Origin of the sequence: Dokdonia sinensis (assembly GCF_003688895.1) — a bacterium.
GTDB lineage: Bacteria > Bacteroidota > Bacteroidia > Flavobacteriales > Flavobacteriaceae > Dokdonia > Dokdonia sinensis.
In genome coordinates, this window is the sequence record NZ_REFV01000019.1 from 1 (window position 1) to 54,134 (window position 54,134).

At 39.6% G+C, this 54,134-nt stretch carries 50 protein-coding genes and 5 tRNA genes; 38 read left to right on the forward strand and 17 right to left on the reverse strand.

The genetic code is table 11. The features are described from left to right. Nucleotides 1-331 precede the first annotated feature (331 nt). From EAX61_RS14920 to EAX61_RS14950, 6 genes are all read right to left on the reverse strand, one after another. Nucleotides 332-634: a helix-turn-helix domain-containing protein gene (locus EAX61_RS14920; RefSeq protein WP_121918517.1), complete on the reverse strand. Its 303-nt coding sequence runs from the start codon at nucleotides 632-634 to the stop codon at nucleotides 332-334. Further along, nucleotides 621-962, reverse strand: coding sequence for a type II toxin-antitoxin system RelE/ParE family toxin (locus EAX61_RS14925; protein WP_121918518.1), 342 nt, complete (start codon nucleotides 960-962; stop codon nucleotides 621-623). Before EAX61_RS14925 ends, EAX61_RS14920 begins: the two co-directional genes overlap by 14 nt. 347 nt (nucleotides 963-1,309) lie before the next feature. After that, nucleotides 1,310-2,173 (reverse strand): acetyl-CoA carboxylase, carboxyltransferase subunit beta, encoded by an 864-nt coding sequence (gene accD / locus EAX61_RS14930; RefSeq protein WP_121918519.1) that lies wholly within the window; start codon nucleotides 2,171-2,173, stop codon nucleotides 1,310-1,312. Nucleotides 2,174-2,274: 101 nt separating this feature from the next. Beyond that, the gene (gene fbaA, locus EAX61_RS14935) at nucleotides 2,275-3,342 is read right to left on the reverse strand and encodes a class II fructose-bisphosphate aldolase (RefSeq protein WP_121918520.1); all 1,068 of its coding nucleotides are present in this window, start codon (nucleotides 3,340-3,342) and stop codon (nucleotides 2,275-2,277) included. 626 nt (nucleotides 3,343-3,968) lie between these two features. Then, nucleotides 3,969-4,682 (reverse strand): YqjF family protein, encoded by a 714-nt coding sequence (locus EAX61_RS14945; protein WP_121918522.1) that lies wholly within the window; start codon nucleotides 4,680-4,682, stop codon nucleotides 3,969-3,971. Nucleotides 4,683-4,697: 15 nt separating this feature from the next. Continuing rightward, nucleotides 4,698-5,744 (reverse strand): branched-chain amino acid aminotransferase, encoded by a 1,047-nt coding sequence (locus EAX61_RS14950; RefSeq protein WP_121918523.1) that lies wholly within the window; start codon nucleotides 5,742-5,744, stop codon nucleotides 4,698-4,700. Nucleotides 5,745-5,841: 97 nt separating this feature from the next. On the opposite strand from EAX61_RS14950, the gene EAX61_RS14955 reads away from it, so the two are divergent. Further along, the gene (locus tag EAX61_RS14955; protein WP_121918524.1) at nucleotides 5,842-6,384 is read left to right on the forward strand and encodes a DUF4920 domain-containing protein; all 543 of its coding nucleotides are present in this window, start codon (nucleotides 5,842-5,844) and stop codon (nucleotides 6,382-6,384) included. Between the two features lie 3 nt (nucleotides 6,385-6,387). Further along, complete coding sequence (gene mnmC2 / locus EAX61_RS14960; RefSeq protein ID WP_121918525.1) at nucleotides 6,388-7,065, forward strand: tRNA (5-methylaminomethyl-2-thiouridine)(34)-methyltransferase MnmC2; 678 nt, start codon at nucleotides 6,388-6,390, stop codon at nucleotides 7,063-7,065. 274 nt (nucleotides 7,066-7,339) lie between these two features. Here mnmC2 and EAX61_RS14965 read toward each other — a convergent pair whose 3' ends face one another. The 6 genes from EAX61_RS14965 to EAX61_RS14990 form a co-directional block, all read right to left on the reverse strand. Next, nucleotides 7,340-7,732: a ribosomal maturation YjgA family protein gene (locus EAX61_RS14965; RefSeq protein ID WP_121918526.1), complete on the reverse strand. Its 393-nt coding sequence runs from the start codon at nucleotides 7,730-7,732 to the stop codon at nucleotides 7,340-7,342. A gap of 21 nt (nucleotides 7,733-7,753) precedes the next feature. Then, on the reverse strand, nucleotides 7,754-8,053 hold the full coding sequence (locus tag EAX61_RS14970; protein ID WP_121918527.1) for a hypothetical protein: 300 nt from the start codon (nucleotides 8,051-8,053) through the stop codon (nucleotides 7,754-7,756). Next, a complete protein-coding gene (locus EAX61_RS14975; protein ID WP_121918528.1) occupies nucleotides 8,028-9,446 on the reverse strand; it encodes a DUF4153 domain-containing protein in 1,419 nt (472 codons plus the stop codon). Before EAX61_RS14975 ends, EAX61_RS14970 begins: the two co-directional genes overlap by 26 nt. Continuing rightward, nucleotides 9,443-9,913: a Coq4 family protein gene (locus tag EAX61_RS14980; protein WP_121918529.1), complete on the reverse strand. Its 471-nt coding sequence runs from the start codon at nucleotides 9,911-9,913 to the stop codon at nucleotides 9,443-9,445. Before EAX61_RS14980 ends, EAX61_RS14975 begins: the two co-directional genes overlap by 4 nt. Before the next feature lie 49 nt (nucleotides 9,914-9,962). Then, nucleotides 9,963-10,256, reverse strand: a complete 294-nt coding sequence (locus tag EAX61_RS14985) for a winged helix-turn-helix domain-containing protein (RefSeq protein ID WP_121918530.1) — start codon at nucleotides 10,254-10,256, stop codon at nucleotides 9,963-9,965. A gap of 119 nt (nucleotides 10,257-10,375) precedes the next feature. After that, on the reverse strand, nucleotides 10,376-11,044 hold the full coding sequence (locus tag EAX61_RS14990; protein ID WP_121918531.1) for a hypothetical protein: 669 nt from the start codon (nucleotides 11,042-11,044) through the stop codon (nucleotides 10,376-10,378). A 179-nt stretch (nucleotides 11,045-11,223) separates the two neighbouring features. Between EAX61_RS14990 and EAX61_RS14995 the strand changes: the two genes are divergently transcribed. Continuing rightward, nucleotides 11,224-11,679, forward strand: a complete 456-nt coding sequence (locus EAX61_RS14995) for a DUF4442 domain-containing protein (RefSeq protein ID WP_121918532.1) — start codon at nucleotides 11,224-11,226, stop codon at nucleotides 11,677-11,679. 64 nt (nucleotides 11,680-11,743) lie between these two features. Further along, nucleotides 11,744-12,919, forward strand: coding sequence for a GlmU family protein (locus tag EAX61_RS15000; RefSeq protein WP_121918533.1), 1,176 nt, complete (start codon nucleotides 11,744-11,746; stop codon nucleotides 12,917-12,919). Nucleotides 12,920-12,926: 7 nt separating this feature from the next. Here the strand turns inward: EAX61_RS15000 and EAX61_RS15005 are convergent, their stop codons facing one another. The 3 genes from EAX61_RS15005 to EAX61_RS15015 all read right to left on the reverse strand — a co-directional run bounded on the left by EAX61_RS15005 (nucleotide 12,927) and on the right by EAX61_RS15015 (nucleotide 15,362). Next, on the reverse strand, nucleotides 12,927-13,220 hold the full coding sequence (locus EAX61_RS15005; protein WP_121918534.1) for a hypothetical protein: 294 nt from the start codon (nucleotides 13,218-13,220) through the stop codon (nucleotides 12,927-12,929). A gap of 167 nt (nucleotides 13,221-13,387) precedes the next feature. Further along, the gene (locus EAX61_RS15010; protein WP_236642062.1) at nucleotides 13,388-15,028 is read right to left on the reverse strand and encodes an ABC transporter substrate-binding protein; all 1,641 of its coding nucleotides are present in this window, start codon (nucleotides 15,026-15,028) and stop codon (nucleotides 13,388-13,390) included. A gap of 4 nt (nucleotides 15,029-15,032) precedes the next feature. Continuing rightward, nucleotides 15,033-15,362 carry a four helix bundle protein gene (locus EAX61_RS15015; RefSeq protein WP_236642063.1) on the reverse strand — a complete coding sequence of 110 codons (330 nt, stop codon included), beginning with the start codon at nucleotides 15,360-15,362 and terminating at the stop codon, nucleotides 15,033-15,035. 147 nt (nucleotides 15,363-15,509) lie between these two features. On the opposite strand from EAX61_RS15015, the gene mtaB reads away from it, so the two are divergent. Continuing rightward, nucleotides 15,510-16,853 (forward strand): tRNA (N(6)-L-threonylcarbamoyladenosine(37)-C(2))-methylthiotransferase MtaB, encoded by a 1,344-nt coding sequence (mtaB, locus tag EAX61_RS15020; RefSeq protein ID WP_121918536.1) that lies wholly within the window; start codon nucleotides 15,510-15,512, stop codon nucleotides 16,851-16,853. 410 nt (nucleotides 16,854-17,263) lie between these two features. Beyond that, entirely contained in the window at nucleotides 17,264-19,150 is a 1,887-nt protein-coding gene (htpG, locus tag EAX61_RS15025) for a molecular chaperone HtpG (protein ID WP_121918537.1), read from the forward strand. Nucleotides 19,151-19,212: 62 nt separating this feature from the next. On the opposite strand, the gene EAX61_RS15030 is transcribed toward htpG, so the two are convergent. Further along, entirely contained in the window at nucleotides 19,213-19,602 is a 390-nt protein-coding gene (locus EAX61_RS15030; protein WP_121918538.1) for a hypothetical protein, read from the reverse strand. A gap of 198 nt (nucleotides 19,603-19,800) precedes the next feature. On the opposite strand from EAX61_RS15030, the gene EAX61_RS15035 reads away from it, so the two are divergent. The 30 genes from EAX61_RS15035 (at nucleotide 19,801) to EAX61_RS15180 (ending at nucleotide 47,285) form a co-directional block, all read left to right on the forward strand. Further along, nucleotides 19,801-20,184: a hypothetical protein gene (locus EAX61_RS15035; RefSeq protein WP_121918539.1), complete on the forward strand. Its 384-nt coding sequence runs from the start codon at nucleotides 19,801-19,803 to the stop codon at nucleotides 20,182-20,184. Nucleotides 20,185-20,316: 132 nt separating this feature from the next. Further along, nucleotides 20,317-20,871, forward strand: coding sequence for a thioredoxin family protein (locus tag EAX61_RS15040; RefSeq protein ID WP_121918540.1), 555 nt, complete (start codon nucleotides 20,317-20,319; stop codon nucleotides 20,869-20,871). Between the two features lie 194 nt (nucleotides 20,872-21,065). After that, nucleotides 21,066-21,842 (forward strand): diadenylate cyclase, encoded by a 777-nt coding sequence (locus EAX61_RS15045; RefSeq protein WP_121918541.1) that lies wholly within the window; start codon nucleotides 21,066-21,068, stop codon nucleotides 21,840-21,842. A gap of 1 nt (nucleotide 21,843) precedes the next feature. Beyond that, on the forward strand, nucleotides 21,844-22,860 hold the full coding sequence (locus EAX61_RS15050) for a DUF3667 domain-containing protein (RefSeq protein WP_121918542.1): 1,017 nt from the start codon (nucleotides 21,844-21,846) through the stop codon (nucleotides 22,858-22,860). 37 nt (nucleotides 22,861-22,897) lie between these two features. Next, on the forward strand, nucleotides 22,898-23,914 hold the full coding sequence (locus EAX61_RS15055; RefSeq protein ID WP_121918543.1) for a DUF3667 domain-containing protein: 1,017 nt from the start codon (nucleotides 22,898-22,900) through the stop codon (nucleotides 23,912-23,914). 117 nt (nucleotides 23,915-24,031) lie between these two features. After that, nucleotides 24,032-25,162 (forward strand): adenylate/guanylate cyclase domain-containing protein, encoded by a 1,131-nt coding sequence (locus EAX61_RS15060; protein WP_121918544.1) that lies wholly within the window; start codon nucleotides 24,032-24,034, stop codon nucleotides 25,160-25,162. A 64-nt stretch (nucleotides 25,163-25,226) separates the two neighbouring features. After that, complete coding sequence (locus EAX61_RS16670; protein ID WP_121918545.1) at nucleotides 25,227-25,457, forward strand: PspC domain-containing protein; 231 nt, start codon at nucleotides 25,227-25,229, stop codon at nucleotides 25,455-25,457. Next, on the forward strand, nucleotides 25,454-26,473 hold the full coding sequence (locus EAX61_RS15070) for a potassium channel family protein (RefSeq protein WP_121918546.1): 1,020 nt from the start codon (nucleotides 25,454-25,456) through the stop codon (nucleotides 26,471-26,473). Before EAX61_RS16670 ends, EAX61_RS15070 begins: the two co-directional genes overlap by 4 nt. A gap of 96 nt (nucleotides 26,474-26,569) precedes the next feature. Beyond that, nucleotides 26,570-28,273, forward strand: coding sequence for an alanine/glycine:cation symporter family protein (locus tag EAX61_RS15075; protein WP_121918565.1), 1,704 nt, complete (start codon nucleotides 26,570-26,572; stop codon nucleotides 28,271-28,273). Nucleotides 28,274-28,285: 12 nt separating this feature from the next. After that, nucleotides 28,286-29,161, forward strand: a complete 876-nt coding sequence (locus EAX61_RS15080; protein WP_121918547.1) for a ComEA family DNA-binding protein — start codon at nucleotides 28,286-28,288, stop codon at nucleotides 29,159-29,161. A gap of 56 nt (nucleotides 29,162-29,217) precedes the next feature. Then, entirely contained in the window at nucleotides 29,218-30,390 is a 1,173-nt protein-coding gene (locus EAX61_RS15085; protein WP_121918548.1) for an acyl-CoA dehydrogenase family protein, read from the forward strand. A 107-nt stretch (nucleotides 30,391-30,497) separates the two neighbouring features. After that, nucleotides 30,498-30,692: a 30S ribosomal protein S21 gene (gene rpsU, locus EAX61_RS15090; protein ID WP_121918549.1), complete on the forward strand. Its 195-nt coding sequence runs from the start codon at nucleotides 30,498-30,500 to the stop codon at nucleotides 30,690-30,692. 202 nt (nucleotides 30,693-30,894) lie between these two features. Continuing rightward, nucleotides 30,895-31,785, forward strand: a complete 891-nt coding sequence (locus EAX61_RS15095; RefSeq protein ID WP_121918550.1) for a tyrosine-type recombinase/integrase — start codon at nucleotides 30,895-30,897, stop codon at nucleotides 31,783-31,785. A gap of 62 nt (nucleotides 31,786-31,847) precedes the next feature. Further along, nucleotides 31,848-32,150, forward strand: a complete 303-nt coding sequence (locus EAX61_RS15100) for an HPF/RaiA family ribosome-associated protein (RefSeq protein WP_121918551.1) — start codon at nucleotides 31,848-31,850, stop codon at nucleotides 32,148-32,150. A 113-nt stretch (nucleotides 32,151-32,263) separates the two neighbouring features. Further along, nucleotides 32,264-32,337 (forward strand) — tRNA-Thr (locus tag EAX61_RS15105). Nucleotides 32,338-32,439: 102 nt separating this feature from the next. Continuing rightward, a tRNA-Tyr gene (locus tag EAX61_RS15110) sits at nucleotides 32,440-32,521 on the forward strand. Nucleotides 32,522-32,663: 142 nt separating this feature from the next. Then, nucleotides 32,664-32,736, forward strand: a tRNA-Gly gene (locus tag EAX61_RS15115). Nucleotides 32,737-32,852: 116 nt separating this feature from the next. Next, a tRNA-Thr gene (locus EAX61_RS15120) sits at nucleotides 32,853-32,924 on the forward strand. A 110-nt stretch (nucleotides 32,925-33,034) separates the two neighbouring features. Continuing rightward, nucleotides 33,035-34,222: an elongation factor Tu gene (gene tuf / locus EAX61_RS15125; protein ID WP_121918552.1), complete on the forward strand. Its 1,188-nt coding sequence runs from the start codon at nucleotides 33,035-33,037 to the stop codon at nucleotides 34,220-34,222. A 189-nt stretch (nucleotides 34,223-34,411) separates the two neighbouring features. Next, a tRNA-Trp gene (locus EAX61_RS15130) sits at nucleotides 34,412-34,484 on the forward strand. A gap of 96 nt (nucleotides 34,485-34,580) precedes the next feature. After that, nucleotides 34,581-34,781: a preprotein translocase subunit SecE gene (secE, locus tag EAX61_RS15135; RefSeq protein WP_121918553.1), complete on the forward strand. Its 201-nt coding sequence runs from the start codon at nucleotides 34,581-34,583 to the stop codon at nucleotides 34,779-34,781. Nucleotide 34,782: 1 nt separating this feature from the next. Then, a complete protein-coding gene (gene nusG / locus EAX61_RS15140; protein WP_121918554.1) occupies nucleotides 34,783-35,337 on the forward strand; it encodes a transcription termination/antitermination protein NusG in 555 nt (184 codons plus the stop codon). An 82-nt stretch (nucleotides 35,338-35,419) separates the two neighbouring features. Beyond that, nucleotides 35,420-35,860 (forward strand): 50S ribosomal protein L11, encoded by a 441-nt coding sequence (rplK, locus tag EAX61_RS15145; protein ID WP_121918555.1) that lies wholly within the window; start codon nucleotides 35,420-35,422, stop codon nucleotides 35,858-35,860. A gap of 21 nt (nucleotides 35,861-35,881) precedes the next feature. Continuing rightward, nucleotides 35,882-36,583, forward strand: a complete 702-nt coding sequence (gene rplA, locus EAX61_RS15150; RefSeq protein WP_121918556.1) for a 50S ribosomal protein L1 — start codon at nucleotides 35,882-35,884, stop codon at nucleotides 36,581-36,583. Between the two features lie 16 nt (nucleotides 36,584-36,599). Beyond that, complete coding sequence (gene rplJ, locus EAX61_RS15155) at nucleotides 36,600-37,121, forward strand: 50S ribosomal protein L10 (RefSeq protein ID WP_121918557.1); 522 nt, start codon at nucleotides 36,600-36,602, stop codon at nucleotides 37,119-37,121. A 57-nt stretch (nucleotides 37,122-37,178) separates the two neighbouring features. Beyond that, nucleotides 37,179-37,553: a 50S ribosomal protein L7/L12 gene (rplL, locus tag EAX61_RS15160; protein ID WP_121918558.1), complete on the forward strand. Its 375-nt coding sequence runs from the start codon at nucleotides 37,179-37,181 to the stop codon at nucleotides 37,551-37,553. 197 nt (nucleotides 37,554-37,750) lie between these two features. After that, entirely contained in the window at nucleotides 37,751-41,569 is a 3,819-nt protein-coding gene (gene rpoB / locus EAX61_RS15165; protein WP_201739471.1) for a DNA-directed RNA polymerase subunit beta, read from the forward strand. Nucleotides 41,570-41,669: 100 nt separating this feature from the next. Continuing rightward, nucleotides 41,670-45,974: a DNA-directed RNA polymerase subunit beta' gene (rpoC, locus tag EAX61_RS15170; RefSeq protein ID WP_201739472.1), complete on the forward strand. Its 4,305-nt coding sequence runs from the start codon at nucleotides 41,670-41,672 to the stop codon at nucleotides 45,972-45,974. A 336-nt stretch (nucleotides 45,975-46,310) separates the two neighbouring features. Further along, a complete protein-coding gene (locus EAX61_RS15175; RefSeq protein WP_121918559.1) occupies nucleotides 46,311-46,634 on the forward strand; it encodes a DUF3467 domain-containing protein in 324 nt (107 codons plus the stop codon). Between the two features lie 81 nt (nucleotides 46,635-46,715). Then, nucleotides 46,716-47,285, forward strand: a complete 570-nt coding sequence (locus tag EAX61_RS15180; RefSeq protein WP_121918560.1) for a biliverdin-producing heme oxygenase — start codon at nucleotides 46,716-46,718, stop codon at nucleotides 47,283-47,285. Between the two features lie 59 nt (nucleotides 47,286-47,344). Here the strand turns inward: EAX61_RS15180 and EAX61_RS15185 are convergent, their stop codons facing one another. Next, complete coding sequence (locus tag EAX61_RS15185; RefSeq protein ID WP_121918561.1) at nucleotides 47,345-48,949, reverse strand: peptide chain release factor 3; 1,605 nt, start codon at nucleotides 48,947-48,949, stop codon at nucleotides 47,345-47,347. A 495-nt stretch (nucleotides 48,950-49,444) separates the two neighbouring features. Here EAX61_RS15185 and EAX61_RS15190 point away from each other — a divergent pair, with 495 nt between their 5' ends. Together EAX61_RS15190 and EAX61_RS15195 are read left to right on the forward strand one after the other, a co-directional pair. After that, nucleotides 49,445-49,927 (forward strand): hypothetical protein, encoded by a 483-nt coding sequence (locus EAX61_RS15190; RefSeq protein ID WP_121918562.1) that lies wholly within the window; start codon nucleotides 49,445-49,447, stop codon nucleotides 49,925-49,927. Nucleotides 49,928-49,960: 33 nt separating this feature from the next. After that, the coding region (locus EAX61_RS15195; RefSeq protein WP_121918563.1) for an Ig-like domain-containing protein at nucleotides 49,961-54,134 on the forward strand (4,174 nt) is incomplete at its 3' end.

A 54,134-nucleotide genomic window follows, 5' to 3' on the forward strand; every position in this document is an offset into this window, starting at 1 on the left:
AGTGAACTTTCCACGATGCAATCGCAAAGACTTGAGCTTGGTAATCCTTCACACAAGCTAACTACCATAAAACTACAATAGGCATCACTCCAATTGCTAAAAACGATTAAATATCAACGGCTCCGTATATGAAAAGTAGCGCTGAAAATAAGCAGTTACTTTTCGGATGAAACACAAGCCGGATTTTTAAATTTTACTATTTATCTTTTTTATTGGAAATCGTCAAATTTAAAAATTTGGCGACTTTTCAAAAATACCCAAACCGTAGTGTTAGCAATGATTTGCGCTATTTTTTATATACATTGTTGCCAGTAGTACTTTCCACACAATCTTAAACGTCCAGCGACAATTTTAAACTTCCGCCTAATCCTTCTCGTATAATTCGCATCAGAGTAGAAAGTCGGATATCACTTGCATTATTTTCAATCCGAGAAATATAGTTTTTAGTCGTACCAACTTTTTCGGCTAGCTGTTGTTGCGTTAAATGTTGTTTTTTTCTTGCCTCTTGGATTAGCACACCGATTTTAAAGGTTTCAAATTCCTCTTGAAATTCTTTACGAGATTCTGTACCAACTTTTCCGTATTGTTCGTCTAAATGGTCGTCAAACGATGTAATTCTTTTATCTGTTTTCATAATATTCCTTTTTTAACCGTTCCGCTTTTTTAATTTCTTTTTTGGGTGTTTTTTGCGTTTTCTTTTGAATTCCGCTCAATAGGATAATTAAATTCCCTTTGTCGAAAAAGCAGAAGATTCGGAATATTCCATTTCCTGCTGAAATTCGCACTTCCCAAAGTCCGTCAGTATTCGTAAGATTTTTAAAAAACTTTTCTGGAACAATTCGGTTATTTCTCAACAAAATAAGTGTCCAGTCAATTTTCTTACGAACAACGAGCGACTGTTTTAAATAGAAATCCTTAAAGTGGTTTTCGTAAAATCCTATTTCTCTTTTAAATTCGCTCAATTAGTTAGTCATTAAATTCAGAGCAAAGTTACCTAAAAAGGCAACATTCTCCAAATCTAATCAAAAATTTTAATGCGAAGAAGGATTTCAGAGTATTACTGGCAACGTGAGTATAAAACTAAGTTACCATTTTTATTCCATTCACATCTCAAAAAAGGCGCGTTATCAAATGGTTTTGTAAATTAGATCGGAATCAATACATGGGTGCGTTATCGAAAGTTTTGTGGCTCACCAAATAATAAATGTGATTTTTGACTGCAATTTGCCATCTAGTATTTTCGCGCAAGGGCACAAAAAAAGCCTCAACAAATTGTCAGGGCTTAAATAAATTATAATAATTATTAGTTCTAACTCACATTACGCACAGGACGGTTTAAGATAAGATCGAGATAGAGGTTAATCTTACGCTTTAATTCCTGTCGTGGGCTTATAAAATCCAAGAAACCGTGTTCTTGTACAAACTCTGCAGTTTGGAATCCGTCTGGAAGTTCTTTTCCAGTCGTATCACGCACCACACGCGGTCCTGCAAATCCTATGAGCGCGCCAGGCTCAGAAATATTGATGTCTCCCAGCATTGCAAAAGAAGCCGTAGTTCCTCCCGTCGTTGGGTCTGTACATAACGAAATATAAGGAATGTTAGCATCTGCCAGTTGCGCAAGTTTTGCACTTGTTTTGGCTAGTTGCATTAGCGATAGGGCTGCTTCCATCATACGGGCACCTCCAGACTTTGAGATAATCATAAAGGGAATTTTGTTTTTAAGCGAGTAGTCTGCAGCGCGGGCAATTTTTTCTCCCACAACGCTTCCCATAGATCCGCCTATAAAGCGAAAATCCATACAGGCAATCACAATATCCTCACCTCCAGATTTACCTACTGCGGTACGCACGGCATCTTTAAGTCCCGTTTTATCCTGCGCATCTTTAAGACGGTCGCTGTACTTCTTTTTATCCTCAAATTTAAGTGGATCTTTTGAAGTCAAGTTAGGGTCTAGCTCTTTGAATTTATTATCGTCAAAAAGGATTTCAAAATACTCATGACTCCCGATACGCACGTGATATCCATCTTCTGGACTCACATAGAAGTTCTGTTCCAGTTCCTCTGTATCTATTACTTTCCCAGTAGGGGATTTGTACCAGAGTCCCTTGGGCGTGTCTTTTTTATTTTCAGTCGGGGTGTTTATTCCCTTTTCTTTTCTTTTAAACCAAGCCATAATGTACTATTAGGTTGTGCGGGTTTGTCCGCTTTCGCGAAAGCTTACTTGTCCAGAATTCATTTCGGGAGCAAAAAACCACAATTAAGGCTGTAAAAATACTACAACGTATTCACATTATTCAAATCCTCAAATGCTTTTTCTAAACGAGCACGCATCGTCTCCTCACTTTTACGTACCCAAACACGTGGATCATAGTACTTTTTGTTAGGCACATCTGCTCCGTCAGGGTTTCCTATTTGAGATTTTAGGTAGTCTGCTTTGGCTCCAAAATAATCGCGTATTCCTTCCGTATAAGCATATTGCAAATCGGTATCGATATTCATTTTGATCACCCCGTAGCTTATTCCCTCGCGTATTTCCTCCACCGTAGAACCGCTTCCTCCGTGAAAAACGAAGTCAATAGTATTATGAGGTACGCCGTACTTTTCTGAAATGTACTCCTGTGAATTCTTAAGGATTTTTGGCGTAAGTTTTACATTTCCTGGCTTGTACACACCGTGCACATTCCCAAAGGCAGCTGCAATCGTAAACTGATCGCTTACCTTCTTAAGCTCTTCATAAGCGTATGCTACTTCTTCTGGTTGCGTGTAGAGTTTAGAATCGTCCACATCTGTATTGTCTACACCATCTTCTTCTCCTCCGGTAATACCAAGTTCGATTTCTAAGGTCATATCCATCTTGCTCATACGCTCAAGGTAGGTCTTACAAATCTCAATGTTTTCTTCTATAGGCTCCTCACTCAAATCAATCATATGGGAGCTAAAAAGTGATTTACCATACGTTTTATGGTGCTTCTCACTAGCGTCTAGTAATCCGTCTATCCAAGGCAATAATTTTTTTGCACAGTGGTCTGTATGCAGGATTACGGTTGCTCCGTAAGCTTCGGCAAGTTCGTGTACGTGTTTTGCACCAGCTACAGCGCCGGCAATTGCGGCCTTTTGACCATCGTTAGAAAGTCCTTTACCCGCATTAAACTGAGCACCTCCATTACTAAACTGGATAATCACAGGAGCATTGAGCGCAGCCGCAGTTTCTAAAACTACATTGATACTGCTGGACCCGATAACATTTACTGCAGGAAGGGCAAAGCCTTTTTCCTTTGCATAGTTAAAAACGTCTTGTACTTCGCGACCTGTCGCTACTCCTGGTTTAAGTGTATGGCTCATAATGTTTATTTTCTGTTTTTAGAGTCGTAAAAATACGAAAAATAAGCCTTTTTAAAGGAGATACAAGCAGGTGATGACGATAACGTTTGCGCTCTTTGACTTCGCTTAGGGAGTAAACTTGAGCAGGGTCTTCTTGTTCTATACTACCAGATAGTTTTGACAGCATTAGACTTATTGATAGAATAAATTTTTGGTCATTTCGACGACAGGAGAAATCGCATAATGAAACTCAGGAAAGTAGCTCAGGGAAACTTGCTCACTCAAACCTGCTCACTGTGATAGGATTTCTCGGCGCTGCGCTTTGTCAAAATGACAAAGTTCTAGTCATTTCGACGACAGGAGAAATCGCATAATAAAGCTCAGGAAAACTTGCTTACTATTGCAAACATCTCTCCTCACGTCTTCCTCTCGCTCGTTCCTCACTCTTCGGAGACAAATGCAAAGAGAGGCACTGTTGCGGAATCAATTAAGAGTATAATTGATTTGAAAGCTCCCTTCCTTTTTCACATCCGACGTGCGACCTAAGATGCAAGAGGAATTTGTAAGGGCTAAGACTGGATATTGCGTACTGCTCCAGAAATGATAAATTTTCAACTTCAACTTCAACTTCGATTTCGATTTCGATTTCATTTCCTGATAACCCTTTTCCCCTCAATAGTAGTTGGAGCACCCTCAGCAAGAATGACAGAGGTCGGTTGTTGCTCATTAAGAAAAGCAAACTCACTACCGTACACGTGACCAAAATCTACATCGATATTATAGTCTTGAACGGCATATTGTTCCCATTTGGGGTGGGTAACTTCGTACTCGTTTGTTTTTGTCTCGTTTACTCTAGCGTATCCCCAATAATGTTCACATATAAACTCGGCTTCACTATTTTTTGGGATAGGTTGGATGTTTTTGCCTGCTTGCACAGAAAATTCTTGCCAGTCGCCAGTTTTCTCCCAGCGATATGTAACGCTTCTGTGGTCTGAAGTCTCACGCCACTTATGGCTCATTTTTGCGCAAGTGTAGTTTTCTCCGTAGAGCGTATTTGCCACCCAGACAATGGCATTTTTAGGTACGGTTTCATTTATAAAGACGACGCCCCGTTTCCAGATACCATTATGTTTATGGCGTACGTAAAAACGTAAGTTTACTTCTTCAAAGTTTACGTGATAGGGTATCTTAATTCCAAGCACTCGCGTGTTGAGAAACATAAAGCCTACAAGGCTCACGTAGCACTTGCCTTGCCAGAGATCGAGTTCTGTTCCATACGGCAGATATTCTCTCAGAATTTCTGGATCTACAGCATAGTTTGCTAGCGCCAGTTTTCTCCATGCCGCAGTAAGGAAACTCATATTTTTTTGTGGAATTTAGATTTTTACTCTCCAGCCGTGATGATCTGCAGCACGGTTATATTGGATGTCGTTAAGTGCTTTTTTAAAACGTTGTGCATAGCTGTCGCTCACATCAGACGGTAATTTGTGATCTACACCATCGTGAGCAAAACTTTCTACGGGAACTACCACAGCGGCTGTTCCCGCGCCAAACATTTCTAGAAGTTTCCCCTTTTGAGCTGCTTCCTTAATTTCGGCTACAGAGACAGGGCGTACTTCTACAGTAACACCAGCTTCTTGCGCTAGTTTTATGATACTCTTGCGTGTGATTCCGTCCAGAATTCTATCATTCGTAGGGGCAGTTAGGAGTGTATCGCCTACGCGAAAGAACATATTCATCGTTCCCGCCTCTTCCAGATATTCGTGCGTGTTTGCATCTGTCCATACGATCTGGTCGTAGCCATCTGCCTTAGCAAGGTTAGTAGGATAAAACTGCGCGGCATAGTTTCCAGCTGCTTTTGCAAAACCTACACCACCATCTGCCGCACGGCTAAATTTTTGAGCAAAAACAACCTTTACTTTCCCAGAATAGTACGCCTGTGCGGGAGCACAAATAATCATAAAACGATATGCATTAGAAGGTGAAGCCGAAACGCCATTTTGTGTAGCAATCACAAAGGGACGGATATAAAGCGAGTTTCCATCGCCAGACTTTATCCAGTCGTTATCCATCGTAAGCAACTTGCGCATCCCATCCATAAAATACTCCTTAGGAAATTCAGGGATTGCAAGTCGGGCAGACGATTTATTGATACGCGCCCAGTTATCTTCTGGGCGAAAAAGAAACGCATTCCCATCGTCGTCCTTAAACGCTTTCATACCTTCAAAAACAGCTTGCCCGTAGTGAAACACCTTTGCACTCGGCTCAATTTGCATCGGGCCGTAAGGCACGATTTCTGGCTCCTTCCACTTTCCGTCCACAAAGTCACATTGAAACATATGGTCCGTAAAAGTGCTTCCAAACACGAGATTATTAAAATCTACATCATTTATCTTGCTTGTCGGTCGTTGCGTAATCTTCATTTTCAGGCTGTTTTGAGCCGCAAATTTAAGAATTAAAGCCCCTTAAACGTCGGTTAAATTCATAATTTTGCGCTAATCAAGATTTAAAACTTTAGTTATGAGAACTTTATTTGCAATAGCCCTCGCGGGAACGCTTCTTTTAGGATGTAAAGAGGAGGGTAATAAGGAGTCCGCTTTCGCGAAACCTGTGCTGAGCGGAGCCGAAGTAGCGGAAACCCCATCCACCACCGTGCAAGAAGATTACACAAGTTATGGCGACAAGATATCTGCCCAGAACGCACTGTCAAACACCGCAATAGCCGAAAAATATAAAACACTGAAAGCTGGCGATACCGCAATGGTAAAGTTTGAAGCACCCATAAATAGTGTATGTGCAAGTAAAGGATGCTGGATGCGTCTGGACATAGGACAAGAGGAAGAGGTTTTTGTCAAATTTAAGGACTACGCATTCTTTGTGCCTTTAGACGCAACGGGAGAAGCCGTAGTAGAGGGTAAGGCATACCTAGAAGAAGTCGCTGTAGACGAGCTCAAACATATGGCCGAAGATGCAGGAAAGACAGAAGCCGAAATTGCCGCAATCACCACACCACAGCGCGAACTCCGATTTATGGCAAACGGGGTACTCATCAAGTCCAAATAGGTCTTGAAGCGCACGATTATAACCACCGGCGACGGTTCTAAAACCATCCACATTCCCGAGTGGAATGAGCAATATCATAGCAAGCACGGCGCCATACAAGAAGCGCGTCACGTGTTTCTGGAAACAGGCTTGCAGCATTTTCTAAATGAAAACCCAGAACGGAAATCTGTTTCAATATTGGAAATGGGTTTTGGAACGGGGCTTAATGCGCTGTTGACCTATTTTAAGACCAAAGATTTAGGGATTTCTATAAATTACACAGGAGTCGAGGCGTTCCCAGTTTCTCCCGAAGAAGCAATGGCAATGGAGTATGCGAGTCAACTGGACCGTCCTATTGCTCCAGAAATATATAGAAAAATGCACGAGATTCCATTTGGAAATCGAGAGTCTGTTTCTGATACGTTCCAATTAGAGAAACGCCAGCAAAAGTTTGAGGATATTGAGGATATGGGAGTTTTTGATTTAGTGTACTTCGATGCCTTTGGCCCACGGGTGCAACCTGATCTCTGGACAGAATTTATTTTCAAGAAAATGTTTACGGCTTTAAAGTCTGATGGTGTACTCACTACCTATTGTGCCCAAGGTGCAGCAAGACGAGCAATGCAAGCCGTAGGTTTTGAAGTGGAGCGATTACCCGGGCCTCCGGGAAAGCGGGAGATGCTACGGGCGACTAAGGTTTAGTTTTTTTGTTTTGGTAAATTCGATACAATACGCTGAGTCCTTCAACTCCGTTCTTGATCATCGGACCACTCAATCACCTTTGATTTTTATTATTTATCATCACTATCCGAACCCTGAGCGTAGCCGAAGGGTGCTTTCGTTTAAATCTCCACTCCGCGTAAGAAATCTTCGCGCCTTTGCGCCTCCGTGAGAAACATTTCTGTCCGAGTAAGAAACCTCCGTGCCTTTGTGTCTCCGTGAGAACCTCCACGTTCGAGTAGGCCTCCTCCGTGTCTTAGTGTCTCCGTGAGAGATAAATTTCCACCCCATAAACAACCAAAGCCCCAACCAAATAAGCCAAAACATCCCACCAATCAAAAGTACTCCCTAAAATAATCGTAGCAATCTTATTTTCCTCCAGCCCCATCATTTCAAGAAATGGAAAAGCCTGTAAAGTTTCTATTGCGATAGCAATTCCTAAAGAAATAAGAAGTAATTTTTTCTTCCATTTAAAATTTGGTTTAGAAAATAGGGACACGACAAACATCCCAAAACAATACACCAGAATCACCGCCAGAAAATCACCAAAAATGGGTCGAATAAATGTGTCGGTAAAAAACAGGGCAATACAGATTTCCGTAATCAGGATGATAGTGAAAGCAATAAAATAGCGGAGACTATTTTTCATTGAAAAATTATTTAGTATAATTTATAAAATTTCAAGCACGAGATAAGCGCAAGCATACGCCAGCGGAATATTGAGCAACATGATGCCCATAGTCAGAAATACTTCCTTGATTTTACACTTTTTACGCACGGCGTTTATGATAACCAGAAGCAACACAATAAGGTGCACGGCAACGGTAGGATAGAGATGGAAAAATCCAATTACCAGCGAATAGTCATTCGGATACACGGCATAAATTAAGGTCTGTAAAAGACCGAATACGGCGCTAAAAAAGGCAAGTTTTAGCGCAAAACGGTTAATAGGATGTTCCAACGATTTCATAGGTTTTGTTTTGAGAGTTTAATATTCCTTGTAATGTTTTGGATTGCCAAGTTTCTTCATCTAGCTTGAACTTCCAGCTATGGTATTCTCTTTCTATGCGGTCTCTATCTAAAGATTTTGATGGGTACGCTTTCGCGAAAGCGTATAACAAATCTCCATTATCGGGTCCAAGAGAAATGAGATATGGAATGTCTGGGTTTTTAACTGTTCCGAGATTAAAATGTGTGATGCTCCTTGTCCAACTGAAACTTGCCAAAAGGATAAGCACCACAAACGCCACCCGTGCATTTGTCTTAAACATAAATAGCAGGTTATGTTTTCGGGCAATTTTGAGGTAGGTCGTGACCATTCCCACAACGCAAAATAGAAGATACACAAACACACCGATGCGCTTATAGGTAAGACCAAAACCTGTGCTGTACAGGAAGTTTTTATATGTGGTGAGTAAGACAATCAGAATATTGAGCCCTAGCCAAACGTAAGTGAGTGTCCTTAGCGTAGCACTCTTTTTATAGAAATTGAGATTTCCTCGGAAGAGGATTAAAATAATCGTGATCGCAATGATAATAGAGGTCACCAGCGCATTCACACCCTCGTGCACCGTAGCCGAAAGAACCACAGCATCCTCCAGCGGATTCTGAGCCAGATACATCACATCTGCCAGGATGAAGAGAAGGATTAAGCCGTTGAGCGCTCCTAGAAGTATAGTTCCTAGTAGGGCTTCTTTTTGAAGTCTGGATTTTTGGCTTTCGGCCAGGAGTTCTTCTTTGAGGTGAAGCGATGCGTTGCGGTCTATGGTGGTGATAATATCAAGTTCGGCGGGAGCGGTGAGGTTGCGTAGGAGGACATAACCCATTACAGCGAGGATAAACCAAGGGAAATTAAAAAATGACAAGTCTATCGCATCGAGCCATTTACCGAAAATGGGATTTGCTATTCCGTAGAGACTTGCAAATAGAACGCAAATAATGACGACGACAACTGTGGTGAGGAGAATGAAACCAATGTCTTTTTTCTGTTTGGGCGGTGCGATGTTTTTGTCGCGATGTATGTGTGCGTGTAGTACGCCTATGGTACTCTGATACATTCCATTAAACCATTGCACGTATACCGAGTTTCCTCGTCCAGAAATACTTCCCGCAAAGACCAAAAAGGCGATAAAATAATTGAATTGCGCCAGTCCACTATTTACCGTAAAGACAAAAATACCGCTTAGCACATAGAGACTTGCGCTAAAAATAAAGTCTCGCCTAGAGCGAATAGAAGGTTTGGAAACGACAACGAGAGCAACGGCAATAATTGCAAAAAGTAACATATTGAGGCCAAAGTCTTGGTCATAAAACAACGTACTGAATAGTAGCGCTAAAGGCAGATGGATGAGATTCTTTTTCATTGTAAAGTGATTTTAAATGTGTGTTGTAATTGTGCGAGTGGTTGCTCAAGCAGTTTTAAAAAATTTAGATTGTAGAACATATGTGCGGAGCGACCTTTACTAAAAGCTTCTCGAAAATGGGGAATCTCATCCATAAAAAGTATGCTACCGATTGCGATGACGATAAATAAGTATAAAGAGCGTTTCCCGTTGCCCAGCAGGTAAAATTGCATTGCAATTTCTTCGGGTACGGAGATTCCTGTATTTGTGAGAACGTGATAGATGTCGTGATTTTCCAGTTGAGGTTCTGGTGTAAAGTGATTACGTAGCAAGAAGCAACCCAGGTGATACCCCAGAGAGTTTTCAGGGTAGGTAAGCAGTTGCTTTGCAGAAATTCCCCACGGCGCCTCGCTCTTAAAGAGGAATCGATAGGGGAGTTTGCTCCATTCATAAAGTCGTTCCAGAATCAAATATCGTATTATTTTCATAGTTGTAAAGTACTTTGTATTTCAAAGCAAATAAGAAAAAAAATATAGTTTATGTGTTGCCTAATAATTTTTCTAGGGCTTCAATATGTTTCTTAAATGCATTTTTTCCTTTACGTGTAGCGCTGTAACTGGTATTTGGCTTCCGACCGATGAAGGATTTTTGTACGGCTATGTATTCTTCTTTTTCAAGGGCTTTTGCGTGACTCGCCAGATTTCCATCTGTGGCATCCAAGAGTTCTTTGAGCTCCTTAAAATCGGCGCTTTCATTTACCATCAAGACACTCATAATCCCCAGGCGCACCCGGTGGTCAAAGGCTTTATTGATATTGTTAATGATGGACATTTTTTTAGTCGGTAGTTTTATTTATAAATCTAGCAAAGCTAAGGTGGTTGAGTGATTTTTTATTGAGCGATAGCGCAATGAAAAATTGTATCGAAACCTCCGCTTTCGCGAAAGCGTACTTATACCTTATCATATTTCCTATACATAATAGTCCCATAAATAATATGAAACACCCCAAAACCTAGCGCCCAAAAGTACAATCCATATCCTATAAATTGCGTGGCAATGAGTCCAATAATTACATTTGCTATTCCTAGATATTTAATATCTCCAAGGGTGAATTTGCTTGCATTTACGAGTGCTAATCCGTAAAAAATAAGCGTGGCGGGAGCAATAAGCCCAATCAATCCATATTGAATAAGAACTATGCAGAAAGCGCCACCTGTAAATAGTGGAATAGCAAAGTTGTAGATGAGTCTACGAGAAGAGGTATCCCAGATTTTTTCGTCGTGCTTTTTGGCTTTTTTGATAGTAAAAATAATGCCTGTAACTAAAGCTAATATTAGCGTAACCAAACCAATTAGCAATAATTTAGTTGCAAGTCCATCGTGGTCGGCTAAAAAGAGCTGATACAATTCCCTTATGTATAATTCTTGTGTTGAATTGCTTTCAGAAGGTAATCCGGGTATTGTTTGAAATGCTATGACGCGATATGCAACTACAAATGCTATAAGCGCATACACTCCGGCGAGAATACCTGACAATCCACTCAAGGACATAAAACGGGAAGACTTGTGCATCATATTTTTGATACTGGCGATGTCTTCGAGATATTTTGATGACTCCATAATAAAGTACTTTGAAATTCAAAGTTAATACAATTTTAGTTTTCCGCAACAGAGAATGCAAAAGTTTTTGATTTTTTTATGTTACCTCGATGCTGTGCGGTACCGCTTTAGCGAGAGCGGTGTTAAAAATTTATTATGCGTGAATAGTATTTTCGGTTACATTTGTGAAAACGGTTTATATGAAATTTCCCAGTCCAAGTAAATTTAACCTATATACGATGGCTAAGCTTCCCGCAGCGTGGCTCACAGGTGTGCGTGTTAAACGTGTGAATGAAAAATCGTGTACGGTTTCTGTAAAGCATAGATGGATTAGTCAGAATCCTTTTAAAAGTATGTTCTGGGCGGTACAGGGAATGGCAGCAGAGCTGGCAACAGGAGCTTTAGTAATAGGCTATATCCAAAACAGCAATAAAAAGATCTCAATGCTCGTGGCAAACAATAATGCTACGTTTACGAAAAAAGCTACCGGTAGAATTAACTTCGTTTGTAACGACGGTGATAAAATTAAAGAAGCAATAGCTCAAACCATCGCAACAGGAGATGGTCAAACGTGCTGGATGAAAGCTGTGGGGACAAATAAAGACGGTGTTCAGGTCTCTGAGTTTAATTTTGAATGGACGGTCAAAGTCAAATAATTCATAATTGTCAGCACAAAATTTTGAATTCCTTTAACTTCGTAGTCCTAATTTTTACCTCGCTATGAATTATATCCTTTTTGACGGAACGGTACGCAATCAGCTTTTACCATTTACCTATACGCGCCCTGTGGCAGATATTCGTGTGGGTATACTTACCATAAGAGAGAAGTGGGAGCATCATCTGGAAACAACAACGTCTACCGTTACTGAGGATTATCTGAGTGATAAATGGTCTATCGTTGAGTTTGAGGAGAATGTGATGATTAACGCATCGTATCTTCCTACGCGTAATCTTGTGACTATCATTAAAGGAATGACAGCTGGGCAGGCTATTTTTGATGGAGAAGAAGCTATTGCTTTCTATGTGAAGGAGGACGAAGAAGTAGATTTTAATACCTACGAAATCATCGAATATACCTTTGATGATATTTTTAGAATAGAACATACTTGGGATATTTTCTCTAAAAACGGTCGTGCTATCGAGGAAGATTTTGCACTACTTACGCAGGAGCGAACTTCCGAACCAATTCCCGAGACGACCGTAGCTTTTTATCCAGAGCGTATTTTTATAGAAGAAGGAGCAAAGCTTCCACTTTGTTCACTTAATGCTGAGGCAGGTTCTATCTACATAGGTAAAGATGCTGAAATTATGGAAGGTGCAATGATACGTGGTCCTTTTGCCTTGTGTGAGCACGCAACAGTAAAAATGAGTGCAAAAATTTACGGTCCCACCACCATAGGTCCCCATTGCAAAGCGGGTGGTGAAATAAACAACTCCGTCCTGATGGCATATTCTAGCAAAGGACATGATGGTTTCTTAGGAAACAGTGTTCTAGGAGAGTGGTGTAACATAGGCGCAGATAGTAACAACTCTAACCTCAAAAACAATTATGCCTCAGTAAAATTGTGGGATTATGAATCTGGAAGATTTAAAGATACCGGCCTACAGTTTTGCGGTTTGATGATGGGCGATCATAGCAAGTGTGGCATCAACACGATGTTTAACACGGGAACGGTTATAGGCGTAGCCACAAACATTTTCGGTAGCGGATTCCCACGCAATTTTGTTCCTTCATTTTCTTGGGGAGGTGCGAGCGGTTTTGTACCGCATCAAACTAAAAAAGCCTTTGAAACCGCACGCATCGCTATGGCGCGTCGAGATATTGAATTGACAGAGCAAGATGAAGCTATTTTAAATCACGTTTTTGAGGAGACCAAGCAGTATCGGAAAGGGTAATTTCCTTTTAAGGTTTCTCCAAAATATTTCTAATAACCCAGCCCCAGTCAACCACAGTAGCCAGTAAAAAGAGTATTGTAATAGACACCACGAGAGCAATGGTCGTCGTAATTACTTCGCGTCGCTTACGTTTTTTAATCGCTTTGCGCACTTGGCTAAAATCTGTGATAAGCGATTTGTCTTCTTCAGGTTTTTCAGTGCTGGTAACAGAGCGATGCTTATTTGCACGATAGCGCCTCTCGACTTTACGTCGTGTTCTTTTTAGTTCTAATTGTCTAGTAAGGGTGGATGCATAGCTCATAATCTTTCGGCATTGGTTCTAATTATGAGTAGGAGAAATAAGTGAAATGTTACAGATTTATTCAATCCGCACTTTTTAAAAGACACGTCGACACCTTTTGTATTCTTGCTGTAAAATGATTTTTACGCTAAAACTCTAAACTCTAAACTCTGAACTCTGAATTTCGACTAACGACTTTTCTTAACCCTCTTCAAAACCAAAAAATTCTGAGCATTCGGTGTAAATCCAGAAATATTCTTTCGCGTAAAGCGCACAACTTCGTCGTAATAAAGTGGAACAATGGGAGCCTTGCTCATTGCTAGGGAATCCATTTTTGCATAAAGCTTTTTACGTTCCTCCACATCATTTATGGATAGGCTTGCTTTGTACATTTGGTCGAATTCAGCATCGCTAAAATGCGTATAATTCGGCCCATTGGGCGTAAAGTTTTTACTGTAAAATAGGCTTAAATAGTTTTCGGCGTCGGGATAATCTGCAATCCAACTGGCGCGGAAGGCATCTAACTCGCCACTACTTTTCATTTGACGCAGGGTAGAGGGTGGCATCACTTCAATTTTGATATCCAGCCCCGCTTTTTGGAGCTCCCGCTGTATGTACTCACAGATGTCCAGATACTGACTGTTAGTTCCTATAGTTAATTGTGGTTCGGTATCTCCTGTTTCTTGAATGTATTGTTGTATTAGCTTTCGCGAAAGCGTAACATCGTACCCATACCCCTCAATTTTTTCATATCCCGGTAATCCTTTAGGTATAAACCCATGCACCGCTGGCTCGCCGATTCCATTGCGCAGATAGGTTATCATCTTTTGACGGTCAAAACCGTAGTTTACAGCTTTTCGCAGGAGTTCAGATTGCACTTCGGGCGTGTCACTGCCCAAGAAAAAACCGATGTACTCCGTGTTGAGGTGCGGGCTCTTCACCATATTTACATCGTCTTGGTACTTTTCTCGTAAGCTACCAGAAGAGGTGAGAAGTTCGTCCTTATACGACGGATCAAGGCTATTCAAAAAATCAATATTTCCCTGTGCAAATTGTAGAAATTCGCTCTGTTTATCGGGTAAAAAAGTGATCGCCACCGCCTCAAGATAGGGTAGAGCATTGCCTTCTTCATCTTTCTCATAATACAGTTCATTCTTGCGAAAAACCAATTTCACCCCTTCTTCCCAGCGCTTAAATTTAAATGGGCCCGTCCCTATGGGATGTGAGCGGAATTCGCTTCCGTAATGCTCCACAATCTCCCGTGGAACAACCGAACAATAGCGCATACTGAGCAAGCCGAGATAGGCAGGAAAAGGTTTTGTGAGCTGTATTGTAAAGGTGCTGTCATTTGTCGCTTGGTAAGATTCCACATTCCCCAAGACCCAGCCACCGGGCGAAGCCACGCGGTCGTCTGTTAATCGGTCAAAAGAATAGACGAAATCCTCAGCAACCACCTTGCGTGTGCTGTCTGGCGTTTTAAATTGTTCGTGTTTGTGGTAAAAAACATCATCTCGAAGCGTAAAAGTATATGTCATCGCATCGTCAGAGATTTCCCAAGACTTTGCAATATCAGGAACTACGTTGAGGTCGTTATCCAACTGTACCAGTCCATTAAAAAGCTGATTTACGGGCCAGATAATCGAAGGATTACGAGCAAAAGCAGGATCAAGCGTTGAGATCTGGTATTGCTCATTGTAGCGAAAAACCTCGTGGTCGCGGGAGGAGGTGTTAGAGTTTGAGCAGGAGGTGAGGAGGGAAAGAGTGAATATGAGCCAGATAAAAGTAAAGTATCTTCTGGATGCTGGATGCTGGATGCTGGATGATTTCAAAATGCTAAAACTTGTTTCTATAGGCGATTAACATATTCATAAGCTTGTAACAAAAGTCGTACTTAATTTTGAAATGGGCTGGATCTATGTAGCCTCGATTTTTAGCTTTGTATAAACAAGTGACCACTTCTGCTAATGAACGAATAGAATAGCCTAAAAATTTGCGTTGTTCTGGATCGGATTGTAAAATACTGCCTTCCGATATGTTAAGAGCTATAGAATCTACTGCTCGTCTTATTTGAGAGGTGAGATTAAATATTTCTTTCTTTGGAAAATCATTTGTTAGTAAATTAATGTCCTCTCCTAAAGTCATCGCATCTTGCCAGATTCTCAATTTTTCAAATTTGAAACTCATACTGTGCTTTTGTTCGAAGTTACATTTTTATTTAAAGCATCCATCATCCCGCACCCAACATCCTGCATCCCACTACTTCATTCGTTTAAAAGAAAATCGTAATTTTACCGGCAGTAAAATTTCGAAATGAAAGACTCCAAAAACGTCGCCTTTTATACACTAGGTTGTAAGCTCAATTTCTCTGAGACTTCGACCATTGCGCGCAATTTTACGGACGAAGGTTTTAACCGTGTGGACTTCTCTGAACCGGCCGATATTTACGTCATAAACACCTGTAGTGTCACCGAAAATGCAGACAAGCGTTTTAAAACCATAGTCAAGCAATCGCAAAAAGGAAATCCAGATGCGATTGTTATCGCCGTAGGTTGCTACGCACAGTTAAAGCCAGAAGAGTTAGCCAGTGTGGATGGTGTTGATTTGGTACTCGGAGCGACCGAAAAATTCAATGTTACCAGTTACATCAATGACCTTCTTGCAAATCCAGAACGTGGTACAAAAGACGGAGAAATACATTCCTGCGAGATTAACGAAGCCGACTTTTATGTAGGTTCCTACTCCATAGGTGACCGCACACGTGCTTTCTTAAAAGTTCAGGATGGTTGTGATTATAAATGTACCTATTGCACGATTCCGCTAGCGCGAGGGATTTCTCGTAGCGATACGATGGACAATGTGATAAAAAATGCAAGCGAAATCGCTTCACAAGACATTAAGGAAATTGTGCTCACCGGAGTAAACATAGGCGATTACGGTAAGGGCGAATTTGGCAATAAACGCCACGAACATACTTTTCTGGATTTAGTGACAGAACTTGATAAAGTAAAAGGTATTGAGCGTTTACGTATTTCGTCTATCGAGCCTAATCTTTTAAAAAACGAAACTATTGATCTGGTTGCTCAGTCTCGCGCTTTTGTACCACATTTTCATATTCCGTTGCAGAGTGGGAGTAACGAGTTGCTCGGTAAAATGAAGCGACGTTATAACAAAGAATTGTATGTGGACCGCGTAGAGAAAATACGCGAAGTAATGCCCCACGCCTGCATCGGGGTTGACGTCATCGTAGGTTTTCCCGGGGAAACTGACGAGCTTTTTCTCGAGACCTATAACTTTTTGAACGAGTTAGATATTTCCTATCTACACGTTTTTACATATTCCGAACGTGACAATACGGAGGCCGTAACTATGGATGGCGTTGTACCTAATAAAGTACGCGGTAAACGTAGTAAAATGTTGCGTGGCCTTTCGGCGAAAAAGCGTCGTGCGTTTTATGAAGCACAACTAGGAAGCACCAGAACGGTCCTTTTTGAAAGTGAAAATAAAGAAGGCTACATACACGGTTTCACCGAAAACTACGTAAAAGTAAAAGCCCCGTGGAACCCAGAACTTGTAAACCAACTCCACGAAGTAGAGCTCACAAAGATAGATGAGGACGGGATGGTGCGGTTTGAGTTTGTGGGAGTGCCTGCTTAGATTTTCTTGCAAAGAGGCGAAGGCTCATAGTTTTACTTGGAATCTACAGAGCCTAAGTATTTTGTTTATCACGCTTTCGCGAAAGTGTAAACACTAGGACTGGTCATTTCGACCCTTCGACAAGCTCAGGACAGGCTTTAGGAGAAATCCCATAATCTAGCTCAGGAATTTAGCTCAGGCAAACTTGCTTACTCAAACGCATTCATTGTGATGAGATTTCTCGGCGCTACGCTTTGTCGAAATGACGATTCGTTTCATCTTCATCTTCAACTTTGATTTCCTTCGATAGCTATCCGGATCAATTTGAGCTTCAAGCAAAGCGCCTTCGTGTCATCTTGTCACATTGTGCAACGTGGTACTTTTTTCGCTTTAAGCGAAGAAGAAATTTTATAACACAAAACACATATACAATGTCAACAGGAAAAATTAATGTATCGGTAGAGAATATCTTTCCGCTTATTAAGAAGTTCTTATATAGTGACCACGAGATTTTTCTCCGTGAGCTTATCAGTAATGCCACAGATGCGACGCTTAAGTTAAAGCATCTTACTTCTATAGGAGAGGCAAAAGTAGAATACGGGAATCCTCGTATTGAAGTAAAAATTGATAAAGAGGGAAAGAAACTCCACATTACAGACCAAGGAATTGGGATGACGAAGAAAGAGGTGGAGAAATACATCAATCAGCTTGCGTTTTCTGGAGCTGAGGAATTTTTAAATAAGTATGAAGAAGGAGCAAAGGACACGGGAATCATAGGACATTTTGGTCTTGGTTTCTACTCTGCTTTTATGGTGGCGAGCAAGGTTGAGATTATTACAAAGTCTTACAAAGACGAACCAGCAGCACACTGGACTTGTGATGGAAGTCCAGATTTTACGCTTGAAGAAGCAGACAAAACAGATCGAGGAACAGAAATTATCCTCCACATTGCAGATGACAGTACTGAGTTTCTAGAAGACAACCGCATTTCTGAATTGCTTGCTAAGTACAATAAGTTTATGCCAGTGCCCATTAAGTTTGGTACGAAGACAGAAACGCTTCCTAAGCCTGAGGATGCAAAAGAAGATGAGCCAGCACCTACAAAGGAAGTAGATAATATCATAAACAACCCGAATCCAGCTTGGACAAAGCAACCTACGGACCTTGAGGAGAAGGATTACAACGAGTTTTACCGTGAGCTTTATCCAGCACAATTTGAGGAACCGTTGTTCAATATCCATTTGAATGTGGATTATCCTTTTAACTTAACGGGGATTTTATATTTCCCAAAACTTGGCCAAGATATGAATATCCAAAAGGATAGAATCCAATTGTATCAAAACCAAGTTTTTGTAACCGATAATGTAGAAGGAATCGTACCAGATTTCTTAACAATGTTACGTGGTGTTATAGACTCTCCAGATATCCCATTAAATGTGTCGCGTAGTTACTTGCAAGCAGATGGTGCGGTGAAGAAAATTTCTGGCTACATCACACGTAAAGTAGCAGATAAGCTGAAAGCGCTTTTTAATAGCGATAGAGCAGATTTTGAAGCAAAGTGGAATGATATCAAACTCGTTATCGAGTACGGAATGTTATCTGACGATAAGTTCTTTGAGAAGGCAGACAAGTTTGCATTGTTCCCTACAGTAGATGACACTTACTTTACTTGGGAAGAGCTTGAAGCGAAAATTAAAGATGCTCAGACTGATAAGGATGGTAAAATGGTGGTGCTTTATGCGAGTGATAAAGATGCACAGCACGCATACATCCAGAGTGCAAAGGATAAAGGATATGAAGTCTTACTTCTAGATTCTCCTATCGTACCACACTTGATACAAAAACTAGAGACGAGCAAAGAAAATGTAAGTTTTGTTCGTGTGGATGGAGATCATATCGACAATCTTATCAAAAAAGAAGAAGAGCAAATCTCAAAACTGTCTGACGAAGAAAAGGAAACACTCAAAACCACAATTACTGACGCTATTGCTGCACAATCGTACACGGTACAAGTGGAAGCGATGGACAGCAATGCAGCGCCATTCATCATCACGCAACCAGAATTTATGCGTCGTATGAAAGAGATGCAACAGACAGGTGGTGGCGGTATGAGTATGTTTGGTAATATGCCAGAGATGTACAACCTAGTTGTAAATGCAAATAGTGAACTTGCTTCTGAAATTTTGAATACGAAAACAGATAAGAAGAAGCAACGTTTAATTAAACAGTCGTTTGACCTTGCAAAGCTCTCCCAAAACCTATTGAAAGGAGAGGAGCTTACAAGCTTTATAAAGCGTTCGTATGAGATGATTAAATAATCAGCTCTATTTAATAGACGAAGCCGCTTTTCAGAAGAAACTGAGAAGCGGCTTTTTTTGTTTTATAGTGATATTAGGATGCTTTCGCCTTCAAAACTTATATCTATAATATTACCTCCGCAGGGTTCAACCAAAATGGTTGAGTTAGGTAATCCAAAGTCACAAGGCGCTGGAGCAGGTTGAAGGGTAGCGAGAGGTATCATATCTGCACCATTCATAATGGTAGCTTGAACAATCTCAAATCCTGGAGGGATGCTAAGGGGTTCACAGCCCATTACACCCACTCCTATTTCCATCACCCCAGCAGTATCACCACAGGGGGCGCCCGTGCTCTTAATTTTGAGTTGAACGTGAAACTGACATTCTGTTGTAAAATTACACACACTCTGTCCCATTGCATTGCTCGCAAAACCTAACATACATAGAACCATCATTGTTTTTAAAGTTTTCATAATAAATATGTTTTAAAGATTATATGCTTATATCAATCTCAATACTATATTGTTACCTATAAAAGGTTTTTTATGCTATTACTGAAACAAGTTCAGAACAAGTCGCAAAAGCATAAACCAGAGAATTCAAAATCTTGTAACCTAATTATCATTTCTTCCGTCTGATAAATAATATTCACAATCAAAAATCAATCAATTATGAAAAAATTATTTTTAATTATCGTCCTGTGCACATTAGGAATAGGGGCGTTTGCTCAGGAGCCAGACACAGCTTTGTACAAAGAAATCGTAACTGTGCAATCTGAAAACCAGGTGAAACTAAGCTTAGAACAGTTAGCGTCTTATGTAGGTGATTATGAGTTAAAAGAAGGTTTTTCAATTAAATTTTATATCAAAGGAGGAGATTTTATGAGTCAGGCGACCGGACAGGATGCTCACTTTATGATCGCACAGGGCAACCATAAATTTATCCCGGCAGACTTTCCTTCGGTAGCAACTTTTGTTGCAAATGAGGAGGGCGTTTTTGATAAACTTATAATTACTCAATCCGGGAGAGATTTTGAATTCAATCGAGTCGATTAATACTTTGAGGTTATAGCGCGGAAATTAGTTATGATAGTATTTTAGGAAGTTGAGTCCATTTTTGCGAAAGCGTAACAATTCCCTTCTGTTTGCGACCTATGAATAGTTACCTTTAGGAATCAAAACAGCACTATGGCAAGAACAGAATCGAATATGCTCGCGCTGGGCACAAAAGCACCAGAGTTTCAACTTATAGACACAGTTACAAATCAGCTAACGAGCTACACGGATATTCGTGGGGAACGCGGGACGGTGGTAATGTTCATCTGCAATCACTGTCCTTTTGTGATTCACGTGATAGATGAAATTGTGCGCATTGCAAATGATTATCGTGTGCTTGGTTTTGGCTTTGTGGCCATAAGCAGTAATGACGCCCTCAACTACCCTCAGGATGGTCCGGATATGATGTGGCAATTTGCTAGAAAAGAGAGTTTTACTTTCCCGTATTTATATGACGAAACACAGGAAGTGGCAAAGAAGTACGATGCGGCTTGCACTCCTGATTTTTATGTTTTTGGGCCTAACAATAAACTAGTTTACCGTGGTCAGATGGATGATAGTCGTCCAGGTAACGGTATCCCTACAAACGGTCGAGACCTTCGGGAAGCGCTGGACAGTATCTTTAATAGCCGCTCGCAACAAAAAAACCAAAAGCCTAGTATAGGTTGTAATATTAAATGGAAGTGAGGCATATGGAGATTTGAATTTTTTCCGCTTTCGCGAAAGCGGTATATCCCTCTGCTTAACTTTTTTTATATCATTACTTAACAACAAATATTTGATATCAATACGCCGTAAGATTAAGTCTTGCGGTTTTTTTATAGGATGTCTTTTAAGACTCTACATATTTCTGTTACATTTACGTTAGACTAAGCAACCTTTTGGAAATACTAGAAAGCATTCGGATTTTTGATGTGATAGATGTCATACTTGTGGCAACGTTACTTTACTATGTTTATAAACTGGTAAAGGGTACCGTAGCGATTAATATATTTATAGGTATTGTAGTGATCTATCTTATTTGGCAACTTACAGAGTGGTTACAGATGGAGATGCTCAGTATAATATTGGGTCAGTTTATAGGCGTAGGTATGTTTGCGCTCATAGTAGTATTTCAACAAGAGATTCGTAAATTTTTACTACTTATAGGAAGTACTAACCTTGCAAGTAGAACAGGTTTTTTAAAAAATTTCCAATTTCTAAAAAAAGAAGGAGGCATAGACCTTGATATTAATGCAATTATTCAAGCCTGCGAAAATATGGGCGAGACTAGAACAGGAGCACTTATTGTAATACGCCGTACCACAAGTCTTGATTTTGTCAAGTCTACAGGTGACGCTATGAAGATAGAAGTAAATCGCCCTATAATAGAAAGTGTATTTTATAAAAATAGTACACTACACGATGGAGCAATGATTATAGAAGATAATTTTATAACCGCAACGCGTGTGATATTACCGGTAACAAACGAGCGTAAAATACCCTTAAGATTTGGGTTGAGACACAGGGCTGCAGTAGGGATTACGGAGAAAACGGATGCTGTTGCTATAGTGGTAAGTGAGGAAACTGGAACCATAAGTTATGTAAAAGACGGGGATTTTGAGCTTTTTCAAACCCCAGATGATTTAAGAACAATCTTACTAGATGACTTGACATAGTATGGCAACAGATACTTCAGACACGACTCCAGAAAGAATTCCTGATAAACCCAAACGCAAGCCTAAGAAACGACGCCAGCTACTCGTGGTTACTGATAACTGCAAAAATTGTGGAACTTCTTTGTCCTTAGATCAACGATTTTGTTCGAACTGTGGAGCAAAACGTATGTATAATAGACTTAATGCTCGTAATCTGTTAGAAGATTTTACGGAGCGATTTCTCAATATCGAGAACGTTTTTTTGAAGACCTTTTTTGCTCTTTTTACAAAACCTGAAGATGTTATAGATGGTTATGTTCAAGGCGTTAGGAAACGTTACATGTCTGCTTTTAGTTATTTTGCTGTTGCGCTTACACTGGGGAGTATTTATATTTTTCTGTTTAGAAATTGGTTTCTTACAGAGACCGATTACTTAAATTTTTTTGACGGAGTAAATCAGGGTGCGGGCAATGAAGTGTTTGGGGAGTCCCAGAAATATGTAGATTATTTTCTAGATTACAACTCTTTTTTTTCTTTTATATTAATCCCGTTCTATGCCATTATTTCCAAACTTGTTTTTTGGAACTATAAGAAGTATAATTTTATTGAGCACGTCGTCATTTACCTCTATGCATATTCTCAAACACAGATAATAACTAACGTACTTTTGATTCTATTCATCTGGACAGGAATAGGATCTCTGATTGTGAGTTCCATTACGTCCATTATTCCTTTTTTCTACACAGCCTATGTTTTGTACAAGGTCTTTGATTTGAACATGACAAGTTTAATTCTCAAAGTACTTTTATTTCTTGCAATATTGATGCCTGTAAGTTGTATTTTCTTTGGACTCGTTGGTGCCGGGGTATATTATTCTGGGACTTTGGATTCTTTTATTGAAGATGTAAAGCAACAGAGTGAAATACATAAGGCTGCAAAGGAAGCTGCAAAAGTTGCTAGGGATAGTATTGTAATCGATAGCGTGAGTCAAACATTAAAAAATATAAAGGACACTCTGCAAATGTTGCGTCTCTTTTGAGGTAGAAATTTTATATTGAATCTTTAATATTGAGGATATGGGTAAACTTTCAAAAGCCGAAAGGAAAGCTTTAAAAAAAGAATCAAGATTGCTTGAGATCACAGAAACCTGTATCAACTGCGAAGAGAAGCTCGCACTAGACCAAAGGTTTTGTAATTATTGTGGAGGCAAACGCATTTATAACAGACTTACTTGGCGTAACCTTTTTGAAGACTTTGTAGATCGTTTTCTCAATCTTGAGAATTCCTTTCTTCGCACATTTGTAGCGATGTTCAGGCAGCCAGAAGATGTGATAGGTGGTTATATGAACGGGATGCGCAAGAAATACCTGCCCGCCTTCAGCTATTTTGCTATTGCAGTTACCATTGCAGGTTTTTCTGCATTTATTCTTCAGAATTACTATATAGACGATTTTATACAGGCGCAGATAGACGCACAGGTCACTATGTTTCAAGATGAGCCGACACAGCAGCTGCAACAGGAATTTTTGCAGGGCTGGCTTAAGGAGTATATGGCCTTTGTTCTTAATTATCAATCGCTTATCTATTTTTGTTCCATACCTCTTCTGGCTTTAATTTCTAGAATAGTCTTTTGGAACTATCGCAAATACAATTTTGTAGAGCACCTTGTAATTTACTTATATAGTTACTCACATATTGTAATGATTATTCTAGTTGTTGGGATGTTACTTTTATGGAATCAGACATTGTACCAAATGTTTAGTATGATTTCATTTGTGATAATGATTATATATACAGCTTACGTTCTCAAGAGGTTGTTTAATCTTTCATCAGGTAGCCTCGTGCTCAAAACGGCTTTCTTTGCTCTGGTGAGCGGAGCTGTAGTGCTGCTTTTGTCTTTTGTATTTCTCGGAGTTGTGGTTTCAAAGGCTCTTTCAGACGACCCAAGTGATAGTCAATTTATTATTATGATGAGAAAATCCATCGAGATGGGCAAGGAAAAAGCGCGTGCTCAAAAAGCAAAAGACTCTTTAGTCCTAGATTCGTTAGAAAGAAACAAATTGCATACGTCGGCAAGTGATATTTCTAATTAAGAGGGTGATACGTACGCTTTCGCGAAAGCGTACGTATCACCCTCACAAATTCATCTTAAACCTTCCTGAAATCTGCGTCTAAAACCTTTAATTTAGCCTGTCTGAAGAATCGCGCCTATGACACTAAATATTCTAACTAGCTATTCCCGCAATGAAATTTTATTTTATGTGCGAAGAGCCCTGTGGATACTTATTGCATGGACGGTAATTTCTAACGTGCTTTTCTTGTATGAATTTTTTACTCTAAAAAGTAATAATGCTCTAGATTCTTCCTTTGACTTTAAGACCGCTTTTGAGGCAAATCTTATAGTGGGGATATGTGCTGGTCTTATAGGTGGGATATTCACAGTAAATGTTATGGAAATCTGGTTGCGCAAATATCCTTTCTGGCGTGCTCTTTTGTATATTGTCTTTTTGTACGTTGCTGGTGCTTTTATCGTAAGTACTCTTGGAGCATTCTACTTTAATGCAGATACTTTGGGTAAAACTTGGGAGCACCCCGACACGATCGCTGCTGTAGGAGAGTTTTATTCGAGTTTTCTGTTTATAAAGAATTTTATTGTTTGGTTGTTTATTGTACTGCTTACCCTGATTATACTTATGATTAACGATAAATATGGTCCAGGAGTGTTCCCCGATTATCTTATGGGACGCTATTTTTTACCTAAGACGGAGACGCGTATCTTTATGTTTGCAGATATTAGAGACGCAACAGGAATTGCAGAAAATTTAGGTGAGAAGCGCTATTTTAATTTTCTCAAGGATTTTTTTAGTGACATAGCACCCGCTGTAATGCAAACAAAAGGTGAGGTCTATCAGTATGTAGGAGACGAGGTGGTTCTCACATGGAAAATGAGAAATGGCACCCATAATAGTAATACATTACGCTGTTATTACAGAATGAGAAAAATCGTGTCACAGAAGAGCGATAAGTATCTTAAAAAATATAATGCTGTTCCTCACTTTAAAGTAGGAATTCATTGCGGGAAAGTAATGGTGGGAGAATTGGGCAGGATAAAACGAGATATTGCTTTTTCTGGGGATGTGCTAAATACTACAGCCCGTATACAAGCCGCGTGTAATGACAAATCTGTAGATATTCTAGCTTCAAAACACTTTGCAGATAAGCTCTACAGACTTCCTAGGGGAATACGTCCTGTGCCTATGGGTGAAGAGTTTCTTAAGGGGAAAACGGAACAAGTTGCACTCGTTACCTTTGAGCGTGGTTTCTTGACGGGAGCGGGTTAAAACGTTTTATAAATAATTGAAGGCAGCATAGTCTGGCTTCAGAGAATTTTGGGTAATTTGCAGAATGCTTAAGATTATTTATGACATACGCCATTTTTTTGAGAAACACGGGTTTTACGTTTCTTCTAGACTTGCAGACCGCCTGGGGATGCGAGCAAAAAACGTCAGATTGTTTTTTATTTATGTTTCTTTTGCCACGCTTGGGGTTGGATTTGCCCTATACTTGACATTTGCATTTTGGCTTAAATTAAAAGACTTTGTTTACACAAAAAGGACTTCGGTTTTTGATTTATGAGTTTTCTCAGGTTATTTAGAGATAAGATTTTTACAGCAATATTTTTGTTAGTATCTACCCTCGCTATTGGAGTGTTGGGGTATAAATATGTAGCAGGATATGATTGGGTAGATGCTGCCTATATGACGGTAATAACTATTACCACAGTAGGGTATGGAGAAGTAAATCCGCTCACGCCAGAGGCAAAAATTTTTACAATAGTTCTTATCTTGTGTAGTGTTATTATTGTAGGATTTGCAATCTCGGTAATTACAGAATACATAATAAGTAGAAATTCATACAGCGACTTAAAAGACAAAAAAGTGCAAAATAAAATAGATGGTTTAAGAGATCATATTATTGTCTGTGGTTATGGACGCAACGGACAGCAGGCAGTACAAAAGTTACTCGCTTACAGGAAACAGTTTGTTATTATTGAAATGGATGAGGATCTTATAGAACGCTATGATGACAATGATGATATCCTTTTTGTGCACGGTAATGCAAATGAAGATGAGATTTTAGAAATCGCGGGAATAGAAAGAGCATCTACCTTAATTTGTGCCTTACCAGAAGACGCAGATAACCTATTTGTGGTGTTGAGCGCAAGACAACTTAATAAGAGTCTAAAAATAATAAGTCGTGCTACAGCAGAAACTTCACAGAAGAAATTAAAACTCGCTGGGGCAGATAATGTTATTATGCCTGATAAAATAGGTGGTGATCATATGGCTTCACTTGTAGTTGTACCAGATTTAATTGAGTTTCTGGATAACCTCTCGGTAGTAGGAGAGGAGGATAGTATTAATGTAGAGGAAATTAGTTTTGATCAAGTATGTCAGGACGGGAAAGAGCGCTCTATAAAAGATATAGATCTTAGATACAAAACAGGTTGTACCATAATAGGTTATCGCGCACCATCCGGAAAGTATGTTGTAAATCCAAGCGCAGATCAACTATTAGCACGAGATTCTAAGCTCATTGTTATAGGAAGACCGGAGCAAATTAAAAGCTTACATGATACCTTTGGGATTTAGCACTTACCGAAGTTTTAAGACCCTTTTACTTGAATAAAGGGCTTTTTTTTTGCATATTGTGGCTTCTAATAAAACTAACTTAACATATACTTAATGATGAAGAAATACCTTCTATTGCTCATAGGTTTATTCAGTACACTAAATATTTTTGCGCAAGACGCTCAGGAAATGGGCATTGATCAAAAAATTGATCAAGCATTTCAACCCATATCAGATTTCTTTTTTAATATGATTTTCTTCGTAGTTCCTGGAACTGGAGGAGCCCCTTTTGTTTTAATTTTATTAGTAGCAAGTGCAGCTTTTTTTACAATATACTTTGGGTTTCCAAACTTTCGTTATTTCTGGAGAGCAATACAAACCGTACGTGGGAAGTATGAGGATATTGAGAAGCACGGCGCTGCAGAGCTTTACGGTGAAGATGGAATTGCACAAGGTAAGGACCTCACAAATGTAGATCTTGATGAGCATATTGAAGGTCTTGAAACCGATGATAATCTAGCGGTAGACGGCGATATAGTCGATACCATAAGAGATGAAAGTTCGGAAGGAGAAGTGACGCACTTCCAGGCACTTGCCACAGCAGTTTCTGGTACGGTGGGTAACGGTAATATCGCGGGAGTAGCGCTGGCTATTGCACTAGGAGGTCCGGGAGCAACATTCTGGATGATTGTTTGTGGTTTACTAGGAATGTCTACAAAATTTGTAGAATGTACCCTAGGGGTTCAGTATCGTGATGTAGGAGAAGATGGAACTATTTACGGAGGTCCTATGTACTATCTTACTAAGGGGCTAAAGTCAAAGGGCTTTGCAACTCTAGGTAAAGTGGCGGCAGTAATTTTTGCAATTTTCTGTATAGGAGGTTCTTTTGGAGGAGGTAATGCTGCTCAGTCTAATCAGGCGACTATTGTATTAAAAGAAATGTTTAACTGGGAAAGTACAGCTGCAGGAGCTATTGTAGGAGTCGTGCTTGCAATTGTAGTAGGTGTCATAATTATTGGAGGAATAAAACGTATAGCGCAGGTAACTGAGAAGGTAGTCCCTTTTATGGCTGTGATGTACGTTGTAGCCTGTTTATATATTATTTTAAGTAACTTCTCATTAATAGATGATGCAGTTGGTTTAATCGTTCAAGAAGCATTTAACCCTACTGCAATTGGAGTAGGTGGGTTTATAGGAGTATTACTGGTAGGATTTAAAAGAGCAGCGTTCTCAAACGAAGCTGGAGCAGGTTCTGCCTCTATTGCTCACTCTGCTGTTAAGACAAAATATTCTGCTAGTGAAGGTCTAGTTGCATTACTCGAGCCATTTATTGATACGGTTTTGATCTGTTCTATGACGGCACTTGTGATTATTATATTCAACTTCGGAGGCTTCTTTGAATATGGAGGTGATGGTCTAGGAGGAGTAATGATAGACGGTGAGTCTTTTGAAGGAGCAGGAATCACAGCAAAAGCATTTGCTGAGTATATTCCTTACTCTGACGTATTCTTAACCATTGCGGTTGTTCTCTTTGCGGTATCTACAATGATATCCTGGTCTTACTACGGTCTTCAGTCTTGGAAATTCCTTTTCGGAAGAGGTAAGGTAGCAGATTTAGTTTATAAAATCTTATTCCTACTATTTGTAGTCATTGGGGCATCGGCTAGTATGAATTCTATTTGGGCATTCTCAGACGCTATGATATTTGCGATGGTATTTCCGAATATGATAGGATTATTCTTCTTGTTCCCAGTTGTTAAGAAACAACTTAAGCGCTATCTAGATGCTATCAAGCTTAAAAAAGAGGCTATAGTAGATTAAAATAAAAGAACAATGCATAAATTCAAGTCCCACTTCGTCTATGATACACAGAAACGGAGTGGGATTTTGATTTTGCTAACGATCATTCTCATTGCATTAGGATTTGCTTTCTGGTATGAACCCAGTTATGATATTGCGTTAAGCCCAGAAGAGGCGCAAGAGATTCAGGTCTTTCAACAACGCATAGATTCTTTAAAGGGCGTTGAGATTGAGAATAGGAAACCTAAAGTTTACCCTTTCAACCCAAACTTTATAACAGACTATAAAGGGTACACACTAGGAATGTCTACACTAGAAATTGATAGGTTGCACCGCTTTCGCGAAAGCGATAAATGGATAAACTCCATCGCAGATTTTAAAAGAGTAACGCAGGTTTCTGATAGTCTTCTCAATAAGATCTCACCTTACTTTAAATTCCCAGATTGGGTAACAAACCCTAAAACCACAACCTCATACAGCAGTAAGCGCACTTGGAAAACGACCGAAGAAAAAGGAGATATCAATACCGTAACGCTCGCACAACTTGAGGCTATAGAAGGCGTAGATGCGCAAAGTGCTCATAAAATTTTGAAATACAGAAATAAGATAGGAGGTTTTATTATCTACAAGCAGGTATACGATGTTTACGATGTACCGTATGATACTAAACGAGCGATACTAGATGAGTATACCGTACAGCAAGTGCCAGTAGTAAGCAAGCTTAATGTAAATACTGCATCTGCATCAGACCTATCTACGGTCCCCATGCTTTCCTTTGAACTCGCAATGGAAATTGTTAATTATAGAACACTTCGCGAGGGAATTACTTCCATTGAAGAATTAGCAAAAATCGACGGTATGACCTCATATAAATTTGAGAGAATAAAGTTATATTTGAATATTGATTAAAAATTGCTATCAGAGGTGCTGTTTTTCTACAGTATTCTCAATCAACATCATTACAAATGACAGATTTATATTATACAGAGGAGCACCATCTTTTTCGCGAAAGCTTAAGAGATTTCCTCCAGAAAGAAGTAGTGCCTCATATTGATAAATGGGAAAAAACAGGTCACATAGAGCGTTTTATTTGGGAGAAAGTAGGTGAGATGGGATTCTTCGGAATTAATTATCCTGAGGAATATGGCGGTATGAACCTCGACCTTTTCTATACTGTAATTTTTCTAGAAGAGTTGCAGCGTATCAATTCAGGAGGATTTGCAGCCGCTATGTGGGCGCACGCTTATCTTGCGATGACCCACCTTAATGCTGAGGGTGATGACCGCATCAAGCAAAAATACCTAGCACCTAGTATTGAAGGAAAGATGATAGGATGCTTGTGTATTACAGAACCTTTTGGTGGGAGTGATGTGGCAGGAATGCGCACAACTGCTGTAAAAGAAGGTGATCACTACGTACTTAATGGCTCTAAAACATTTATCACAAACGGAGTGTATTCAGATTACTTAATTGTTGCGGCTAAGACAAGTCCAGAGCTGGGCGGAAAGGGGATGAGCATTTTTGTGATGGATCGCGATACGTCGGGAATTTCTGCAACGAAACTGGATAAACTGGGATGGCGAGCATCAGATACGGGAGAAATTGCTTTTGATAATGTAAAAGTGCCTGTCGAGAACCTAATGGGCGAGGAGAACAAAGGGTTTGCTTATATAATGCAGCACTTTGCGCTGGAGCGTCTCATTATGGGAATAAATGCACATGCAAGAGCAGAGTATGCCATAGAATATGCCCTAGACTATATGAAAGACCGTACGGCTTTTGGTAAGACCATTAATACATTTCAAGCGCTCAGACACTTAATGGCAGAGCGCACCTCCGAGGTTGAGATGGCAAAAGCATTTAATTATGCCACGGCTTATAGACTAAATAGAGGCGAGTATGTAGTAAAGGAGGCTACAATGTCTAAGCTTATCTCTACTAAAATTGCAGATCAGGTCATAAACGATTGTTTGCAGATGCTAGGAGGTTATGGTTATATGGAAGAGTACCCCCTTGCGCGTATGATGCGTGACAGTAGGTTAGGTCCTATAGGTGGCGGAACCTCGGAAATTTTGAGGGAAATTATTGCAAAAATGGTCATAGACGGAAAGACCTATGATCCAGCAACAAAAAAGTAGCCACAAAGTTTTTTAATATTTTTTAGATTAGGGTTGCTCATTTATTTATTACACGTATATTTGCAGCCTGAAAACAGAATAAGAATCAAAAGAAAGGAGGTACATCTATGTTAATCATACCAGTAAAAGACGGAGAAAATATCGATAGAGCGCTTAAACGTTTCAAGCGTAAATTTGATCGAACAGGTACAATGCGTGCATTAAGAGATCGTAAGCAATTTACGAAACCTTCTGTAGTAAGAAGACGTGAAATTCAAAAGGCCTCTTATATACAGGGACTTAGAGATAGCGAAAATATCTAGAGATATCTAAATCCGTTACCTAATGGGTAGACTGGATTTAACAGGAAGACTAATCCTCTTTCATAATACATACCGTTGCATTATAAAGTTTATCTTTGTGATGCAACGGTTTTTTTTTGCGCTATGTGCAACAATCCCGACGTGTATCGGAATTTCTTGTTGAGAGCATATTGTTTGTAAACATATTTAAGCCTTCCTCTTAATGTCATTACTCTCATTTCTAGATTATCTCAAACTTGAGAAAAACTATAGCGATCACACGGTACTCGCTTATGAGAAGGATATCGAGGCTTTTTTCGCTTTCGCGAAAGCGGAATATGAACAAGAATCACTTATTGATATTAATTACGGGCAAATACGCAGCTGGATTGTGAGTTTGGTGGATAATGGAATATCCAATAGAACCGTAAATAGAAAAATTTCGTCTTTAAAATCTTATTACAAATTTCTGCTGAAATTAGAGGCAATAGAAGTTTCACCTCTAGCTAAGCATCGAGCGCTAAAAATCCCAAAGAAAGTACAAGTGCCATTTTCTCAAAATGAAGTGGAAAACGTGATTAACGAACTTAGGAAGGCCACAGACTTTGAATCCTTGAGAGATCTTGCGCTAGTTGAACTTCTATATGCTACAGGAATGCGTAGGGCAGAACTTATCAATCTTACAATGGATCAAGTAGATATGAAACAAAATTTGATTCGGGTTGTGGGAAAACGTAATAAAGAAAGGATGCTTCCTTTATTGCCCAGTCTTAAAAAGACAATTGAGGCTTATTTATCTGTTAGAGAGGATGTTGTTATTGATTCTTCCCAGTCAAATGTGTTACTTACTAGCAAAGGAGTTAAAATGTATGATACTCTTGTCTATCGCATAGTAAATCGTTATTTTAGTAGAACGTCTAACAAATTAAAAAGGAGTCCTCATATTTTGAGGCATTCATTTGCGACACATCTTCTTAATGAAGGAGCAGATTTAAATATCGTAAAGGAATTATTAGGGCACGCGAGTCTTGCTTCTACGCAGGTATATACTCATAATAGTATAGCTGCGCTCCGAAGTGTATATGAAGATGCGCATCCTCGTAACAAAAAATAATTTGCGGCGTAGACCTTAAAGGCGCAAATGCGCTATGTTCTAACTTTAAAGACAAATAGCTTATGAAAGTGACCGTTGAAGCACCAAAGTTTGATGCAGATGTTAAACTCACACAATTTATCAACGCAAGGGTGGGTAAACTAGAGAATTTTTACGATCGGATTACACATGCAGATGTGTTTTTAAAGCTCGAGCCTAATGTAAGACCAGCAAATAAAATAGTTGAGGTTTTAGTGAGCGTTCCTGGTGACGAATTTATCGTTAAGAAAATGGCCAAATCTTTTGAAGAGGCTACTGATAACTGCGTACAGTCTATGGAGCGAATTTTATTAAAGCACAAAGAGAAGATCAGGGTGCGTGCTTGATCAAAAAAAAATAAAAAAGTTTTTGGTAAATATAAAAAATGTATACATTTGCAGTCCGTTAGAAATAGCGGACTTTTTTATGCTTCATTTGCGAGGCGTAGTAAAGTATAAAAGCCGATGTAGCTCAGCTGGCTAGAGCAGCTGATTTGTAATCAGCAGGTCGTGGGTTCGAGTCCCTCCATCGGCTCTTTTTTAACTTGTTTTTTCAAGTTAAAAAGTTCTTTAAAATAATGATCATATTATCAATTATAATTGCGTATTTTTGCCCACCGAAAATTGATAGTACAACGGGGAGATACTCAAGCGGCCAACGAGGACTGACTGTAACTCAGTTGTTTTTAACTTCGCAGGTTCGAATCCTGCTCTCCCCACATCTTTTTACGATTAAAATGTAATCGTATCAAAAACATTTTCAAAGCGTTTTAAAACAATTGTTTTGAAAGTGTGTTTTGAAAACTTGAAATTTTGTAACCTTTAGTTTTAAACCTTTTTTTGGGGTTTTTGATTATAAATGCGGGAGTAGCTCAGTTGGTAGAGCGTCAGCCTTCCAAGCTGAATGTCGCCAGTTCGAACCTGGTCTCCCGCTCTAAAGTCATTTTCCGCGTGATCGGAAATCTTATTCTTTATAAAGTAAACTTGTAGGGAATAATAATGAGTAATGCCTTTGGCAAAGTTTGCTTTCGCGAAAGCGTAATCACACAAGCCGACGTAGCTCAGGGGTAGAGCGTTTCCTTGGTAAGGAAGAGGCCACGGGTTCAATTCCCGTCGTTGGCTCAAAAAATAATAACAATGAGTGCTGGTCGCACTCACTTTCCGTGCTTGCACAAAAAGGGATTAGATCAAAATAAGTACACTAATAATAACTAAGATTAAATAATTACATTATGGCAAAGGAAACATACGATCGTTCGAAACCCCATTTAAATGTTGGTACTATCGGACACGTAGATCACGGTAAAACAACTTTAACTGCTGCTATTACGAAAGTATTGGCAGATGCAGGTTATTCAGAAGCTTCTGCTTTTGATCAAATTGATAATGCCCCTGAGGAAAAAGAAAGAGGTATTACAATTAACTCTTCACACGTTGAGTATGCTACTGCAAATCGTCACTATGCACACGTAGATTGTCCAGGTCACGCCGATTACGTAAAGAATATGGTTACTGGTGCTGCGCAAATGGACGGTGCTATTCTTGTGGTTGCTGCTACTGATGGTCCTATGCCACAAACACGTGAGCACATCCTTCTTGGTCGTCAGGTAGGTATTCCTCGTATCGTTGTTTTTATGAACAAGGTTGATATGGTGGATGATGAGGAATTACTTGAGCTAGTAGAAATGGAAATTAGAGATCTTCTTTCTTTCTATGAGTACGATGGTGATAATGGACCTGTAATTGCTGGTTCTGCTCTTGGTGCACTTAATGGTGAGCAAAAGTGGGTTGATACAGTATTAGAGCTTATGGCTGCTGTAGATACTTGGATTGAAGAGCCATTGCGTGAGACTGAAAAGCCTTTCTTAATGCCTATTGAAGATGTATTCTCAATTACAGGTCGTGGAACTGTTGCTACGGGTCGTATCGAAACTGGTATTGCAAATACAGGAGATCCTGTTGAGATCATCGGTATGGGTGCAGAAAAACTTACATCTACAATTACTGGTATTGAAATGTTCCGTCAGATCCTTGATAGAGGTGAGGCTGGAGATAACGCAGGTATCCTTTTGAGAGGTATTGAAAAGTCAATGATCTCTAGAGGTATGGTAATTGTAAAGCCAGGATCTGTAACTCCTCACGCTAAGTTTAAGGCAGAGGTTTATATCCTTAAAAAAGAAGAAGGTGGACGTCACACTCCATTCCATAATAACTACCGTCCTCAGTTTTACGTACGTACAACTGACGTAACGGGTAACATTATACTTCCTGATGGGGTTGAGATGGTGATGCCTGGAGATAACTTAACAATTACTGTTGAGCTTATCCAACCAATCGCACTTAACTTAGGTCTTCGTTTTGCCGTTCGTGAAGGTGGTAGAACTGTAGGAGCTGGTCAGGTTACTGAGATACTAGATTAATTCTAGAGAATAAATAAAAGGAAAGGTGTCTCGTAAATACGGGACGCCTTGACTTTTGTAATGAGGGAATGTGGTTGTGCTTTTGCGAAAGTGAAGTAGTTAGCTGTTTTTCTCTTTAAAATTTTGGTAGTAAACTAGATTTACTTTTTATAGGTAATCTTAGGTTTGGATATTAAAATTTTAAAATATACGGGATTAGCTCAGTTGGTAGAGCACTGGTCTCCAAAACCAGGTGTCGTGAGTTCGAGTCTCCCATCCCGTGCAATAAATGAAGTATACGCTTCTGTTGAAACAATGAATAGAATGGTTTAAATGATTAGTGAATCATTTTTATACTATTCTTTAAGATATCAATACTATGGCTGGATTAGTAAATTACGTTCAAGAATCCTATAATGAACTTAAAAACCACGTAACGTGGACACCTCTTGCAGAAGCTCAACGCCTTATGGTTGTGGTTGCTGTATTTTCTGTAGTGTTCGCACTTGCTATCTGGGGTGTAGATACCGTTTTTAGTAAGTTGATTGCATTGTATTTTGAAAAAATTGTAGGAGCATAATATGGCTAAGACAACAAACAAAAAGCAATGGTACGTAGTGCGCGCCGTTAGTGGACAAGAAAATAAAATCAAGGCATATATCGAGCAGGAAATCGGTCGTCTTAATCTTGAAGACTACATTGAAGACGTGTTAGTGCCTACTGAAAAAGTAATACAGATTCGTAACGGAAAAAAAGTAAATAAAGAGCGTGTTTATTTTCCAGGTTATATAATGGTAAAAGCGTATTTGGGCGGAGAAGTTCCTCACATCATAAAATCAATAAATGGTGTTATTGGATTTCTTGGAGAGGTAAAAGGAGGTGATCCTGTACCACTAAGGAAATCTGAAGTGAATAGAATGTTAGGAAAAGTTGATGAATTGTCGGTTCAAACAGACAGTATTGCAATCCCATTCACATCAGGTGAGACTGTAAAAGTTATTGATGGTCCTTTCAACGGTTTCAATGGAACTGTGGAGAAGGTTAATGAGGAAAAGCGCAAACTAGAGGTAATGGTTAAGATTTTCGGAAGAAAAACACCTCTCGAGTTGAGTTATATGCAGGTTGAAAAAGTATAAGAAATTAATTGTTACATTAATATATTTTGGATTTTGTTCAATTGCTTCCACATGATGAACAGGTCGAATTAAATTTTTAAAAATGGCAAAAGAAGTAAGTAAGGTTGTTAAGTTACAAGTTCGAGGGGGCGCTGCAAACCCTTCTCCACCAGTAGGACCTGCTTTAGGTGCAGCCGGCGTTAATATTATGGAGTTCTGTAAGCAGTTTAATGCTAGAACACAAGATAAAGCTGGTAAAGTGCTTCCTGTTGCGATTACTGTTTACATGGATAAGTCTTTTGATTTTATTATCAAAACACCTCCAGCAGCAGTTCAATTATTGGAAGCAGCCAAAGTTAAAAGCGGTTCTGGTGAACCTAACCGTAAGAAAGTAGCAAAAGTAACTTGGGATCAAGTACGCGCTATTGCAGAGGACAAAATGCCTGACTTGAATGCGTTCGAAATTGGTAGTGCTATGAAAATGGTAGCCGGTACAGCACGTTCAATGGGTATCACGGTAAAAGGTGGTGAAGCTCCTAACTAAACATCCAAAAAGAAAATCAAAATGGCAAAATTAACAAAAAAGCAAAAGGAAAATCAGAGTAAAATTGAGGTCGGACAGACTTACAATTTGTCTGATGCTTCTGCTTTAATAAAAGAAGTAAGCAACGTAAACTTTGATCCTTCTGTAGATATTGCTGTACGTCTTAATGTAGATCCGCGTAAAGCGAATCAAATGGTTCGTGGGGTAGTTACACTACCGCATGGAACAGGTAAAGATGTAAAAGTACTTGCCCTGGTAACTCCAGACAAGGAAGCAGAAGCAACAGAAGCTGGAGCAGATTTCGTAGGTCTGGATGAGTATCTAGAAAAAATCAAAGGTGGTTGGACAGACGTAGACGTTATTATTACAATGCCTAGCGTTATGGGTAAACTAGGGCCATTAGGTCGTGTCTTAGGACCACGTGGATTAATGCCTAACCCAAAGACAGGTACAGTTACAATGGATATTGCAAAAGCAGTTTCTGATGTAAAAGCTGGTAAGATTGATTTTAAAGTTGATAAAACTGGAATCATTCATGCTTCAGTAGGAAAAGCTTCCTTTGATGCTGAGAAAATAGCTGGTAATGCAAGAGAATTAATAACCACGTTAGTAAAGCTTAAGCCTCAAGCTGCTAAGGGAGTGTACATCAAGAGTATTTTTATGTCTAGTACAATGAGCCCTTCAGTAGAGGTTGACACTAAACGCTTTGCAACTGACGACTAGTCCAATATTATAGATTATGACAAGAGAAGAAAAATCAGTAGTAATTAAGGATTTAACCGCACAGTTAGCAGACAATACTAACATTTACCTTGCGGATATTTCAGGATTAAATGCTGGCGCAACATCAAATTTACGTCGCGCCTGTTTTAAAGCTGGTATCAAGTTAGCGGTGGTTAAAAATACATTGCTTGAAAAAGCAATGGATGCATCAGACAAAGATTTTGCAGAACTTCCTTCAGTATTAAAAGGGAATACGGCCATTATGATGTCTGAAACAGGAAATGCACCTGCAAAGGTTATCAAAGAATTCCGTAAGAAATCTGATAAGCCTTTATTAAAAGGAGCATTTATTGAAGAAGCGGTTTACCTAGGTGATGATCAACTAGATGCCCTTGTAGATATCAAGTCTAGAGAAGAACTTATTGGGGACATCGTTGGATTGCTTCAATCGCCTGCTAAGAACGTTATTAGCGCTCTTAAGTCTAGCGGAGGGAAACTTGCTGGTATTATCAAAACACTTTCTGAGAAGGAAGGATAAACGTGTACGCACTCAATTACAATTATATTTTATTAAAGATTTTAAAAACGATAGAAAATGGCAGATTTAAAAGATTTCGCAGAACAATTAGTTAACCTTACTGTTAAAGAAGTAAACGAGTTAGCAAATATTTTAAAAGACGAGTATGGTATCGAACCTGCTGCTGCAGCTGTTGCTGTTGCTGCTGGTGGAGCTGCTGGTGGAGACGCTGCAGAGGAGCAGTCAGAATTTGACGTTATCCTTACAGCTGCTGGTGCTTCTAAACTTGCTGTAGTTAAACTTGTAAAAGAACTTACAGGTGCTGGTCTTAAAGACGCAAAAGAGCTTGTAGATAATGCTCCTTCTCCAATTAAGGAAGGTGTTTCTAAAGATGAGGCTGAAGCACTTAAAGCTCAATTAGAAGAAGCTGGTGCAGAGGTTGAGCTTAAGTAAGCTCAGCATATAAAGCAGATAAAGGTTTAGGTTAATTGTGCTTGTTAAGAGTGCAATTTGACCTAAACCATTTGTCGTATATAACGGTCACAGTTTTTTGTGGCAGACTTTTTTTGGTTTCTCGTCTATAAATAAGAATCAAAAGTATCGACCTGCAACTGGTGCAGGTTACGTTTCTAATCAAATTTCGTTCGTTGATGATGCAAGATGCAAAACAAGCTGAAAGAATTAGTTTCTCATCGGTAAAGAACAGACCAGAATATCCAGATTTTCTAGATATTCAAGTAAAATCATTTCAAGATTTCTTCCAGCTGGAAACTAAGCCAGAAGAAAGAGGAGATGAAGGTCTTTACAATACCTTTCTTGAGAACTTCCCTATTACTGATACCCGTAATAACTTCGTATTAGAGTTTTTAGATTATTTCGTAGATCCCCCTAGATATTCCATTCAGGAATGTATCGAGCGTGGTCTTACATATAGTGTTCCGCTTAAGGCACGTCTAAAACTTTATTGTACAGACGAGGAACACGAAGATTTTGAAACCATCGTACAGGACGTTTATTTAGGAACTATTCCTTATATGACACCGAGTGGTACATTCGTTATTAATGGTGCTGAGCGTGTCGTAGTTTCCCAACTTCACCGTTCTCCAGGAGTGTTCTTTGGACAGTCCTTCCACGCAAATGGAACAAAATTATATTCTGCCCGTGTAATCCCTTTTAAAGGATCTTGGATAGAATTTGCTACAGACATTAATAGTGTGATGTATGCATATATTGATCGTAAGAAAAAGTTGCCAGTAACGACACTTTTCCGTGCGATTGGTTTTGAGCGTGATAAAGATATCCTAGAGATTTTTGACCTTGCCGAAGAAGCAAAAGTTTCAAAATCAGGATTAAAAAAATATTTAGGTCGTAAGCTTGCTGCTCGTGTTTTAAATACTTGGCACGAAGATTTTGTAGATGAAGATACAGGAGAGGTCGTATCTATAGAGCGTAACGAGATAGTTCTTGACCGTGATACTGTTCTTGAAAAAGAGCACATTGAAGAAATTCTTGAGGCGGGTGCAAAAACGATTTTACTTCATAAAGAAGATAATCAGCAGGCAGACTACGCAATTATTCATAATACATTACAGAAAGACCCAACAAACTCTGAAAAAGAAGCTGTTGAGCATATCTATAGACAATTACGTAATGCAGAGCCGCCAGATGAGGAAACTGCACGTGGTATAATAGACAAGTTATTCTTCTCAGACCAACGTTATAACCTAGGTGAAGTAGGTCGTTATAGAATGAATAAAAAATTAGGTCTTGATATCGCAATGGATAAGCAGGTGCTTACCAAAGAGGATATTATTACCATCATCAAGTATCTTATTGAGTTAATTAATTCAAAAGCAGAGATTGATGATATTGATCACCTATCTAACCGTCGTGTTCGTACGGTAGGAGAGCAACTTTCATCGCAATTTGGTGTTGGCCTTGCACGTATGGCAAGAACAATCCGTGAGCGTATGAACGTACGTGATAACGAGGTATTTACTCCTATTGATTTGATTAATGCAAAGACGTTGTCTTCTGTGATTAATTCATTCTTCGGGACGAACCAGTTATCACAATTTATGGATCAGACGAACCCACTTGCGGAGATAACGCACAAGCGTCGTCTTTCTGCTCTTGGGCCTGGAGGTCTTTCTCGTGAGCGTGCAGGATTTGAAGTACGTGATGTACACTACACGCACTATGGAAGGCTTTGTCCTATTGAAACTCCTGAAGGACCGAACATCGGTCTGATTTCTTCACTTTCTGTTTATGCTAAGGTGAATGGAATGGGATTCATCGAGACTCCATACCGTAAAGTTGAAAATGGTAAGATTGATTTAAAATCTGAACCACAATATTTAAGTGCAGAGGAGGAAGAAGGCAAGTTAATCGCTCAAGCGAATAACCCAATGAAAGATGACGGAACAATTACTGAAGAAAAAGTAATTGCTCGTATGGAAGGTGATTTTCCAGTAGTAGATCCAGATACGGTTCACTACGCAGATGTTTCGCCTAATCAGATAGCATCTATCTCTGCATCACTCATTCCTTTCTTGGAGCACGATGATGCAAACCGTGCACTAATGGGATCAAATATGATGCGTCAGGCAGTACCACTTATTATGGCAGATGCGCCTATTGTTGGTACGGGTCTGGAACGTCAGGTAGCTACAGATTCTAGAGTTCTTATTAATGCAGAAGGTGCAGGTACTGTAGAGTATGTGGATGCAAATATGATTACGATTAAATATGATCGTACAGATGATGAGCGACTTGTTAGTTTTGATGAGGACTCAAAAACTTACAACCTTATAAAATTTCGTAAAACGAATCAAGGTACAAATATCAATCTCAAGCCCATTGTGGCTGTAGGAGATAGGGTAGAAAAAGGACAAGTATTATGTCAGGGGTACGCTACCGAAAAAGGAGAGCTGGCACTAGGACGTAATATGAAGGTAGCCTTTATGCCTTGGAAAGGATATAACTTTGAGGATGCAATCGTAATTTCTGAAAAAGTTGTACGCGATGATATTTTTACTTCTATTCACATCGATGAGTATTCTTTAGATGTACGTGATACAAAATTAGGTAACGAAGAGTTGACTAATGATATTCCTAATGTTTCTGAGGAAGCTACACGCGATCTTGATGAGCACGGGATGATTCGTATCGGGGCAGAGGTAAAACCAGGGGATATCCTTATTGGTAAGATTACTCCTAAGGGAGAATCAGATCCTACACCTGAAGAAAAACTTCTTCGGGCGATTTTTGGAGATAAAGCAGGTGATGTAAAAGATGCATCTCTAAAAGCTTCTCCATCTTTACGTGGTGTTGTAATTAACAAGAAGTTATTTGCAAGAGCAATAAAGGATAAGCGTAAGAGAGCAAAAGATAAAGAGGACATCGCGATACTAGAAGATCAGTATGATGTGAAGTTTGACGAATTACAAGCAATAGTAGTTGAGAAACTATTTAAACTTGTTAATGGAAAAACAGCACAAGGTGTGATGAATGACTTAGGTGAGGAAGTTCTTCCTAAAGGAAAGAAATTTACGCTTAAGATGCTAAATTCTGTAGAAGATTACACGCACCTTACGCAAGGAACGTGGACTACAGATGATAAGACAAATGCTCTTATAGCGGATTTACTGCATAACTATAAGATTAAAGAAAACGACCTGCAAGGTAACTTGCGTCGTGAGAAGTTTACCATCTCTGTAGGAGATGAACTTCCAGCTGGAATTATCAAGCTTGCTAAAGTTTACATTGCTAAAAAGCGTAAACTTAAGGTAGGAGATAAGATGGCGGGACGTCACGGTAACAAAGGTATCGTTGCTCGTATCGTACGTGAAGAAGATATGCCATTCCTTGAGGATGGAACACCGGTGGATATTGTATTAAATCCACTTGGGGTACCTTCTCGTATGAACATCGGTCAGATATATGAGACCGTGTTAGGTTGGGCTGGTCAGAAACTAGGACGCACATATGCGACACCTATTTTTGATGGAGCAACACTAGACGAGATTAATAAACTTACCGACGAAGCTGGAATTCCACGTTTTGGGCATACATACCTTTATGATGGTGGAACAGGAGATCGTTTTGATCAACCAGCAACTGTAGGTGTGATTTATATGTTGAAACTAGGACATATGGTAGACGATAAGATGCACGCGCGTTCTATCGGTCCATACTCACTTATTACGCAGCAACCTCTTGGAGGTAAGGCGCAATTTGGAGGGCAACGTTTTGGTGAGATGGAGGTTTGGGCACTTGAGGCTTACGGAGCTTCGGCGACATTACGTGAGATCTTGACTGTAAAGTCCGATGACGTAATAGGTCGTGCTAAGACATACGAAAGTATTGTTAAGGGAGAACCTATGCCAGAGCCAGGATTACCAGAATCGTTCAACGTATTGATGCACGAGCTCAAGGGACTGGGACTAGACATTCGTCTGGAGGAGTAGTTTGAATAACGCAAGGTGAAAGTGGGTTCTTAGGAGTCCGCTTTCGCGAAAGCGTAACCTTCAAACAAACAATTTATTTAATTCGAAAGAATACAGCATTATGGCAAGAATGAATGATAAGCAGCAGCAAGCACCGAAATTTAACAAGATTTCAATAGGTCTAGCCTCTCCAGAGTCTATCCTAGGGGCATCTCGTGGTGAAGTGCTCAAGCCAGAAACTATAAACTACCGTACGCACAAACCAGAGCGTGACGGACTTTTTTGTGAGCGTATCTTCGGTCCTGTAAAGGATTATGAGTGTGCTTGTGGAAAATATAAAAGAATACGCTACAAAGGGATCGTTTGTGACCGTTGTGGTGTAGAAGTAACAGAGAAGAAAGTGCGTCGTGACCGTGTAGGACACATCTCACTAGTGGTGCCAGTAGCACACATCTGGTACTTTAGAAGTTTACCTAATAAAATAGGATATCTTCTAGGTCTTCCATCTAAGAAATTAGATATGATCATTTATTATGAGCGTTACGTGGTGATTCAGCCAGGTATTGCAAAGAATGAAGAAGGAGAAGATCTACAGAAAATGGATTTCCTTACAGAGGAAGAGTATCTAAATATTTTAGAGACTATTCCTCAGGAAAATCTATATTTAGATGACGAAGATCCGAACAAATTCATCGCCAAAATGGGTGCTGAATGTTTGATCGAACTCTTAAAGCGCATCGATCTAGATGAGCTTTCTTACGAGTTACGTCATAAAGCAAATAATGAAACGTCTAAGCAACGTAAGACAGAAGCATTAAAGCGTCTACAAGTTGTTGAGGCATTACGTGATGCAAATAAGAACCGGGAGAATAATCCAGAATGGATGATTATGAAGGTTGTGCCAGTAATTCCACCAGAATTACGTCCCTTGGTGCCACTAGATGGAGGTCGTTTTGCAACATCAGATTTAAATGATCTATATCGTCGTGTAATCATACGTAATAACCGTTTAAAGCGATTGATGGAAATCAAGGCGCCAGAGGTAATCTTACGTAATGAGAAGCGTATGCTACAGGAATCTGTAGATTCACTTTTTGACAACACGCGTAAATCATCTGCAGTAAAAACAGATTCTAACAGACCATTAAAGTCACTTTCAGATAGCTTAAAAGGTAAGCAAGGACGTTTCCGTCAGAACTTACTAGGTAAGCGTGTAGATTATTCTGCACGTTCTGTAATTGTCGTAGGACCAGAACTTCGTTTGTTCGAATGTGGTATACCTAAGGATATGGCTGCAGAGCTTTACAAGCCATTCGTGATCCGTAAGTTGATCGAGAGAGGAATTGTAAAGACAGTTAAATCTGCAAAGAAAATAATAGATAAGAAAGAGCCTGTAGTTTGGGATATCTTAGAGAATGTTCTTAAGGGACATCCTATTCTCCTTAACCGTGCTCCTACGCTTCACCGTCTTGGAATTCAAGCATTCCAGCCTAAGCTTATTGAAGGAAAAGCAATCCAGTTACACCCATTAGTTTGTACGGCTTTCAACGCCGATTTTGATGGGGATCAAATGGCAGTTCACCTTCCATTAGGACCTGAAGCAATTCTCGAGTGTCAATTATTGATGCTTGCATCTCACAATATCTTGAACCCTGCAAATGGGGCACCGGTAACGGTACCATCTCAGGATATGGTATTGGGTCTTTACTATATGACAAAGGCCAGAAAGTCGACTAAAGAGTTTCACGTAAAAGGAGAAGGGATCACTTTCTACTCTGCAGACGAGGTGACTATTGCTTATAACGAAAAAAGAGTAGACATTAACGCTATCGTAAAAGTGCGCGCCATGGACTACAATGAAGACGGAAATCTTGTTCCTCAAATCATTGAGACTACAGTAGGTCGTGTTTTATTTAACGAAGCTGTACCGGAAGAGGCAGGTTTTATTAATGAAGTATTAACTAAGAAATCACTTCGTGATATCATTGGTAATATTCTTAAAGTTACTAGTGTCCCTAGAACTGCAGATTTCCTTGATCGAATCAAAACGATGGGTTATGGATATGCATTCCGTGGAGGATTATCTTTCTCACTTGGAGATATCATTATTCCAGAGGAGAAGCACGCAATGATAGACGAGGCAAACGAGCAGGTAGATGTAATTTCAGGATCTTATAATATGGGTCTGATTACAAATACAGAGCGTTACAACCAGGTTATTGATGTTTGGACATCTACAAATGCTACGCTTACGGAACTTTCTATGAAGCGTATCCGTGAGGATCAGCAAGGATTTAACTCGGTGTATATGATGCTTGACTCAGGAGCACGTGGATCTAAAGAACAGATACGTCAGCTTACTGGTATGCGTGGTCTTATGGCAAAACCTAAGAAATCTAATGATGGAGGCGGTGCTATTATTGAAAATCCGATTCTCTCTAACTTTAAAGAAGGACTTTCAATACTTGAATACTTTATTTCTACACACGGTGCACGTAAAGGACTTGCAGATACCGCTCTTAAAACGGCAGATGCAGGATACTTAACACGTCGTCTGGTAGATGTTTCTCAAGATGTGATCATTAATAGTGAAGATTGTGGTACGTTGAGAGGTGTAGAGGTAAGCGCACTTAAGAAAAATGAAGAGGTAATAGAAACACTAGAAGCGCGTATCGTAGGACGTACATCTCTTAATGATGTGATCAATCCGCTTACAAGCGAGGTAATCGTTGCGGCTGGTGAAGAAATAACTGATGTCATAGGAGGAATAATTGGAGCAGCACCTATTGAATCTGTAGAAGTGCGTTCTGCACTTTCTTGTGAAGCTACTAAAGGTATCTGTGTAAAATGTTACGGGCGTAATCTTGCAACAGGTAAAACAGTACAGATGGGTGAAGCAGTAGGAGTTGTGGCGGCACAATCTATTGGAGAACCAGGAACTCAGCTTACACTTCGTACCTTCCACGTAGGTGGTGTGGCAGGAGGTGTTTCTGAGGCGAGTAGTGTAACGGCTAAGTTTGATGGGAAACTAGAAATAGAAGACTTAAAGACTGTAAGTGGAGAGGATAGTGAGGGCAATAAAGCAGAGATTGTTATCTCTCGTACATCTGAAGCTAAACTTGTAGATCCAAAAACAGGAATTACTTTGAGTACAAACTCAATTCCTTACGGTTCACAGTTATTCAAAAGCTCTGGAGAAAAGGTAAAACAAGGAGAAGTAATCTGTAAGTGGGATCCATTTAATGGGGTTGTAATTTCAGAATTCTCTGGAAAAATCAAGTTCGAAAGTATTGACCAAGGTGTTACTTACCGTGTTGAGACAGATGAGCAAACAGGATTCCAGGAGAAAGTTATTTCAGAGTCTAGAGATAAGAAAAAGATACCAACATTGATTATAGAGGATAGCAAAGGAAACGCGCTACGTTCGTACAACTTACCAGTAGGAGCTCACTTAATGATTGATGATGGAGAAAAAGTAAAAGAGGGTAAGATCCTTGTAAAAATTCCTCGTAAGTCTGCAAAGGCTGGAGATATTACAGGAGGTCTTCCACGTGTAACAGAGCTTTTTGAAGCGCGTAATCCATCAAATCCAGCAGTAGTATCTGAGATTGACGGAGTGGTGTCATTCGGAAAAATAAAACGTGGTAACCGCGAGATTATCGTTGAGTCCAAACTAGGAGAGGTTAAGAAATACTTAGTAAAGTTATCTAATCAGATCCTTGTTCAAGAAAACGATTATGTACGTGCTGGTATGCCACTTTCTGATGGTTCTGTAACACCTAATGATATCTTGAATATCAAAGGGCCGTCTGCGGTACAGCAGTATCTAGTAAACGAAGTGCAAGAAGTATATCGTCTACAAGGGGTTAAGATTAATGATAAGCACTTTGAGGTTGTTGTGCGCCAGATGATGCGTAAAGTACGTATTGTAGATCCAGGAGACACGATATTCTTAGAGAATCAATTGGTCCATAAGTCTGACTTTATCGAGGAGAATGATGCCATTTTCGGAATGAAAGTGGTAGAAGATCCAGGCGATTCAGAGACGTTAAAAGCGGGTCAGATTATATCACCACGTGAGATGAGAGATGAAAACTCCTTATTACGTCGCGAGGATAAGAATCTTGTTACTGCAAGAGACGTGACTGCTGCAACGGCAACTCCAATTCTGCAAGGTATTACACGAGCGTCGTTACAGACCAAGTCATTCATCTCTGCGGCATCTTTCCAAGAGACAACTAAGGTATTAAACGAAGCTGCTGTAAGTGGTAAAGTTGATACTTTAGAAGGTCTTAAAGAGAATGTAATCGTAGGACACAAAATTCCTGCTGGTACTGGAATGCGTCGTTACGACAATATTATCGTAGGAAGCAAAGAGGATCTCGAGAATATGATGGCCGAAAAGCAAGAGGTTAATTATAATTAAGAGGCTGTTTTTACTTAAGTGAAAATAGCAAGAGATAATATCCCGTTCTGAATATTTCAGGACGGGATTTTTTATTGTTGTTTTTAAATGAGATGAGTTAAGATTACGCTTTCGCGAAAGCGTATGAATCTGTATCTTCATAGCATTATATAATACTTTGTCAAGGCAGGTGACCCATAAAGTAAATAGGAATTGTGATAGACGGGAGGTCTCTAGAGTTATTGGAATTCACCTTGATAAGCAATTGAATATCATTGCAAACGGAAGAAATTTAAAATTAAATAACAAAAGCGTTAGACGGGATGAGATTTCCGCCTTCGCGGAAATTAAATTAAGATGGCAGACGAAAAAAATCCTCAGAATAACAAAAAAGGACAAATCAATATAGAATTGGATGAGGCCGTAGCACAGGGAACATACTCTAATCTTGCAATTATCAACCATTCGGTATCAGAATTTGTAGTGGACTTTGTAAATATAATGCCAGGTACTCCTAAGAGTAAGGTTAAGTCTAGAATCATCCTAACACCGCAGCACGCTAAACGACTTGCAAAGGCTTTACAGGAAAATGTCAAGCGTTTTGAAAAGGCGCACGGAGAGATTAAAGATTATGAAAAACAACCTATTCCATTAAATTTTGGCCCGACAGGTCAAGCCTAAGCTTTTGGGTGTTTTTAGTCAAAGAATGAAGTCTTACTTACTATAAACTTATTTTTAATTTAATAACGGATACATCGCTTAATGATTTTAAAACGGCTCAAGACAGAAACAGACAAACTTCATCGCGAGGTCGAAGAAGGAAATCTTGCAAAATATATAATGGATGGCTCTATCACGCAGCCTGTATATGAAAGATTGTTGCGTCAGAATTTTGAAGTGTATAAAGCTGTTGAGGACTGTATAAATAATAGATACGATGTACTTCCAGAAGAGCTTAAACCCTTTGCTGGTTATACAAAAACAAATGCCCTTGCAGCAGATATTAGGGGTTTTTCTAATCTTCCTCTTCCGCAGCCTGATAGACTCATTACACCTCGTAAGGTTTTGTCTTTAGTGGGTAAAATGTATGTTATCGAAGGATCGATGGTGGGTGTTACAATGATTGCAAAAAAGATACAGTCTTGTGGCGCGTTGAGTCATATAGAAAAACACCACTTCTATAACGCTGATTCAGAAAACAGCATGTTACGCTGGAAAAAATTTAAAGATGCCGTTGCGTCACTCAAGTTATCGGACGATGATATGGATACAGCTGTTCAAAGTGCTAAGGATACGTTTATGTTGTTTAAGAAAGCTTTCGCGAAAGCGTAAAACAAATCATAAAAAGCTTTCTTTCAATTTCTTGAATTATCTTTTTTTGTAAGTGCAACCTATTTTTTAGCCTGTCGCTCAAATTCGCTTACATAATGCATTTTTACTGAAGGATATTTTTGCTGCGTCATTTGTAAGGTAAAAGGAGAATCTGCCAAGAAAACAAGTTGACCTCTTTTATCTTTTGCCATATAGCGTTGCTTTACTCGTAAGAACTCTTTAAATTCTTCACTCTTAGGATTTTCTGGGTCTACCCAGCAAGCTTTATGAACGCTTAAAGGCTCATAGGTACATTTTGCACCATATTCGTGTTCTAGACGATATTGTATAACTTCGTACTGAAGTGCTCCTACAGTTCCTATTACTTGGCGACCATTGAGCTCAAGTGTAAATAGCTGAGCGACTCCCTCGTCCATTAATTGATCTATTCCCTTAGATAGTTGCTTAGACTTCATAGGGTCAGCATTATTAATATAACGGAAATGCTCCGGAGAGAACGCTGGTATCCCTTTATAATGAATTTCCTCACCAGAAGTAAGCGTATCACCTATTTTAAAGTTTCCAGTATCGTGTAGGCCTACGATATCTCCAGGATATGATATATCTACAATTTCCTTACGCTCTGCAAAAAAGGCATTGGGGCTCGAGAATTTTAGTTTCTTTTTATTGCGTACGTGTAAATAGGGGGTATTACGTTCAAAAACACCAGAAACAATCTTTATAAAAGCAAGACGGTCCCTGTGTTTGGGATCCATATTTGCGTGAATCTTAAATACAAATCCAGAAAAATTTTTTTCTTCAGGCCTCACGAGACGTTCCTCGCTTTGCTTGGGTCGCGGTGCGGGAGCGATAGATATGAAGCAATCTAGTAATTCTCGCACTCCAAAATTATTAAGCGCCGATCCGAAGAAAACTGGTTGCTGTTTTCCTTGTAAATATAGTTCTCTATCAAAAGGGGGATAAACGCCACTAACGAGTTCTATTTCCTCACGCAAATTATCGGCCGAGGTGGTTCCAACTAGTTCGTCTAGCTTTTTATCAGATAAATCTTTTATCTCAACCGTTTCTTCAATGTTTTTACGGCTGTCTCCACTAAAAAGATTCACATTGTGTTCCCACATATTATAAATTCCCTTAAAGTCGTATCCCATACCGATAGGAAAACTCAAGGGAGCAACTTTGAGATGTAATTTTTGTTCAATTTCATCTAGAAGGTCAAAAGCGTCTTTACCTTCTCGGTCCATTTTGTTTACAAAAACTATAATTGGAATATTGCGCATACGACAAACCTCTACAAGTTTCTCCGTTTGCTCCTCGACACCTTTTGCCACGTCTATAACCACGATAACACTATCTACGGCAGTGAGTGTTCTGAAAGTATCTTCTGCAAAGTCTTTGTGACCAGGAGTGTCTAGGATGTTGATCTTAACGCCTTCATACTCAAATGCGAGAACGGAGGTTGCAACAGAAATCCCACGCTGGCGCTCAATTTCCATAAAGTCACTCGTCGCGCCTTTCTTGATTTTGTTTGATTTTACCGCCCCTGCTTCTTGAATTGCTCCTCCAAAAAGAAGTAATTTTTCTGTCAAGGTTGTTTTGCCAGCATCTGGGTGGGATACAATCCCAAAGGTTCTACGTCTTGCGATTTCTTTAGCTACACTCATAGTTTTTTCTTGCAGGGTGCAAATATAAGCAGAAGAAAATGGTCGGGCTATCAGGGGTGGACTGATTTAGGTTTAATAGTGGCAATTGTAACGTTTAGAGATACGCTTTCGCGAAAGCAGACAGCAATTATAATGCAGATTTTCTAAAAGTTTTTGTAAGAAAAACTAGTTATTGTGTATTTGGGCGACTAAATGAGTTGTTATGTCTAAAAACCAGTAAGTTACAGTTGGGCTTTAGAAAACAATATTATATTTGTGACACCCAGCTTAGTATTCCAAATCATATTTAATCGCGCAAGCGGATAACTTAAGACGTATATTATGGGGGTAATTACATCAACTTCACAAAGGGTTCGACATTTTTTTGCAACGTGTCACGTACCATTAGCTAACTAAATTCTATTTTTTTAAGAAACATCCTTTAGGGTTTACACTAATTATTGTGTATTACTCTAGTCGGCTTGGCTTCTTATTATATCTAAATCATTTTTTGATATGAAAATTAATACACAAATAATTTTTACCATACTATTTGCCTTGACCGCTATTATTGTTCAAGCACAGGATTGTCAATCCTCTTTAAGTGTTGAAAAAAATAGATCCTTTAAGTCTGTTTCTAATTATGGTACAGTTTACAACTTATTGCTTAGAAATGATAGTAATCAGAAAAGTACGTTTCAAATCACAGCAAAACAACTTACAACAACCTGTGGTAATAAAAAGCAAGTATCCTTAAAGCCAAATGCAAAGGTTGACATTACTTTTTTAGATAATAGACTTATCAGCATAAAAGATAATAGGATTACTGTTCCTGGAAATACAACTATAAATCTTAAGGCAAAAATTAAAGCTCCCAAAGGTACTCCAGTTAATACTTGGGGCTGTGTGGAGGTTCAGGTAGCAAATGTTAATTGTAAGTCTATCTCAAGTAGTACAATTCTAAGTGCTTGGATTCTAGATCCCTCAGCTTCAGAATAATTTACTGTTATTTCAAAATTAAACTTTTTTTAGATGAAAAGATTATTACAATATAAAGGTATGGTTAAGGTGAAGAGTGTTTGTTTATTTATCATCGCTTCATTTTTCTTCACAATATCTGCTCAGGGACAATCAAATGATCCTAATGTCACCATTGAGAAAATAGCCGTGCCTAATCCCGACACCTGTAATCAATTTGATGTAACGATTAGCATAACGGGAAATCCACCGCCACAACCTGTTGAAGCGGTTCTGGTAATTGATAGGTCTGGTAGTATGGGTAATAATGGCGGACCACCAGATTCTAATGGAAATTTACCTATTGATTATGCGCAAGATGCTGCTCTAAATTTTGTAGAAGAGCTTTTTTTAGCTTCAAATAATCCTACAGGACTGAATAAAGTAGGATTAGTGACTTATGCTGATACGGCGACTCAAGACACGGGACTATTAGAAGATACTCCAGCAAATAGAATATTGCTTACAAATGCAATAAACAATATTATAACCACAGGATTCACAAACGTCCACGATGCAATCCTCGAAGCTGACGATTTATTGAGTACGCAAGGTACGTTTGACTGTGGCACTTCTAGATCTATAGTGCTTTTAACAGACGGGGTTGCTAACAGGAGAAATAATACAGATGGTACCTTAGACGGTTGTCAAGAAACTGTGGATTTAAATCAGCCTAATACTGCTGGAAATGATACAGATTGTATCACCTTTGCAATAGATGCGGGTGTTGCTGCTCAAACCACAGTTGTAGGAACAGAACTTTATGAACAGTCCATCTACTCTATAGGTCTTTTATCATTTTATGAGAATGATGCGGTAAGACTTAATAATGCGACGGTAACTTTGGAGGGGATACAAAATACTGGTGGTGCCACCGTAACCTTTGAGGCAGCAGATTTAACAGGAATATATTCTGATATTCTAGGGCAATTAGTTTTTGCCGCACGAGCCTTGCCAGGTCAGTCGCTAGTATCAAATCAGGTATCTGCTGGTTTCGACCTCGTTCCAGGTAGTATTGTTTCTAGTGAGACTCCAGATGCAAGCGATGTCACTATAAACGGTGATGTACTAGAGTGGTTCGTTGAGCAAGTTGGTAATGAGACTATAACACTACAATATTCTATCGTTGCCGAGAATGATGCTATATGCGGTGTTTCTGATTCTGGAAGTTCGGTAATTAATTATATAAATGCCAGTTGCCAGCAGTCATCTGCATTTTTTCCAAGCCCACAGTTCTGTGTACCTTGTCCAGAACTTAATGCGGCTATTGAAAGAGACGAATGTAATGATGCTATCGTTTATGACGGAACTTTTAGTTTTCGGGACGATGACGCTAATATGCCTTTGTGCGGTACTTTAGAAGATAACTTTCTTTGGACTTTTTTCCTTAATGGAAATGTAATAGGAACTTCGACCCAACTGGATGGTACTTTTAATTACACAGGAGCAGCTCCCTTTGAAGGAACATTGTCTGCGACGTTGTCCTATGATGGTACTTTTGGAGGTGGTTGTGCACTCAGTACAGATGACGCAACTACAACTACGATAATTCCGCAAGAGGTGGCGGTAATTGCTACCCCTACAGATGTTTCTTGTTTTGGGGGTAGTGACGGCTCTATTTCTTTAAGTGTTTCGGGTGGTACTCCGCCATATACATACCAATGGAGTAATGGTGCAACTACACAGAACCTTAGCGGATTAACAGCTGGGGTATATGAGGTTGTAGTGACTGATAGTGCACAATGTTCCGTACCTGTAAGCCCAGCTCAGACTACGGTAGGCCAGCCAGAGCCTATTGCTGTAAACATAACTAGAGTAAATGCTACAAGTGCGCAAGGTTGTAATGATGGAGAAGCTACTGCTATAGCGACCGGTGGAACGGCGCCTTATAGTTATCAATGGAGTGCGAGTACAGGAAATCAAACAGGGTCTACTGCCACCGCTCTTCCCGCTGGAACACATTCAGTTACAATTACTGATCAAAATGGATGTACGCTTACGCAAAGTGTTGTAGTAGACTGTACAAATACCTGTGACGCTGTTGTGGCGATTATAGGTGACGTTACAAACGTTTCTTGCGCTGGAGAAAATACTGGAGCGGCAACTGTGGGAGCCAGTTCTAATGCAAATCTAGGGGCGACTTTTACTTTTACTTGGAGTAATGGTCAGATAGACTCTGGAGTAACAACAAGTACGATTTCTAATCTTTTACAAGGAGTTTATACGGTAAGTGTTACCATAGACGGGACAGTATGTGATCCTGTTGAGCAAAGTGTTTCTATATCTGAACCAGACAGTCCTGTAAGTGTTACGGCTTCTGCCACAGATGAAACTGGACCTGGACTTTCTAACGGTACCGCAACGGCAAACCCGTCAGGAGGAACACCTCCTTATACTTACTTATGGAATACAGGTGCCACCACACAATCTATTTCTGGTTTAGCTCCGGGAACTTATAATGTTACAGTAACAGATGACAATGGTTGCACAGTACAAGTGCCAGTAACGGTTAATCCAGGGAGCTGTCTTAATCTTAGCATCTCAACAAATGCAACACCTGTAAGTTGTAATGGGTTTTCTAATGGAAGTGCTTCCTCAGTTACTACCGGAGGAACAGGACCATTTACTTATTCTTGGAGTAATGGTGCTACTACACAGAACCTTTCTAATCTGCCAGCAGGAACTTATATTGTAACTGTCACCGATTCATTTTCGGCCTGTACCGCTCAAAGTTCTGTTACCGTCAATGAGCCAAGTGTCTTAAGTTCCGGAATTGCAGTTGCTAATGTGCTTTGTCGTAATGATAATACCGGTTCATTAAACCTAACTGTTAATGGAGGCACAACACCTTATACATTTGCTTGGAGTACCGGAGCCACTTCAGAGGATCTTGTAGGTCTAGCTGCAGGTGGTTATACTGTGACTATTACAGACGCAAATGGTTGTACAACTTCAGCTTCTGCCACTATTACCCAACCAGCTACTGTTGTGGGAGGTAATGTAGCAGCGACAGATGAGAATGGAGTCACCGCAAACGATGGAAGTGCTACAGCGCAAGGAGTAGGCGGGACACCTCCTTATACATATTCTTGGAGCAACGGAGAATCTACACAGACAATTACGGATCTTGATAGTGGAGATTATACCGTGACAATAACTGATGGTAACGGTTGTACTTATATAGAGACGGTAACGGTAGGCTCGGCTAACCAAACGCCCACGGCAAACGACGACGAAGAAACTACCCTAGAAGACACACCAGTAAATATAGATGTTACAGATAACGATGATTTCGGTGCTGACGGACCTTCTATAGGAACAATTACGATCATCACGCAACCTTTAAATGGTACTGCAACGGTAAATGATAATAATACGCCCAACGATCCTTCAGATGACACCATAGACTATACGCCTGGGCCTAATTACAATGGCACAGATACATTAGAATATCAAATTGAAGATAGTAATGGGGATACCGCTTTCGCGAAAGCGGACATCACAATAACACCTGTTCAAGATGCCTTTGACGATGCGGCAACAACAGATGAAGATGAGCCGGTTCAAATTGATATCCTTGATAATGATTTATTTTCAGGCAATTATCCAGACGATTTTGAGGTCTCGGCAGTTAGAACACCTGCAAATGGAACAGTAACAATTTTGCCAAATGGTGAGGTAGTCTATACGCCAAACCCTAACTATAACGGAACAGACACTTTTGATTACACGGTTACGGTAAATCATCCTGACGGGACAACTTCTACCGAAATAGCAACTGTGGTGGTTACTATAATCCCTAAAGCAGATGTTACAAATGACTCTGAAACTACTTTAGAAGACGTTCCAGTATTAGTTGATATTCTTCCCAATGATGACTTCTCTGGAGTTTATGGGCTTGATTATGAAACAACTTCAGTAACCAATCCTGCAAATGGAACGGTAACAATCAATGGCGATGGAAGTGTGACATATACTCCAGACCTCGACTATAGTGGAACAGATACCTTTGACTATACTGTAACCGTTTTAAATGCTGATGGTACAACTGAAACAGAGACTGCTACGGTAGTTGTCACCATCCGTCCAGTAGATGCTAATGATGATAGCGCTACGACCGATGAGGACGTGGCTGTTGATATTGATGTATTTGACAACGATGTGTTGGGCGATCCTACGATTGACACAG

Coding starts and splice junctions, on each gene's coding strand:
- EAX61_RS14920 (WP_121918517.1), bottom strand. CDS start 634: ATGAAAACAGATAAAAGAATTACATCGTTTGACGACCATTTAGACGAA.
- accD (WP_121918519.1), bottom strand. CDS start 2,173: ATGGCTTGGTTTAAAAGAAAAGAAAAGGGAATAAACACCCCGACTGAA.
- fbaA (WP_121918520.1), bottom strand. CDS start 3,342: ATGAGCCATACACTTAAACCAGGAGTAGCGACAGGTCGCGAAGTACAA.
- EAX61_RS14945 (WP_121918522.1), bottom strand. CDS start 4,682: ATGAGTTTCCTTACTGCGGCATGGAGAAAACTGGCGCTAGCAAACTAT.
- EAX61_RS14950 (WP_121918523.1), bottom strand. CDS start 5,744: ATGAAGATTACGCAACGACCGACAAGCAAGATAAATGATGTAGATTTT.
- EAX61_RS14955 (WP_121918524.1), top strand. CDS start 5,842: ATGAGAACTTTATTTGCAATAGCCCTCGCGGGAACGCTTCTTTTAGGA.
- EAX61_RS14965 (WP_121918526.1), bottom strand. CDS start 7,732: ATGAAAAATAGTCTCCGCTATTTTATTGCTTTCACTATCATCCTGATT.
- EAX61_RS14970 (WP_121918527.1), bottom strand. CDS start 8,053: ATGAAATCGTTGGAACATCCTATTAACCGTTTTGCGCTAAAACTTGCC.
- EAX61_RS14975 (WP_121918528.1), bottom strand. CDS start 9,446: ATGAAAAAGAATCTCATCCATCTGCCTTTAGCGCTACTATTCAGTACG.
- EAX61_RS14980 (WP_121918529.1), bottom strand. CDS start 9,913: ATGAAAATAATACGATATTTGATTCTGGAACGACTTTATGAATGGAGC.
- EAX61_RS14985 (WP_121918530.1), bottom strand. CDS start 10,256: ATGTCCATCATTAACAATATCAATAAAGCCTTTGACCACCGGGTGCGC.
- EAX61_RS14990 (WP_121918531.1), bottom strand. CDS start 11,044: ATGGAGTCATCAAAATATCTCGAAGACATCGCCAGTATCAAAAATATG.
- EAX61_RS14995 (WP_121918532.1), top strand. CDS start 11,224: ATGAAATTTCCCAGTCCAAGTAAATTTAACCTATATACGATGGCTAAG.
- EAX61_RS15000 (WP_121918533.1), top strand. CDS start 11,744: ATGAATTATATCCTTTTTGACGGAACGGTACGCAATCAGCTTTTACCA.
- EAX61_RS15005 (WP_121918534.1), bottom strand. CDS start 13,220: ATGAGCTATGCATCCACCCTTACTAGACAATTAGAACTAAAAAGAACA.
- mtaB (WP_121918536.1), top strand. CDS start 15,510: ATGAAAGACTCCAAAAACGTCGCCTTTTATACACTAGGTTGTAAGCTC.
- htpG (WP_121918537.1), top strand. CDS start 17,264: ATGTCAACAGGAAAAATTAATGTATCGGTAGAGAATATCTTTCCGCTT.
- EAX61_RS15030 (WP_121918538.1), bottom strand. CDS start 19,602: ATGAAAACTTTAAAAACAATGATGGTTCTATGTATGTTAGGTTTTGCG.
- EAX61_RS15035 (WP_121918539.1), top strand. CDS start 19,801: ATGAAAAAATTATTTTTAATTATCGTCCTGTGCACATTAGGAATAGGG.
- EAX61_RS15040 (WP_121918540.1), top strand. CDS start 20,317: ATGGCAAGAACAGAATCGAATATGCTCGCGCTGGGCACAAAAGCACCA.
- EAX61_RS15050 (WP_121918542.1), top strand. CDS start 21,844: ATGGCAACAGATACTTCAGACACGACTCCAGAAAGAATTCCTGATAAA.
- EAX61_RS15055 (WP_121918543.1), top strand. CDS start 22,898: ATGGGTAAACTTTCAAAAGCCGAAAGGAAAGCTTTAAAAAAAGAATCA.
- EAX61_RS15060 (WP_121918544.1), top strand. CDS start 24,032: ATGACACTAAATATTCTAACTAGCTATTCCCGCAATGAAATTTTATTT.
- EAX61_RS16670 (WP_121918545.1), top strand. CDS start 25,227: ATGCTTAAGATTATTTATGACATACGCCATTTTTTTGAGAAACACGGG.
- EAX61_RS15070 (WP_121918546.1), top strand. CDS start 25,454: ATGAGTTTTCTCAGGTTATTTAGAGATAAGATTTTTACAGCAATATTT.
- EAX61_RS15075 (WP_121918565.1), top strand. CDS start 26,570: ATGAAGAAATACCTTCTATTGCTCATAGGTTTATTCAGTACACTAAAT.
- EAX61_RS15080 (WP_121918547.1), top strand. CDS start 28,286: ATGCATAAATTCAAGTCCCACTTCGTCTATGATACACAGAAACGGAGT.
- EAX61_RS15085 (WP_121918548.1), top strand. CDS start 29,218: ATGACAGATTTATATTATACAGAGGAGCACCATCTTTTTCGCGAAAGC.
- rpsU (WP_121918549.1), top strand. CDS start 30,498: ATGTTAATCATACCAGTAAAAGACGGAGAAAATATCGATAGAGCGCTT.
- EAX61_RS15095 (WP_121918550.1), top strand. CDS start 30,895: ATGTCATTACTCTCATTTCTAGATTATCTCAAACTTGAGAAAAACTAT.
- EAX61_RS15100 (WP_121918551.1), top strand. CDS start 31,848: ATGAAAGTGACCGTTGAAGCACCAAAGTTTGATGCAGATGTTAAACTC.
- tuf (WP_121918552.1), top strand. CDS start 33,035: ATGGCAAAGGAAACATACGATCGTTCGAAACCCCATTTAAATGTTGGT.
- secE (WP_121918553.1), top strand. CDS start 34,581: ATGGCTGGATTAGTAAATTACGTTCAAGAATCCTATAATGAACTTAAA.
- nusG (WP_121918554.1), top strand. CDS start 34,783: ATGGCTAAGACAACAAACAAAAAGCAATGGTACGTAGTGCGCGCCGTT.
- rplK (WP_121918555.1), top strand. CDS start 35,420: ATGGCAAAAGAAGTAAGTAAGGTTGTTAAGTTACAAGTTCGAGGGGGC.
- rplA (WP_121918556.1), top strand. CDS start 35,882: ATGGCAAAATTAACAAAAAAGCAAAAGGAAAATCAGAGTAAAATTGAG.
- rplJ (WP_121918557.1), top strand. CDS start 36,600: ATGACAAGAGAAGAAAAATCAGTAGTAATTAAGGATTTAACCGCACAG.
- rplL (WP_121918558.1), top strand. CDS start 37,179: ATGGCAGATTTAAAAGATTTCGCAGAACAATTAGTTAACCTTACTGTT.
- rpoB (WP_201739471.1), top strand. CDS start 37,751: ATGATGCAAGATGCAAAACAAGCTGAAAGAATTAGTTTCTCATCGGTA.
- rpoC (WP_201739472.1), top strand. CDS start 41,670: ATGGCAAGAATGAATGATAAGCAGCAGCAAGCACCGAAATTTAACAAG.
- EAX61_RS15175 (WP_121918559.1), top strand. CDS start 46,311: ATGGCAGACGAAAAAAATCCTCAGAATAACAAAAAAGGACAAATCAAT.
- EAX61_RS15180 (WP_121918560.1), top strand. CDS start 46,716: ATGATTTTAAAACGGCTCAAGACAGAAACAGACAAACTTCATCGCGAG.
- EAX61_RS15185 (WP_121918561.1), bottom strand. CDS start 48,949: ATGAGTGTAGCTAAAGAAATCGCAAGACGTAGAACCTTTGGGATTGTA.
- EAX61_RS15190 (WP_121918562.1), top strand. CDS start 49,445: ATGAAAATTAATACACAAATAATTTTTACCATACTATTTGCCTTGACC.